Raw genomic sequence first — 41,082 nt, 5'->3', positions numbered from 1 at the left:
CGGACCCCGACCAGGGGTTGTCCACCCCTGGACCCGGACCAGGGCAAGCCCTGGACGCGGGGCGACAGCGCGCGATGCGCGCTGTCGACAGGGAAAACGTCACTACGAGGTACGGCAGCGCTGCTGTCTCAGCTGGCAAAGTCGTCGTGGGTCTTGCCACGGCCTGTTCGATGAACTGCGCATCGCGCAGTTCATCGACCCCGAGTCCAGCGCTTGCGCTGGTCCGGGGTGAAGGGGGCGGACAGCCCCCTTCTGGGGTGCGGGGCAAAGCCCCGCGCAAGGTCGCGTCACTTCTTCTCCGACCCCTCCGGCACCGGCAGTGCGCCTTTCACCTCGGAGAGGGACACCTTCAGGCTCACGAGATCGATCGTCGCCTTCTCCGCGCTGATCCACCCTGCCCCTCGCTGAAGACGCACCCCTCCGCGTAGCGAGAGCATTTGCTTGCCGAGGTCGATCTCCACCTCGGGCGCCTCCGCGTGCACGCCTTTCACCTCCGCGACGACCCCGCCCGTGCCTTTCGCCCAGGTCACGTTCGGCACCTCGTCGTACCGCACCTCCACGCGCGGCGCGCGCACCACGAGCCCGCCCTTCGTCAGGCGCACGTGGCCTTCGAGCACGGCGCGCTTCGCTGCGATGTCGATGTCGAGCTGATCGGCGGAGAGTTCCACCGCCTCCTTCGGCGGCGGCGCGGCTTTCGGAGATTCGGCGAGCGATCGAGGCGCGATCGTCGTCGCGAGCAGCGCGAGAGCCAAGGAGAGGCGCGGGCCAAGCGGCACGGCCTCACTCTATCAGGCTAGTAGCTCCGGACCACGCGCGGCGAGACCCCACGCTCGAGCGCGCGACGCACGACGTGCGCCGGGTGCCCCGAAGACAGGGCGATCTCCGCGATGGTCGGGTTCCGCCCGAGCGTCGTGCGGAGAGAGCGCGCGGCGCCGAGCACGCGCTTCATCACCAAGACCTCGTTTGCGTCGATCGGCTCGCCGACCACGAGGCCGAGGGCCTCCAAGCGATCGACGATGTGGTCGACCTCCTCGTAGGAGACGCCACGCGGGCCGATCACCTCCGCGATGTCGTTGAGATCGACTCGTCCCGACCGGTGATGACGAGCGAAGAGCTCGTCGATGATGCTCTGGATCACGGGGCGCACGCGACGGTCTTGGCACGTCCGCGCGCCCTCTGCACCCGAACGGAGAGAGCTTCGCTCGTGCGCGGACGTTGCGTCAGCCCGTCGGCTACCGTAAGCGTCTGTCTGCTTGGCGCGCCGAACGGCCGCGCCGGAGTGTCCTTTCATCTCCTCCGCAGTGCACGAGGAACCACCGATGAAACAACGCCGCCGTATCTTCTTCCCGACCTCGCTCGCTTCGATGACCACAGGCCTGCTCCTCGCCGCCGCCATGCTCCAGGGCTGCGCCACGAGCACGACAAAAGGCGGCGAAGGTGGAAATGACGGTGGCTCGGGCGGCACCGGAAATGTGGGCGGCGAAGGCGGCTCGGGCGGCCTCGGCGGCATGGGCGGCCTCGGCGGCATGGGTGGCGTCGGCGGCATGGGTGGCGTCGGCGGCATGGGCGGCGTCGGTGGTACGGGCGGCGTCGGCGGCGAGGGTGGCGCTGGTGGCGCATCGTCGTCGTCGTCTTCTTCGTCGTCCTCGTCGAGCGGCACGGGCGGCGCGGGTGGGTTCATGCCGCCCGTGGGCACGGCCGATTACCCGGCGGAGACGGAGCAGAACAACCTGCCCGCGACCGCGGATCCGCTCGCCGACGGGACCAAGGGGTTCACCGCGTCGATCTACCCGACGGGCGACATCGACGTGTTCTCGGTCGAGATCACCCAGGCCGGCTCGGTGCTCAAGGTGTCGACGGGCGACGGCATGGGCGGCTGCCCGGCCGGCGTGGCCACGCTCGTGCGTGTCTTCGGGCCGAGCGGCTTCATCGGCTCGGACACCAACAGCGGGGTCGGCGAGTGCTCGCAGCTCCTGCCTGCCCAGAACCCCGCGATGGGCAACCTCGCCGTCGGCACGTACTCCGTGCAGGTCGAGAGCGCGACGTTCTCGTCGCTGCCCTTCTACGTGGTCGACATCCAGGTCGTCGCGCCCGGCTGCGGCGACGGGCTCGTGCAGGCCGCCGAGCAGTGCGACGACGGGAACACGACCGCGGGCGACGGCTGCGCGCCCGACTGCAAGCTCGAAGGCAACTACCCGACCGAGGTGGAGCCGAACCAGCCGATGGCCCAGGCGAACTCGCTCGCCGGCGCGGACGGCATCGTCGCGGCGATCCAGCCCGTCGGCGATCAGGACTTCTTCTCGTTCGAGGTGACCGTGCCCGGCACCCGCGCGCGGATCGAGATCACGGACGGGCAAGGCAACTGCCCGAGCGGCTTCGACTCGAAGATCTACCTCTACGACAAGAGCGGGACGGAGATCGCGAGCGACGACGACGACGGCTTGGACTCGTGCTCGCTGCTCGATCCGACGCTGGACGCCGCGGTCACGAACCTCGCCGCCGGCAAGTACACGGTGAAGGTCGAGGAGTACAGCAACGACGAGGCGCAGCCCGGGTACGTGCTCCAGTACAAACTCACGCCGCCCGGCTGTGGCGACACGTTCGTACAAAGCGGCGAGCAGTGCGACGACGGGAACACGGCCGCGGGCGATGGCTGCTCGGAGACGTGCCAGCTCGAAGGAAACTACCTGAGCGAGACGGAGCCGAACGCGCCGAACAACCAGGCGAACTCGGTCGTCGGTTTCGACGGCGCCGTCGCGTCGATCATGCCCGCCGGGGATCAGGACTACTTCAGCTTCGACGTCACGGTGCCGGGCTCGAGCGTGTGGATCGAGGTGACGGACGGGTACGGCGGCTGCCCGGGCTCGTTCGACTCGAAGATCTACCTCTACTCGCCCTCGAACCAGCTGCTCGTGTCCGACGATCAGGACGGCGTGAACTCGTGCTCGCTCATCTCGCCCCTGCTCGACAGCGCCGCGACGAACCTGCCCGTCGGCAAGTACGTGGTGATGGTGGAGGAGTACCTGAACGACGGGACGCAGGCATCGTACGTGCTCAAAGTAAAGGTGTCGCCGCCGGGCTGCGGTGACGGCATCCTCGTGAGCCCGACCGAGCAATGCGACGACGGGAACACGACCGCCGGCGACGGCTGCGGCCCGACGTGCTTGGCCGAGGCGCCGTGGGAGATCGAGCCGAACGGCGACGTGGCCACCGCGACGCCTGCCTGGCCCATGACGACGAGCTGGCACGGGAAGATCGATCCGATCGGCGACGTCGACTACTTCAGCTTCGAGCTGCCCGCGGGCATGAGCCCCGTGCTGACCACGCACGTGATCGGCGACGTGAGCACCTGCGGCTTCGACACGCTGATCCAGCTCTACGACGCGAGCGGCAACCAGATCGAGGAGAGCGACGACGACGGCCCAGGGAACTGCTCGCTGCTCAACAAGTCCATCTACCCGGCGGTCAGCGGCCTGCCGGCCGGCACGTATTACGTGGCCGTCCACGACTACAGCGACAACGACCCGATCGCGGGATACGAGCTCAGCCTCACGTTCGAGTGATGCGGGGGTCATGCGCCGCGCGTCGTCCTTCGTCGTGACCGCGCTGCTCCTCGCGGGCTGCAGCCCCGAGGAGATGGTGAACCCCGCGGGCGCGCGGATCGAGGGCTACCGAGAGGTGGTCCCGTTCGCGGCGCCGCCCGCGGGGGTCGAAACGCAAAACGCGAACAACAACCTCGACGTCGTGCGGCACGAAGGGCGCGTCTACCTCGCGTTCCGCACGGCGCCGAGCCACTTCGCGAGCGCGGAGACGGTCCTCTACGTCGTGTCGAGCGAAGACCAGGAGACCTGGCGCTACGAGACGCACGTGGCGATGGGCACGGATCTTCGCGAGATGCGCTTTCTCTCGCTCGAAGGGAAGCTCGTCCTCTACTTCGCCGTGCTCGGCTCGAACCCGCTCGACTTCGAGCCGCAGGGCATGATGGCCATGACCTACGAGGGCGGCGCGTGGAGCGAGCCCGCGCCGCTCTACGAGCCGGGCTTCATCCCGTGGCGAGCGAAGAGGATCGACGGCGCCGCGTACCTCATCGGGTACGTCGGCGGCGAGAACATCTACGACTTCGACGGCGAGCCGATCCGGATCCACCTGCTCCGGACCGAGGACGGGCTCACGTTCGAGCCGCTCGTGCCCGGACGCCCGGTGGTGCAAGAGGGCGGCGGATCCGAGACGGACTTCGTCCTCCTCGCCAATGGCGATCTCGTCGCCGTCGAGCGCAACGAGGCCGGCGACGCGCTCGGCTTCGGCTCGAAGATCTGCCGCGCGAAGGCCGCCGATCTCGGCGCCTGGGACTGCAAGCCCGACAAGAAGAAGTACGACTCGCCGCTGCTCTTCCGGAGCGGCGACGACGTCTGGCTCATCGGCCGGCGGAACCTGACGGAGACGGGGAACTTCGATCTCGATCGGGACGATCTCTCGCTCGCGGATCAGGCGGGCGTCTACGCGGTCGAGTACTCGTTCCAGCCGAAGCGCTGCTCGCTCTTTCGCGTCGATCCCGAGACGTTGACGGTCGCGTTCGAGCTCGATCTGCCGTCGCGCGGGGACACCTGCTTCGCGTCGATCGTGCCCGCGGGCGAAGGCGCGTACGACGTCTACAACTACACGAGTCCGCTCGACGGCGACGACGAGCCGCGGTGGATCGACGGGCAAGGCGGGCCGACGCTCATCTATCGAGTCCGGCTCGACGTGCCACGCTAAGGATCACCGACGTGTCGTTCCTCGCGCCAAAAGGGACGGAGTTCGTTCGCCTGCTGGGCGGCGGGAGCGTGTTCGAAGTGGCCCTCGTGCGCGAGGGGGAGCGCGAGCTCGTGTGCAAGCGGCTCGTGCCACGCGCGCTCGCCGCGCGGGAAGGTCGCGTGGCGATGGTGCGCGAGGCGCGGCTCCTGTCGATGATCGAGCACCCCGCGCTGCCATCGCTCGTGCGCGTGGGGAACGACGCGCGCGGGCCGTTCTTCCTGGAGACGTTCGCGGCCGGGACGTCGGTCGAAGCGCTCGTGCGCGGGTGGCAAGAGCGAGGCGCGCGGGTGCCGCGGACGCTCGTGCGGCACGTGGCGATCGAGGCGCTCGGAGCGCTCGCCCAGATCCACGCGCTCGCGGACGAGGCAGGGTCGCTCGACGTGGTGCACGGAGACATCGGCCCCGCGCACGTGCTGCTCGGTCCGCTCGGCGAAGCGCGGATCGTGGACCTCGGGGCCGCGCGGTTTCGTGGGCTCGAAGCCGAGCTCGAGACGAACGATCGCGGCACGTTGCCGTACGCCGCGCCGGAGCTCGCGTCGGGCGCGGCGAAGCCATCCCAAGCGACCGACGTGTACGCGATGGCCGCGACGCTGCTCTTCCTTGCGACGGGCGAGCGGCTCTGCGAGGCCGACACGGAGGCCGCGATGCTGGCCGAGGTCGCGACGCGTGGGATCCGGCGCGAGCTCGTCCTCTCCGCGGAGGCGTTCGAGGCGACGGAACGCGAGGCGCTTTACGAGGCGCTCGATCCGGATGCGTCGCGGCGGCGCGCGTCGGCGCGAGAACTGTGCGACGTGCTCGCGCCGGTGCCACGTGCGCGGGACCTGCGCTAGAGTCGCGCAGCCACATGAAGAACAAGGACGCGCCTTTTCCGGTTTCCCTCGACACCCTCGCCATTCACGCCGGTCAGGAGCCCGATCCGGTCAGCGGAGCGGTGATGATGCCGATCGTGCTCGCCAGCACGTTCGCGCAGGAGAGCCCGGGGGTGCACAAGGGCTACGAATACTCGCGCAGCGGCAACCCCACGCGCCGCGCGCTCGAAGCGTGCCTCGCGGCCCTCGAAGGCGGCACGCACGGCTACAGCTTCGGGAGCGGGCTCGCGGCGACGACGACGCTGCTGCACACGCTTTCGCCCGGCGCGCACATCCTCTGCGGCGACGACGTCTACGGCGGCACGTTCCGCCTGATGGACAAGGTCATGGGCCCGATGGGCCTCTCGTCGAGCTTCGTCGACATGCGCGATCCCGCGGCCGTACGCGCGGCGATCCGGCCCTCGACGCGCCTGCTCTGGATCGAGACGCCGACGAACCCGATGCTCAAGGTCTTCGACATCGCGGCGCTCGCGAAGGTGGCGCGCGAGGCGAACATCACCTTCGTCGTCGACAACACGTTCGCCACGCCCATGCTCCAGCGTCCGCTCGATCTCGGCGCGGACGTGGTCGTGCACTCGGTGACGAAGTACCTGAACGGGCACTCGGACGTCGTCGGCGGAGCCATCGTGACGTCGAACCCGAAGCTCGCGGAGCGCATCGGCTTCCTGCAGAACGCGATGGGCGGCGTGCCGAGCCCGTTCGACTGCTACCTCGTGCTGCGCGGCTTGAAGACGCTGCCCGTGCGCGTGCGTCACCAGAGCATGGCGGCGCTCGCGCTCGCGGAGCGGCTCACGCGTCATCCGCGCGTCGAACGTGTCCACTACCCCGGGCTCGCGTCGCACCCGGATCACGCCGTGGCGGCGCGGCAGATGCGCGGCGGCTTCGGCGGCATGATCTCGATCGAGGTCGCGGGGGGTCTCTCGGCGGCGCGGACGATGCTGGAGCGACTGCACGTGTTCTCGTGCGCGGAGAGCCTCGGCGGCGTGGAGTCACTCGCCGAGCACCCGGCGATCATGACGCACGCGTCGGTCCCCGAGGAGACGCGCAAGGTGCTCGGCATCTCCGACGGCCTCGTGCGGCTCTCCGTGGGGCTCGAAGCGGTCGACGATCTCTGGAAGGATCTCGAACACGCGCTCGGCTGAGGACGAGAACGCGGGGCGTAACCGATGCTACGCCCCGCAAGGCAAATGCGGTAGAACCTGGGGCGACGGCGCATCGGCGCGCCGCGGAAACCCAGGGAGAACTTCCATGCTGCGCGTTGCCTGTCTTGCTTTCCCGCTCGTCGCGTTCGCTTTGCTCGGCGGTTGCAGCGACCCCGTGCCCCCCACGCCGCAAGGCGCGTTCAACGTCCAGTTCACGAAGACGGGCGCGAGCTGCCCGATCGCCTCGCACAGGTCGGAGGTCGGCACGATCAGCGCCTCGACGAAGACGGCCGTCGTGATTGACGGCGTGGAAGGCGCGAAGGTGACCTGCTCGGTTTCGGGCACGGGGCCGTTCAACGTGAGCGCGCAGCTCGTGCTCGGCAGCGACGGGATCAACCTGTCGATCCCCGCGATCAACGTGGGCGCGACGGAGATGAGCCCGGCCGCGGGTTCTCTCGCGTTCTTCTCGGACCGGACGGCCGGCGACGCGTTCAGCTCGTCGAAGTGCAACTTCTACTTCAAGGAAGGCACGGGCGAGGGCGTCGCGTCGGGCAAGCTCTGGGTCTCGTTCGAGTGCCCCGAGATCATCGAGTCGACGAACACGTGCGGCATCTCCGAGAGCCACCTGATCCTCGAGAACTGCGATACGTGACGCTCACCCCGAGCCCCTCTCCCCGCGGGGAGAGGGGTCGAGAGGGGGCGTGATGCCGACGCTCAGCGCTCGTTGTCGTCGCCGACCGTGACCGCGATGCGATGCGCGGGGACCTGGAGCGTGGGCTCGTCGCCGTACTCCACGTCGTCCTGGAGGAAGCGGATCGCCAGCACGGTGATGTTGTCCTCGCCGCCGAGCTCGTTCGCCTTGGCGATGAGGCGCCTGCACATCTCGGACGTGTCCTGCGAGGTCGCGACGATGTCGCGGATCTGCTCGTCGGTGAGCATGCCCGAAAGGCCGTCGGAGCAGAGGATGTAGACGTCGCCGAGGTGCGGCTCGTCGCTCATCAGGTCGACGGCGACGCTGTCCTGCATGCCGAGCGCGCGCGTGATCACGTTGCGCGGCAGCTCCGCCCGTTGCTCCTCGGTGAGCTCGGGCATCGCCATGAGGTAGTCGTTGATCAGCGAGTGATCCCGCGTGAGCTGCTGGATCGTACCGCCACGGACGCGGTAGGCGCGGCTGTCGCCGACGTGGCCCACGTAGAGGCGGTTGCGCCTGCGCGAGAAGACGGCGCTGACCACGGTCGTGCCCATGCCGGCGCACTCGCGCGAGCGAATGCTGCGCTCGAAGATCCGCCGGTTCGCGACCATGATGCCGCTGAGCAGGCGGTTTTCATCCTCGGTCAGGTTCGCGTCGAAGTGGATCGGCCAGGTCGCGTCGTCGTTCGCCGTCGAGCGGAAGAACTCGGTGATGGAGTCGGTCGCGAGTCGGCTCGCCACATCGCCGGCGCGATGGCCCCCCATGCCATCGGCGACGATGAACAGATCGTACTCCAGGAGGACAGCGTAGCTGTCCTCGTTGTGATCGCGCTGGAGACCGACATCGGTCATCCCGGAAGCAAATGCGCGCATAAACCTCGGCAACCTGGGACCGGGTCAAAACCGACGATTTTCACGGTTTCACGCAGCGTTTCCGCTGTCAAGCCGTCTTCCTCGCTCGGGGCAAGGAAGGCGCGCGTCGCGGGTCCGCCGCGGAGCGGCAAGCGCGTGGAGCGCCCTTTATCTCGGCTGCCTTGGGCCATGCGTTCCCCCTCCTCTCGTTGCGTCCGGAGACGCCTACACCTCCAGGATGTCCTTTTCCTTGTGAGCGATGACGGCGTCGACCTGCTTGATGCCCTCGGCGACCACGTCCTCGATCTTCTTCTTCGCCCGATCGGCGTCGTCGCCGCTGACCTCGCCGTCCTTGTCGAGCGAGTCGACGAGCTCGTTCGCGTCCCTGCGGTGCTTGCGGATCGCGACTTTCGCCTCCTCGCCGTTCTTCTTGGTCAGCTTGACCATCTCCTTGCGCCGGTCCTCGGTGAGCGCCGGGATCGGGATGCGGATGAGATCGCCGTCGACCTGCGGGTTCAGGTTCAGGTCGCTCTCGCGGATCGCCTTGTCCACGGCCTTCACCTGGTTCTTCTCCCAGGGCTTGATCGTGATGAGGCGAGGCTCGGGCACGCTCACCGTGGCCATCTGTTGGATGGGCGTCGGGACGCCGTAGTAGTCGACGCGCACGCCGTCGAGCATCCCCGCGTGGGCGCGGCCGGTGCGCACGCGCGCGAGATCTCGGCGGAGCGCCTCGATGGATTTCTCGATGCCATCCTGCAAGTCCTTGAACACGTCTTCCAGCATGCCGTCTCTCCTCGGTCTCGTGCGGCGGGGGCGAGCTTAGCTCTCTTTTGTGCAGGAGGGGGCAGTTGCGGAGGGGCTTTGCACACGGAACCGCGGAAACAGGGCGGCCCCGACGGACCCCGACGGCCGAGGCCAGGCAGCCGGCTCCCAGAGTTCCGCCGGAGGGGCGCCCCTGCCCGCTGCCCCGGGGCGGCCCTCCGTAGTAGGTGTAGGGGAGGCGCCATGCGTGACCTCGACTGGAAGAGCTTCGACGTCCTGGTCGTGGACGACGAGCAGGACAACCTCGACGCCTTCCGCTTCGCCTTCCGCAAGACGTTCTCGCTCCACTACGCGCTCGGCGGGACGCAGGCGCTCTCGGAGCTCGCGCGGCTCGACGCGGCGCTCATCGTGACCGACCAGCGCATGCCGGGCATGAGCGGGCTCGAGCTTCTGCGCCGCGCCAAGCAGATGCGGCCCGACGCGCTCGGGATCCTTCTGACAGCGTATGCGGATCTGCCCGTGCTCGTCGACGCGCTGAACTCGGGCACGGTCTACCGCTACGTGCAGAAGCCCTGGGACGGCAGCGAGCTCGCCGCCATCCTGCGCCAGGGGATCAGCGTGTTCGCCACGATGCGCGAGAACAAGCGGCTGCGAGATCAGCTCGCGCACTACGCGGGCTACCTCGAGCGCGAGCAGCGCGACCCGATCGACTTCGGCGAGCTCATCTGCAACTCCGCCGCCATGAAGGAGGTCTCGACGCGCATCGGCGAGGTCGCTCCGACCTCGACACACGTGCTCGTCGAAGGTCGGGTCGGCGCCGAGAAGGAGATCGTGGCGCGCGCGATCCACATCGGATCGCCGCGCGAGGAACGGCCCTTCGTCAAGGTCACGTGCGCGGCGTTCCGCGGCGAGGCGCTCGAACGGGAGATCTTCGGCTACCGGCGCGGCGCGTTCGAGGGCGCGACCGCCGATCGCGTCGGCCGCGTCGAGCTCGCGCACGGCGGCACGCTCTACCTCGAAGATCCCGGTCCGCCGACCGCCGCCTTGCAGGCGCGGCTCGCTCGCTTGCTCGCGACAGGAGAGGCCGAGCGCGTGGGCGACGCCGAGTCGCGCAGGCTCGACGTGCGCCTCGTCGTCTCCGTCACGCCCGACCTCGACGAAGCGTGGGGCCGCGACGTCTTGCCCGAGCTCGCCTCGCGCCTCTCCGTCTTCCCGATCCGCCTGCCGCCGCTCAGCGAGCGCCGCGAGGACATCCGCCCGCTCGCCGAGCACTTCCTCCGCAAGTACACGCGCCGCAACACGCGCGCCGCGCGCGCCCTCTCGCACGGGGCGTTCGTGAAGCTCGAGGCCTACGCCTTCCCGGGCAACGTGCGCGAGCTCGAGAACGTCGTCGAGCGCGCGGCCATCCTCGCGCGGGGCGACGTGATCCAGCCGGAACACCTCGCGTTCGTCCCGCCCGTGCCCGCGTGGGAGAAGACGTCGACGTCACCTCCGTCGCAGCCCACGGCGCCCGTCGAGTCCGAGACGGGCTCGCGACGACAGAACCTCGACTCGCAGCTCGAAGAGATCGAGCGGCGCGAGATGCTGGCGGCGCTCGAGCGATGCGGCGGCAACAAGGCCGAGATGGCTCGCTTGCTCGGCGTGCAGCGGACGACGCTCTACTACCGGCTGAAGCGGCTCGGCATCGACGTGTAGTGCGTGGAGAACGGAAGCCCCCCGCGTCGCGGGCGAACGCGGGGAGACGCCTCGGCTGAACCGCCTCCGAAGAGTTGACGGATCCTCCGCGCCTGCGCGATGATCGCGTGGTTTCCCGGTTTTTCCGGAGCGCCGCCTGGGCGCGCGAAGAGGACGACGAGAGGCGATGGCTTTCTGGAGCACGGCCGATGTGGAGCTCGTTTCGCGCGTCGTCACGGCGATGACGAAGAACGATCGTCGCGTGCGGGGCAAGCTGACCTTGCACTTCGCGGAGGCGCAGACCCAGGGCAACGCCGACGACGCCGCCGATCGATGCGCGACGCTCGCCGAGGAGCTCTTCGGCGAGGCCGACGATCACGAGCAGCTCATCGGCGCCGAGGCCGAGCTCGTCGCCGCGCTACGTCTGCGCCTGCCGCCGCGGTTCCCCGCGATCCGCTCGCTCGATCTCGCGGCGCTGCACGTCGTCGGCGATCCGGGCACGTCGGCTGCGCTCCGGCGCGCGTCGACCACCACCATGCGTTCCGTGACCGGGCCCGTCTCCACGCCCGCGCCGAACACGACGCGTGGCCACGCCTCGCCCTCGTCCACGCCCCCGAGCGGCGGCGATTCTTCCTTGGGAAGCTTCCGCGTCGCGCAGCTCGGGGGCTCGCCTTCGAGCACCTTCCGCGGGCCGGTCTCGAGCTCCGGGCCGGCGAGCGGGCCCGTTTCGACGTCGGGACCTCGCTCGTCGTCGCCGCCGACGCGGCGGGGCACGCTCGGCCGGATGCGCGCGATCATGCCGGGCATGATGCTCGCGCCCGGGGCGCCGCCCGAGGCCATCGGCCAGGCGCTCGCGCCCTTCGTGCGGGACTGCGCCGGCCGCATCCTCGTCGGCTTCCTCCGCGGCTACGACCTCGTCGCGATGCGTGGACTCGCGCTCGAAGAAGGCTCGGCCGAGATGCTGGCCGCGCTCGTTCCGGTCTCGGATGCGCCCCTCGGCGGGTACGAAGCGAGCCGCACGGCCGAGCTTGCGCGCTGGCAAGCTGCCTTCGGCGAGGGCGTCTTTCAGCGCGTGCGCCGCGAGAGCCAGGTCGCGGCCATCTACCTCGCGCACATGGCGCTCGGCCGGCTCGGCGTACCGCCCAGCATCGACTTGCCCATCCTGCAGGAAGCCGCGCCTTCGGCGTTCGGCGGCGAGCGCGGCACGGTCCTCGAGATGTCGCGCTACGTCTCGGTCCCTGCGGAGAGCTTCGTGCCCGCGCTCTGCCAGCACCTCGTCGAAATCGTCGGCCACGGTGACGCGATGCAACTCGCGGCCGCGCTCGCCCCGCTCGTCACGTCGGTCGAGGAGGACATGGCCATCGCCGCGACGTTCGCCAGGGACGCGTCGGGCGTGTAGCGGCCCTGCGGTTCGCCGCTAGCGTTCGGCTCGTCCGCCTTCTTCCTGCCCTGCCGTTCGTGCAGCGTCCTCGGCAGCCGCGGACTCGCGTTCGACGTCGACGTGCTCGCCGTGGTTGCCGGCAACGGCTGGGGGCTTGGTCGACATGCTCGCCGCGCTTGTCGGCAACGGCTGGGGTCCTTGTCGACATGCTCGCCGCGGTTGCGGGCAACGCCTGGGGTCCTTGTCGACATGCTCGCCGTGGTTGCCGGCAACGGCTGGGCTCCTTGTCGACGTGCTCGCCGCGCTTTGCCGGCAACGCCTGGGGTCCTTGTCGACATGCTCGCCGTGGTTGCCGGCAACGGCTCGGGTCCTTGTCGACATGCTCGCCGTGGTTGCGGGCAACGCCTGGGGTCCTTGTCGACATGCTCGCCGCGCTTGTCGGCAATGGCTGGAGTCCTTGTCGACATGCTCGCCGTGGTTGCGGGCAACACCTGGGGTCCTTGTCGACATGCTCGCCGTGCTTGTCGGCAACACCTGGGGTCCTTGTCGACATGCTCGCCGTGGTTGCAGGCAACGGCTGGGGTCCTTGTCGACATGCTCGCCGTGCTTGTCGGCAACGGCTGGGGTCTTTGTCGACATGCTCGCCGTGTACAACATACGGCAGTATGTGAAGGGAGACCCTTCAGCGCTTGCCGCCCTGATTCCCAAGGAACCGCGCGAACGGCTCTCGCGGGCTGAGCTCATTGCGCTCGCAGTGCCATAGCAACGGCTGGACGGGCTATCGATTTTGCAGCGTGAAAACAGGAGCGCCAGCGCGTCAAGCGAGCGCGAGCGTCTTCAGGTGCTCCCGGGCGAGATGCAGGCGGCCGTGGACGGTCTTCGTCTTGAGCCCGAGCGATCCGGCAATCTCCTGGATCGAGCGGCCCTCCAGGTACGGCAGCACCACGGCGCGGATGCGGGGTCGGAGCTTGCCGAGAAATCGCTTGAGCCGAAACATTCCGTATGTCGCCTGCACGAGCAGCCCGGTCGAATCCGCTCCTTCCTGCTCGGCGAAGTCATCCGCGAGCCCCGCGAAGACCTCTCGCTCGTGACGCACCAGGGCTCGGTGATTGCGTGCGTGGTTGAGCCGATCACCAGGAGCCACGGACGCGCCTGCTCCGGCGTCACAAGGCGCGAGAGGTTCCGCCACGCCGTGATGAAGACCTCCTGCAAGACGTCCTCCACGTCCCGGGAAGGAATGAACTGTCCGAGAAGGAGACGGCGAAGGAAGTCGCGGTGTTCGAGGTAAAGGCGCCCGAGGAGGGCGTGCGCCGCCGTAAAGTTTGCCGGCGGAGGATGGACGAGTATCGTGCTCACAGCTTGTGAACTCCAGTCCGTTGGGGTTTGCAGGTGAGACGCCGGTCGGTGTTGAGAGCGCCGGCTGGCGTCGCTTGTTTTGTCTCACAGGTTGGGGGAGAAGGAAATCCATAAATGCGGAGATTGGTTCGTCTTGGAAGAACCGGGATCCGCTGGGATTGCGTGACAGGGCCGCGGGAATGAGAAGGTGATCGTGGGATCGCTGCCGCTGCCGCTGCCGCTGCCGCTGCCGCTGCCGCTGCCGCTGCCGCTTCCGCTGCCGCTGCCGCTTCCGCTGCCGCTGCCGCTCCCGCCTCCGCTTCCGCTTCCGGAGGCCCTCACCCGTCGTAACCCGATGGTTCTGCGTCCTGCTGACGGCGGATCGACCCCGTTGGCGCACGTTCGTGCCACTTCCCGCCCCGTGGCCGCCCTTTGGGGCGTTCCCGGAGCCGATCCGCGTACGGCGCTGCTCGCGGCTCATCCAGAGCGAGATCACGGCCGCTGCGGCTGGGGAAGATCACCCGTAGAGTCGGAGCTCACGTACTCTTGTCAGGCGGCCGATAGTTGGGGGAAGAGTAACGATCTGTTCTCGCTCTGGCCCCGTCAGCCCTGCAAGCGGCTCCAGTGTCTCTGCGCCCGTCGCGATCGCGGACTCGACGCCATCGACAACGCGACGCCACGCGTCGCACTGGGTGTCTTGCACTTCATCGTAAAGGACGGGCAATCGTCTCCCATGCTTTGGCCCCCTTAGGTTGAAGCACTGACACGTGGGGGGTCCTCCAAAAGGGCGAACTGGCGGGTCGGCCTGAAAGAGTTTCATACGACGTTTCCCTTGCGGTCTCGTGCCCGCCCAACGCCTTGCAGGTGTGCTGCCGGGCGCCGTGCTGAGCGGAGCGAGGCATGGCGCACCGTCATGCACCACCCGCTTGTTGTGCCGCAGGGTCTTGTCTGGGCGCCCGCAGTTGCCGAGAGCGAGCCACGCTTACCGTGGCAAAGCCCCCGGCCACTCAGAGTATGAGTGCAGCAGCGTGAGGCAAGCCGCCTCATCCCCTTTGTCACAGAGATTCCGGAAGAGTTCCTTAGCGCGTGTATCGTCTCTGGGCACACCCCGACCCTCGGCATACGCGACCCCGAGATTGAAGCAGCCCGCTGCCTCCCCACCGTCGCAGCCTTTGCGGTAGAGTCCCGCGGCGCGCGTCTCGTCCTTGGTCACACCCCGGCCTTTCTGGTACAGGCGTCCGAGGTTCACGCAGCCGGCCGCGTTCCCACGGTTGCAGGCATTGCCAAAGAGTTCCACGGCGCGCGCCGCGTCCTTGGCCGAGCCCCAGCCTTCCTCGAGCAGGAAGCTGAGGCTCACGCAGCCGGCTGCGTTCCCGCGGTTGCAGGCATTGCCAAAGAGTTCCGCGGCGCGCGCCTTATCCGTGGCTAGGCCCCGGCCGTCGGAGCCCCAGCCTCTGTCGAGCAGGTGTCCGAGGCTCACGCAGCCGTCCGCATTTCCGCGGTCGCAGGCCTTACCAAAGAGTTCCGCGGCGCGCGCATCGTCCCCGGGGAGATCTCCTCCAGACGTGTACATCACGCCCAGCGCATGGCAGTCGGCAGCGGAGCCCGCCTCGCAGCTTTTACTCAGCCAGATGGCACCCGAATCGGCTTCCATGGCGGTCACGGGCGGAGATGCTGGGGCGCAGGCGTTGCACCAGGCCGCGAGCGCCACGAAGCACGACCAGGACACTGCAAACAGGTATCGATTGCCCTCGCGCTCCGCGGGACTGCTGCACTTCTTATAGCGGCGCACAACAAGAAACTTCCTCATATCCGGCATCACCCCACAGCAGCACGGCGGACAACCTCCACGCCGCACCGCCCTCCCGAGCACGGCGCCAAGCGCGACGCCGCCCCACCGACATCGAGCGCACCGACCTCCTGGGCCCTCTCCACCGCGTCGCAAAGGCACTCGCATCTACCCCTGCGCATCGCCGCATCCCTGCGGTCTCCTCTCCTCCTCCATACTTCCAGATCCGACCACCTCTACGGTCCCAGCCAACACGCTCCACCGGCCACCTGTCAACCCAGGCGGCCGCCTCGAGCGCTCAAACATGAACGACACCGGACCACCCCGCCCCCACTCGACCGTCACAAGGCGGGGGACGTCCTCATTCACGCGTTTCGCGCCGGGGCCCTGGGGCGGATCAGCCTCGAGCGCCCTGACGACGGGTGACGCTCCTCGCCGGCGACGGTGTGATCGCGCGAGAGATCGGTGGCCTCCGAGGGAAGAAACGGCTATCCGACACGCATCACTCCGCTCGGACGCGTCCCTACCCTGGGTCGCCCCTCGAGCACGGGATCAGAGACGAATGGCACACATCATCCTGCCTCACACGATCGCGAACGACCGCCTGGAAGAGGCGAGAGGATTTCGCCGGCGGATCGGGGCGAACCTCGGGGCGTCCGCCAGTCGCGGGCCGTTCTTGCCGACGCTCGCGGCGTTCGCCACGGACGTCGCCGGTACGCTCCTCACCGTCGACGCCGAGCCGACCGAAGGGGTCGAGTGGCTCCGGCGTTCCGCCCGCGCGAGCGCGCTCTTCTTCGGTCGCGTGGTCTTTCCCGACCGCGTCGTTCCGATGGAGATCACGGTCGACGTCATGGTGGGCGCGGTCAACCCGCCGCCTCCATGGCAGGAGGCCACCGCGCGCGCGTGGGTCGACGCCATGTGGTGCACGCTGGCGATCGCGGACGGCACCGCGCACGCGTGGCTCACGAACATCCCGGAGAGCGCGCTTCTCCAGATCGGCGTGCAGACGGCGAAGCTCGATGAATACTTCTTTCCGCTCGCCGAGACCCTTCGCGCGGTCGCGACGCGCAGCGGCCATCACGGGAAGGAGCTCATTCGCACGCTCGAGGCCATGCCGAATGCCGCGCGCGCCTCGTCGCGGCTGGAGCGGATCGACGAGCCGGCTGTCCGGACGCTCTTCGCGCTCCTGGAAGGAGACCAGCCGGGCTACACGGAGTCGCTCGTGGCCTTGCTCGAGTCGCACCGCGCGTACGCGGAGGCCCTGGCGAGCGCTGGACCTCGCACCTTGCTCTCCCTACCGGCATGCGCTCTCGAGCGTCTTGCCCGTTCCCGCGGCATCGTGTCCGGCGTCGTTTCGGCGTATGCGCCGGAGCTCGTCTTCACCGCGTGAATCGGTCTGCCCTCGCGATGCGGAAATGGTCTCCTGCGATGAACCGCTCGCCAGGCACGCGGGGTCGTGTGCGTCGCACGCTCGCTCTCGCTGCCGCTCCGTGGTGGCTCGCGTGTAGCTCCACGTCTGCGGAGCCCCCGCGCGATCCGGTGAAGGTTCGCGTCGAACGGCCGGCTGTCTCCGGCGTCGCGCCGCGCCCGAGCGACCTCGAGAGCACGGAGCTCCCGCCCTCTTGCGGTGAGCTCGAGCTCGAGCGCGTCGCGCTCGTCGCCTCGGGGAAAGGCGAGCGACACCCGGCGATGGTGCGCGTCGACGGCGCGCACCGCGCGTGCGGGCACGACGCCGACGCGGACCGGCGGGCCTGCGCGGCCGTGCGCCGGAGAGTCCTGGTGGACGAGGCCGCCGGCTACGGGCCCCGGCATCCGAGGGCCGTCGCCGCGAACGCGCAGCTGTCTCTCTGCGCGGCGTGGGAAAGCGCCGCTGGCCCGGACGCGCCCCCTCCTCCGCGACCGACGAGTCGAGACTGCGCGCGATGGCGTGCCGAGCAGGCCGAGCTGCGCGCGAAGGGGAAGGGCGAGCGCCACCCGGACGTGCTCGCCGTCGAGGCGAAGCTCGCCATGTGCTCGTAGCGAAGCCAGTCACTGGTTTCGCTTGATCACGTGATAGCCGAACGGCGTCTCCACGGGAGCGGATAGTGGTTCCAAACGGGTTCTCGAAGACAGGCACAATCGCCACGTCGCAAAAAGTGGACGTAACACCCGATCCAAGATCCGCTCTCCTCCGCGAAATACTACGTTATTTCGATCAGATAACAGCATGTCGAGGCGATATGCCTCGATCCTCTGAGCCGGTGCTGGGAAGACGCTACCAGGGTGGCTCAGCACCATGAACGCGAAGCCCCCTCGTCATGGAAGACGTTCGGTGCTAGACGCTTCGCCACCATGACGTACCGAGAGCAGGATGCGGGCCGGGCGGAGGAGGAAGCGCAGGCGGCCGCAAGGGCCGCAGAGGAGACAAAGCGCTTCGCCGAGGCTCTCCGGACGCCTCGACGCAGTCCGCTCTCGTACTTCAAGTCGTGGCGTGCGCAGCGATTCATTGCGACGATGCTCGGCCTCGTCGCGTTGGGCGCCGGGTACAAGGTCTTCGGATGGAATCTCGAGCGGTTGATGGAGTACGGGCTTTACATCTTTGCGGTGGGCGGCAGTGCGCTGCTCCTCTTCGTCTTCGGATTAGCCGGCGTGCGCGCTCTCCGCGAACGCCTATCGAGGCGTTGAGATCGCGACGTGTTCGGGTGATGCCGCTCTTGCCGACGCTGGCTACGGTCATGGGCACGAAAGGCGCTCACACCCGGTTGCGTTTCATCGTCGGCGGCGTGCGCGTCGACGGCTGGATCAGCAACAGCGAGAACGCCTTCGGCGGGTGATCTTCCCCCGCTTCCGTGGACAAACCCACTATGCCGCAAGAGCGGCAACTTGTGCACGTAATTCGAACTCGACGGGACTCAGGTACCCGAGGTACGAGTGCCGCCTAGCGTGGTTGTAAAAGCTCTCGAGGTAGTCACCGATCGCAGTTGTCGCCGCATCCCGCGAGGGGTAGCGGGTAGCATCGACCAGCTCGGCCTTGAGGGTGGCGAAGAAGCTCTCGGCGACGGCATTATCCCAGCAATCGCCGACGCGGCGCATGCTCGCAATGATGCCCTTCTGGCGCAGTTCGTTGCAGTAATCCTCGCTGGCGTAGGGACTACCGCGGTCTGAATGGTGCACGAGCCCTGGCGCGGGTTTGCGAGCGTGTAGCGCCCGCCGAAGAGCCGCGAGAGCGAGCGCGCGATCGTTCTGCTCGCTCATCGCAAAACCCACCACGCGCCGGGGGAGCGAGTTGACGAGGTGTACCTGGTGCGGACGTTCGACGCGTCCCCGGCTCTTTCGAGCCGCACGCGCCCGTCAATCCTGCCCCACCGAAGCCCCACACCAGCACGCCCAGCATGACCGCGCGGCTCCTCGTCATGGCTTGCATGGTGTACTGAGTCGCACGTTCATCGGCTGGGCGGAAACGGAAAACCAGCCAGGGGGCTCGCGATACGCCCGTGAGCCGAGCGTCCCATGATGGTCACTGGGTCGGCGGGTGCCGGCCGGAGCCGCGGCAGCGGTACACGATCAGATTTCGCTTGCCGCTTCCGCTTCCGCGTCCGCTGCCGCTTCCGTTGCTGGGGGAAGGCGTGCCGCCATGGGGGACGGCACGCCTCGGTCATTACCGGCGTGTGAGGCGGTGCAGGGTAGCTACGATACGGTCCAGTGTGTCGAGCAGGGCCTCGTCCACGTTTTCAATGTACCCGAGTGCATCGGCTACTTCCAGGCACGCGCGCACCTCCGCCGCCGAACCCATGGCCGTGTGCCAACGCGCGCGTTCGTTCCTTCCCTGCGAATACGCGCCCTCGCTCAGATTCAATGCGACGCTCGTCGCTGCCCGCCGAATCTGATACCCGAGATTCGGATCCTTGGTCCCGATCCGCTCCATCACCGGCCGCAACATCTTGAGCATCTCGATCGCCACGCCATAAACCCTGAGTGCCATTGTTTCCTCCGTATCCCCGACCGGGGACCCCTGACCCCGGCCCGCGCGCGGAGGAAGGCGAAAGGCTGCGAGGCTTTGCCTCGCACCGCGCGGAGCCGCGCGGAGCCGCGCGCAGCGAAGCGAGCACGGCGAGCACGGCGAGCACGGCTTGGCCTTTCGCCTTCCGAGCACGCGGGCACAATCGACCTCCCCGGACGAAAACAAAGAACAACCGTCCAAACCACCGGAAGCGGAAGCGGAAGCGGAAGCGGAAGCGGAAGCGGAAGCGGAAGCGGAAGCGGAAGCGGAGGCGGAAGCGGAAGCGGAAGCGGAAGCGGAAGCGGAAGCGGAAGCGGAAGCGGAAGCGGCAGCGGCAGCGGCTCCGGGCCGTTTCCGTTCCCTCCGCGCTCGCAAAAGGCTAGAGCGTCGATCGTGCTCCCCGCGTCCGCCCGACGTCTCGTTGCGATCGCCGTCATGTCCACCACCTCCACCGTTTCCTCGCTGTCGTGCTCTCCTGCCGGGGGAGCGCCGCCCATCCAGCCTGAAGGAACCGCCTCGGCGAGCAGCGCGTCCGCGCCGGGCCCTGTCGATCCTCCGGCTCCGCCCGACGCGCCCGATCGCACCTTCGCCGCGCTCTCCGAGCGCTTTTTGAAGGGCTACCTCGCGCGCGAGCCCGTCGCGGCCACCGAGGCGGGCGAGCATGCGCACGACGCGCGCTGGCCCGATCGCAGCGAGGAAGGCGAGGCCGAGGCCCGCCGCTTCTACGTCGGCCTTCTCGACGAGCTCGGCCGGATCTCCGTCGCGGCCCTCGACGCGCAGGGCCGCGTCGATCATGCGATGCTCGGAAACCAGCTCCGGTACGCGATCTTCGCGATCGACGAGCTGCGCGAGGCCTCCGCGAGCCCGCTCTACTACACGCGCCTCGTCGGCGACGGACTCGATCCGCTCGTCACGCGGAGCTTCGGCACGCCGGCGTCCCGCGCACGGAGCCTCGTGGGCCGGCTCGAAGGCATCCCTGCGATCGTCGAGGCCGCGAAGAAGCGGCTCGGCCGTCCGCCGCGCCTGCACACCGAGACGGCCATCGTGCAGAACCGCGGCCTCGTCTCTCTCTGCCGCGGTGACGTCCTCGCCCCTTACGCGAAACTCCCCGACGCCGCGCTCGTCTCCGAGCTCGCGGCCGCGAGCGAGCGGGCGGCCAAGGCGCTCGAGGACTTCCAGGGCTTCCTCGAAAAGGACCTCCTCCCCCGCAGCGACGGCGAGATCCGCCTCGGCCGCGCGCGCTTCGAGAAGAAGCTCCGTTACTACCTCGACGACGACGTCGACATCGACGCGATCGCAAAGGGCGCCCGCGCGCTGCTCGAACGCACGCAGGCCGAGATGGTCGAGACCTCCAAGGAGCTCTGGCCGACGCTCTTCCCGAAGCGCAAGCTCCCCACGACGACGACGCTCGTCGATCGCAAGCAGCTCGTGCGCGAGGTCCTCAACGCGCTCGGCGACGATCACCCGACGAACGAGACGATCGTCTCGGAGGCGCGTGATCTCGTGCAGAAGGCGACGGCGTTCGTCCGCGAGCGCGACATCGTGCGGGTGCCCGACGAGGTCTGTCAGGTCATCGAGATGCCCGAGTACCGGCGCGGCGTGTCCATCGCGTATTGCGACGCCTCGGGCCCGCTCGAGGAGCGCGCCGAGACCTTCTACGCGATCGCGCCCACGCCGAACGACTGGGACGACAAGCGCCGTCTCTCGTTTTACCGCGAGTACAACCGCAGCATGCTCGCCGACCTCACCGTGCACGAGGCGATGCCCGGGCATTTCCTGCAGCTCATGCACAACAACCGCTTCCCCTCGAAGCTCCGCGCCGTGTTTTCGAGCGGCCCGTTCGTCGAGGGCTGGGCTGTCTACAGCGAGTGGGTCATGGCCAAGCACGGCTTCGGCGGCCCGAAGGTGCGCATCCAGCGCGAGAAGATGGTGCTAAGGCTCGCGGTGAACGCGCTGCTCGATCACGGCGTGCACGCCGGCTCGATGACCGAGGCCGAAGGGCTCGCGCTCATGACGAACGAGGCGTTCCAGGAGGAGGGCGAGGCCGTGGGCAAGTGGAAGCGCGCGCTGCTCACGAGCGCGCAGCTCACGACCTACTATTACGGCTTCACCGAGATGATGAAGCTCCGCGCGGCGAACGAAGGCGCTCCGGGTTTCACGGAGCGAACCTTTCACGACAAGGTGCTGAGCTTCGGCTCGCCGTCGATGCGCCACCTGCGCGACCTCGTCCGGCCGTAGAAAGGAGCGAGCGCATGCTGCGTCGCCTCCGCCGGGCCCTGCGAAAACGAGCGTTCGAGCGCAAGCTCGCGGCCTTGCCCGCGCTGCTCGAACGCAAGCAGAACGCCGAGGCCGAGGCCGCGGCGTCGGAAGCGCTCCTGATCGGGGAGGAGGTCTTCGGCGAGGAGGCAGCCGAGCTCACGACGCCGCTCTATGTGATCGCTGCGGCGCGGCTCTCGGCGGGCCACACGGAGGACGCGCTCGCCGCCTGCACGCGGGCCATTCGAATCGCCGAGGCGCTCGCCGGCGCGCCCACCGAGCCCCGCTTGCCGAAGCTCTACGAGCTCGCGGCCGCGATCCACGAGCGCGCCGGCCGCCTCGACGCGACGATCCGCCTCTACCGCCGGCTCCTCGCGGGGTACGAGCGCATGCGCAGCCCCGACGAGGCCGCGATCGCCGACGTCGCCGGCCGGCTCGGCCTGCTCCTCGGCAAGCAAAAACAAACCGCGGAGGCCGAGCTCCTCCTCGCCCGCGCGCTCACGACCACCGAACGTGTCTTCGGCGCGCGCTCGCGCCCTGCGGCCGAGGCCCTCTACAACCTCGGCACGGTGCTCGCGGCGGCGGGCCGTCGCGATGACGCGGCGCGCTCCCTGCGGCGCGCGATCGGCATCCTCACGGAAACCGACGCGCGGACTGTCGATAGTCTCCTCGCGCTCGCGCAGCACAACCTCGCGACCCTCGTCGAGGCCGAGGGCCGCGCCGACGAGGCCGAGGACCTCTACCGACGCGCGCTCGCCGCCCACGCTGGAGCGACGGGCGCCGATCCGCCCGAGATCCGTCCCACCCTGGTCCGCCTCGGAAACCTCCTCGAAGCCAAGGGCCGGGTGGACGAAGCGCTCTCCCTTTACGACCGCGCGCTCCCCCTCGCGGAGGCCGAGCTCGGCCCAGATCACGCCGTGACGCTCGGGATTCGCGCCTTCCGGGAGGCCGCCCAGCACAAACGCCCGCCGGCGCGTTGAGATCCAGGACACGACACACGTCCGTTCACCTGAAAAGCCACTCTTCAGACACCCCTCTGTCACGGTGCTGTGACGGACCTGCACCTAGCGTGCGGGTGCTTGGTCCTGTAAGGAGACGGCGCCCCGCGTCTCCGACGCGCGAGACCCCTCGGGTCATGGCGCGGATGAGCAGCCCCCGGGGCGCCGAAAGGCTCTCGTGTTCATGGAGGCTCTTCTCGATCCGTCGCTCGGCAACGGGGTGCGCGCGCTCCTCGTCCTCTGCCTCTTGATCGCCCTCGGCTTCGAGTTCGTGAACGGCTTTCACGACACCGCCAACGCGGTCGCGACGGTCATCTACACGAACTCCCTGAAGCCCCACGTCGCGGTCGTCCTCTCTGGCCTCTGCAACTTCGTCGGCGTCTTCGCGGGTGGCATCGCGGTCGCCATGGGCATCATGAAGCTCTTGCCCGTGGAGCTGCTCGTCTCGAGCGGCGTGGGCGCGGGGCTCGCGATGGTGCTCGCCCTCCTGCTCGCGGCGATCTCCTGGAACTTAGGCACCTGGTACCTCGGCCTGCCCGCGTCGAGCTCCCACACCCTCATCGGCGCGATTCTGGGTGTCGGCATCGCCAACTCGCTCCTGCCCGGCCACAAGTTCGGCGACGGCGTGAGCTGGAGCAAGGCCGCGGACATCGGCATCGCGCTGCTCGTCTCGCCGCTCTTCGGCTTCAGCCTCGCGGCGCTGCTCGTCGTCCTGATCAAGCGCTACACGACGAACAAGGCGCTGCTCGAGCCGCCGCCGAAGGACGCGCCGCCGCCGCGCGGCACCCGCGCCCTGCTCGTCTCGACCTGCGCGGCCGTGAGCTTCGCCCACGGCTCGAACGACGGCCAGAAGGGCGTGGGCCTCGTGATGCTCATCCTGATCGGCCTGGTCCCGGCCGGCTTCGCGATCAACATGGATGCGAGCCCCGCGGAGCTCGAGCGCACGCTGCGCGCCACGGACAACGTCGCGGCGCTCGTCCGCGACCACTACGATCAGCACTCCAAGGTGGAGGCCGAGAAGACGCTCGTGCGCCTCGGCGAGCTCCACCAGTTCCTCGACGGCCGCAAATCGGCGAAGGAAATCGCGCCGATGGATCGCTTCAAGTTCCGGCAGGATCTCCTGCTCGCGGACAAGTCCATCGACAACATGCAGAAGGGCGGCCACCTCGGCCTCACGCCCGCGGAGACGAAGAAGCTCGCGGAGGAGCGCAAGGCCCTGCGTGCGCTCACGGAGTACGCGCCGAACTGGGTCCTCGTGGCGATCGCGCTCTCGCTCGGCATCGGCACGATGTTCGGCTGGAAGCGCATCGTCGTGACGGTCGGCGAGAAGATCGGCAAGAGCCACCTCACGTACGCGCAGGGCGCGTCGGCGGAGATCGTCGCGGCGAGCACGATCGGCGTCTCGGCGTGGCTCGGGCTCCCGGTGAGCACGACGCACGTCCTCTCCTCGGGCATCGCCGGCACGATGGTGGCGCAGCGCTCGGGCCTGCAGGGCTCGACGGTGCGGAACATCGGCCTCGCCTGGGTGCTCACGCTGCCCGCCTCGATGACGCTCTCCGCGCTGTTTTTCCTGCTCTTCCGCGCGATCTTCAGCTGACGATCCGCGCCGGGCCCCGAGGCTTCTCGGCCCGGGCCGCCTTCGATATCCTGCGCCTCGCCCATGCGCACCTTCAGCACCGAGGGTCCTTGTGATCCTGCGCGCCACCATCACCTGCCCGCGGCGCCGCGGCTCGCGGAGGGCCTCGGCCTCGTCGACGAAGGCGCGTATTTCCTGGTGCGCGCGCCGCGGCGCACGGGCAAGACCACGAGCTTGCGCGCCCTCGCCGCCGAGCTCTTGGCGTCGGATCGGTATGCCGCGCTCGTGGTCTCCGCCGAGGTCGGCGAGCCCCTCGGGGACGACGTCGCGCGCGCGGAGGAGGCATTGCTCGCCTCGATCCGCCTCTCCGCGGAGCACGATTTGCCGCCCGAGCTGCGCCCGCCGCCCTTCCCCGCCTCGGCGGACGGCACGCGGCTCTGGGCGGCGCTCTCGGCCTGGGCGCAGGTTTGTCCTCGCCCGCTCGTCCTTTTTTTCGACGGCGCGGACACGCTGCACGGCGCCGCGCTCCGGACGGTCCTGCGCCAGCTCGAGATCGGCTTTCCGCGTCGCCCCGCGGCCTTTCCGTGGTCCGTGGTTCTCTCCGGAACGCGCGACCTGCGCCTCGAACCTTTCGTGGCGGCAAGCGACGCGCCCGTTCGTCCGGGCCTCACGGGCCCCTTCGAGACCGCCTTATCGCCCGAATCGCTTCGAAGCTTCACCGAGGACGAGATTCGCGCGCTGTATGCGCAGCACACCCACGAAACGGGGCAAACCTTCGAGGAGGCCGCGATCCGGGCCACGCGGGAGGCGACCGCGGGCCATCCCTTCCTCGTGCAGGCGCTCGGCCGCGAGCTCGTGACGATCGTCCCGCGTGCTGAAACCGTTTGCGAAGCGCACGTCCGCGCGGCCATCCATCACCTCGTCGATCACCGCACGACCCCGATCGACGCCCTCGCCGCGCGCCTTGCCGAGCCACGCGTCCGCCGCGTCGTCGAGCCCCTCCTCGCGGGCACGGCGCTCGTGGCGCGGGCCCAGGGCGGCGACATCCGTTATGCGCGCAGCCTCGGCCTGCTCGCCGAGGACGACCCTGCGCGTATCGAAAGCGGCATCCACCGCGCGCTCGTCCCGCGCCTGCTCGCCTCGGGCGTCGGGCGCGCCATCACGGACGAGCCGGCGCGGTTTTACAAGACAGATGGCGCCCTCGACGTCGAGACGCTCCTCCACGCATTCGCGTTGTTTTACAAGACACACGCTCGCCACCTCGTCACGGACGTGGCCTACGAGGCGGTCGCGCCCGAGCTCGTCTTCCTGGGTTATCTGTATCGAATGGTCGAGCCCCGCGGCTGGGTCGACGTCCGCTGGGGCGGCTCGCGCGGCCGGATCGACGTCGTGCTGCGCGTCCCGCTCGCGGGCGGGGACGAGCAACACGAGGCGTTCGTCCTGGTCTCGCGGCGAAAAGGAGAATCGGGTGCCAAGGCACGCGCGGTGGGGTTTTTGGAGGAGGTGCTCGACGCGGAGGAGCTCGCGGGCGGCACGGTGGTGCTGTTCGATCGCCGTAACAAACGGGCCGCGGGGGAACGCGTGAAGCTCAAGCTGACGTCGACGGCGAAGGGACGGGCGGCGTGGGTGCTGCGGGCGTAGAAATTTTCGCCAGGCCAAACACAAATTTTCCGAGACGAACCCTGGCCTCGACACACCCCATTTGACGAAATCCCCCTCGCGTGGAACGTTCGCCGCGACGGCCCCTGTCACCCCCACGGACGAGGAGTTGCTCATGAACACGCAGGAAATCATGGACATGTGGGAGCGCCAGGCCAAGGAGCAAGGGCGCCAGGAAGGACGCCTGGAAGGACGCCAGGAAGGGCTCCAAGTAGGCGCCCAGGAGGGGCTCCTCCGCGGGCAACGTCGCACGATGCTCCAGCTCCTGCGCCTTCGCTTCGGCGAGTTGCCTCAGGCGGTCGTTGCTCGTATCGAGGCTGCGGACTCCGCCGCCCTCGATCAGTGGACGGCGCGGGTCCTCGCGGCGAAGACGCCGGAGGAAGTCGTCGCGTAACGCCGCTCAGCTCTCCGCTGGCGTCAGGTCTGCCACGCGGTGGATCGTCCAGCGCTCGGTGCCGTCCACGATCACCTCGGCGAGCTGCTTCTGGTACTCCGCGTGGTACGGCACGGCGGCCATATCGCGCCATGCGGCTTCGAGATCGTCCACGTTATCGATCTGCACTTCGAGCTCGACCTGCGATTCGGGCCCGCCGATGCTGCCGGAGAGGACGCGCAGCGACCGCCAACCGATGCGTTGTGCCACGTCGATGTACCATTTCCGCAGCACCCTGAGACACTCGTCCCTGCGACCGAACCGGGTCGTGAACTGCCAACGCGCAACGTACATGATCCGGGCTCCCTTCTTCGTGAGCCCGACATCATAATCCCCACCGCGAACGACGGGATCCAAAAACGTGCGCGCGAAACGTGACACCTTGCGTCACGAATCGTCACCGAATCACGATCACGCCCGGCTCGCCGTCGCGGTAGAGCGCCTCGACCAGGCCTGCGCGGCGCGTGAGGACCGCGCGCTGGTTGATGTACCCCTTGTCGGTGATCTCGCCGGCGTCGATGCTCGGCGGCTCGACCAGGAACATCACCCGCGCGATTCGCGTGCTGCTCCCGGGGTGCGCCTCGTTGTACACGCGGAGGCCCGCCGTGAGGTGCGAAAGGACCTCCGGCCGCTCGACGAGGGATGCGAGCGGCTCTTCCTTTGCATCCGGGCAAAGCGAACGACACCCGACGAGGCTCGGAAAGACGAGCAAGCCGATTTCGTCCCGGTCGTGCCCCGCCACCACCGCGTCCTGAATCACGGGCGCCGCCGCGGCGATCGCCGTGATCCGCACCTGACCCACGTGCACCCACGTCGCGCTCGTCAGCTTGAAATCTTCCGCCACGCGGCCATCGAAGACGATGCCTTTCGACGGATCCCCCGGATCCGCGAGCCTGCCGGCATCGCCGATCTTGTAAAATCCTTCCTCGTCGAAGGCCGCGCGCGTGAGGTCCTCGCGGCCGAAATAGCCGGGCGTCACGTTCGGCCCGCGCACGCGCATCTCCAGCTTGCTGCCGTTCGGCACCATCTTGAGCTCGCAGCCGGGCGCGGGAAGGCCGATCACGCCCGCGCGATCGATCGGAAAATGCACCGTCGTCACCATCGGCGAGGTCTCCGTCGAGCCCCAGGCCGAGACCATCGTGACGCGCTCGCCCCGCGCCTTTTGGCTCACCTCTTCGAGCCGCTTCCACGTGCTCTGCGGCAGCGCGGCGGCCGCATAAAAGAGCAGGTCGAGCTCCCGGAAGAAATGGTCCCGCAGGTCAGCGTCGTTTTCGAGGTACGGGAGAATCGCGTCGAACCCGCGCGGCACGTTGAAATACAGCGTCGGCGCGACCTCGCGCAGGTTGTGTACCGTCTTCTCGACGAGCTCGGGCATCGGGCGGCCCTCGTCGATGAAGAGCGTGCCGCCGTGGAACAGCACCATGTTGAAGTTGTGATTGCCCCCGAACGTATGGCTCCAGGGCAGCCAATCCACGACGACCGGCGGCCTCTTCCGCAAAAATGGCCAGACATCCACGATCGCCTGCTGATTCGAGCAGAGCATACGGTGCGTGTTGAGCACGCCCTTCGGCTCGCCCGTCGATCCCGAGGTGAACAGGATCTTCGCGACCGTGTCGGGCTCGACCGTCTCCATCGCGCGGCCCGCGCGCTCGCCCGCGAGCTCGCGGCAAAGCTCGTCGAATTGCGTCGCCGACGAGCCGCCCTCGGACACCACGACCTCCGCGCCCCCGAGGTCGAGCGCCCCGAGCGCCCGGCCAAACCGTCCCTCGTCCCGCGCATACACGAGGCCCGGCTTCACGAGGCCGAGGATGTACCGCAGCTTTTCGTAATCACGCGAGAGCAACGCATACGCCGGCGACACCGGACACACGGGCACGCCCACGAGCATCGCCCCGAGCGCGAGCAGCGCGTGATCGATGCCATTCTCGCTCAGGATCACGATCGGCCGCGCGGCGGAGAGATCCCGCCGCGCGAGCGCCTCGCCGATCGATGCCGCGACCGCAGCCGCCTCGCCATACGTCACCTGACGCACGCCCCCGGACGCTTCCCGTTCGGCAAGAAACACCCGATCCGGCGCCAGATCCGCCCAGGCGTAAAGCAGCTCGCCGAGGTGCCGCGGATAAGCCGGGAGCGGCCTCGGCGAGCGCAGGATCATGCCTCCGCCCGGCAGGTTCGTCACGACGACCTCCGGCGGCGCGAATTCGAGGCGGGCGGCCTTCTCCATGAACATCCTCGTCAGAACGCGACGTCGTTGGCGAGCGCGGCGGCGAGCGCGCGATCCTCCTCGTCCCGCACGAGATCCACCCCGCGCGTATAAAACCGCAGCGCCGCCGCCCTCGGGCGGCCGTCGTTCTCGTGCGCGAGCGCGTGCGACGCGTGCCGCACGAGCAGCGCGAGCTCGTAGGCGCGGCCGAGCGTCAGCGCGAAGCGCCGCGCGCCCGCCTCGACCCCGAGCGGATCCTTCTGGAACGTCTCGGCGAGCCACCGCGCCGCGTGCGTCGCCGCCGAAAGCGCCCCCTCGCCCGCCCGCCGGAGCGCGTCGTCCGGCGCCGTCGACACGAGCGCTCGAATGTCGGCGAGCAGATCCTCGAGCGGCCCCTCTTTTTGCAGGGCGCGCAGCGTATCGAGCGAGAGCACGTTCGTCGTGCCTTCCCAGATCGGCAACACCTGCGCATCACGATAGATGCGCGGGATCCCCGTGTCCTCCACGTACCCGGCGCCGCCGAAGCATTCGAGCACCTCGCTCAGCACCGTGACCGCCTGCTTGCCCGTCGTGAGCTTCGCGAGTGGCGTCACGAGGCGCAAAAGGCGCGCCTCCGACTCCGTGATCGTACCCGCCTCCTCGCGCCCGAGCAGCTCGACGGCGCGGAACGCGAGGTGGAAAGCGCCCTCAGCCTCGGCCGAGAGATCGGCGAGCGTGTCGATGTGCAAAGGCTTGTCCGAAAGCGGCGCGCCGAACTGCACGCGGCGACGCGCATAATCACGGGCGAGCGCAATGCCGCGCCGCATCCCCGCCGCCGCGCAGACCGCATTCCACGTGCGCGTCACGTTCAGCATCGGCGAGATGTTCCGGATCCCGTCCGCGAGCCCCTTCACCGGCATGGCCAAGGCCCCGGCCAGCGTCAGCTCCGCCGTCGGCACCTTCCGGGTCCCGAGTTTGTCCTTCAGCCGATTGACCTGGATCCCATTCATCCGCCCGTCCGGCCCGAAGACGTCCACGTAAAACAGCGCGAGCCCGCGGCCGCCGGGCGGATTGCCCTCCGGGCGGCCCAGCGTCAGCGCCATCTGCGACGTCGTCGCCGAGGTGAACCATTTCGTCCCATACAGCCGAAAATTCCCGTCCGCGTCCTTCCGCGCCTCCGTCTCGGAGAGCCCCACGTCGCTCCCGCCGGTCCGCTCCGTCATCCATTGCCCGCTCGTCCAGGCCTTTGCCGGATCACGGCTCGTCAGGCGCGCGAATGCCCTCGCCGCGAAATCGTTCTCGTCGCGCACGTCGCGGTGCGTGAGCAGCGTCTTGGCCGCGCCGTCCGTCATCGCGAGCGGACAGGTGTACACGTCGGTCGAGGAATCGAAGAGGTACACCAGGGCAAACTGGTGCACGCGGGACACGTCGCCGCTCCGCTTTTCGTAGCCCGTCGCGACCACGCCTTTTTCGGCGGCGATCCGCGCGGCACGTTTCCAGACCTGCGTCACCTCGATCTGATCGACGCGATGCCCCCACGCGTCCCACTGCGTCAGCTTGGGCTCGTTCAGGCGGTCTTCGAGCTGCAGCCGGTAGAGCTCGCCGCCGGCGAGCTCGCCCATCTCGCGGAGGCTCGGCTCGGCTTCGCGGAGGACGTCGGACGGGAACACACGCTTCAAGTACGAGCGGAGAACACGGTCGTCGTCGTACTGGTTGCCGATCTCGGGGGGAGCTTGGTAGAAGGCCATCGCGCGGGAGTATACGCAAAATCGGCTTCCCGCGTGACGCAGAATCGACTACGGGACGCCGCCATGCTCAAAGGCCGGTTCTCCCCCGCACTCGTTCTCTCGATCGCCGCGCTCGCCGCGGGTTGCGGCGCTTCCACGCCGCCGCCCGCCTCGGCCGACGCCACGAAGGAGGCTCCGAAATCCGAAACGCCCGCGCCCGGGGGCGAAGCCGCGGCCGAAGCGCCTCCCTCCGAGGAGGGCGAAGGCGACGCCGAGCCCCCGGAGCCGAGCTTCGCGGAGCTGCGCAAGGCCGCGATGGCCTGCACCCCCGACGAGAACGGCTCGCTCGACGACTGCGAAGCGTTCCGGAAATGGCTCGAGGCGGAGCAAGCGTTCGAGAATGGCAAGGCGAACCCGGAGCTCCTGAAGATGCTCGGGAGCCAGGATCCCAAGGAGCGACGCGTCGCGGCCGAGAAGCTCATGCAGACGCTGAACGAAGAGACCGCCGACGCCGCGAAGGTGGACGCCGTCCTCGGCTTGGCCGAGAAGGAGCGCGACGAGACCCTCGGCGACCTGTTCGGGAGGTTCGTCGCCGGCCTCCCCCTCGTCAAGGTGGGCAAAATCGATCGGGCGATCACGATCGCCAAGGCGCACCCAGTATCGGATTACACGGACGCGTTCGTGCGCGTGGTGGGCTTTGGCTCCACGAATCGTGACCCCAAGGTCGTAGCCTACGGGATCGAGGTCAGCAAAGACGCGTCCGCCTCGCGGCGCAGCCTCGCGCTGAATCTCCTCGGCGACCTCGCCCCGTACTTTCCCGACGAAACCTGCAAGGTCATCAACGCCCTTCGCGCCGACAAGGACGATTTCGTCAAGAACCGCGCGGCGGAGAGGATCGCCTCGATCGCCAAGTGCGCGTCCTTCACGGACAAGCTGCTCGACGACCTCTCCACCATCGACGTGAAGAAAAACATCGGCTTCGAGACGGGAATGGCGCTGGAAAAGATCTGCAAGCGGAGCGACCTCACGCCCGCCCAGCGCAGCAAGGGGAGCAAGGCCGCCCGTCGCATCACGGACGCCCCCACCGTGCACACGAACACGCGGTCTTACACGATGGCGGCCATCATCGGCTGCGACCCCAAGGACGGCCCCGCCTACGTCGCCAAGTACAAGAACGACAAGGACAAGACCATCGCCGCCCGCGCGGCCGAGCTCACGAAATAAGGCTACGGACGTCGGGGCGCCCACGAGGCGCCCTCGTACGTGAGCACCGAGAGCGGGTAGGAGGGGGCGCCCGCGGCGACCGCATTCAGGATCTCGCGCGCCTCCTCGCCACGCAGGGGCAACCCCGCGAGCTCGTCGAGCTTCACCCACCGGGCGCCGAGGGAGTGCTCGTCGGCCTCGCTCTTCGGGGTCGGGTCGCCGTCGGGCTTCGCCAGGAAAAACACACGGCAGCGCGCCGTCCCGCTCGGGTGCGGCGAGTGTTCGACGCGCAGGACGCCCTGGATCGCCGCGCGCACGCCGGCCTCTTCGAGCGTCTCGCGCACCGCGGCGTCGACGATCCGCTCGCCCGGCTCCACGCGCCCGCCGGGCAGGTACCACGTTTGCCCGTGCCCGCGCTCGTGCACGAGCAGGTACTCGTCACCACGCCGCACGACGACCATCGCGAAGAACCAGGTAGGGATGGGCCTGCGGGACACCCGTGCAGGATACTCGGCGGTCGCCGGGAGGGGAAGGCTTCGATTTGGAAGGCCAAACACCCGGCCCCGAGGGCCGGGTGAGGCGGGAGGGAGGCGGGGCAGCCAACGTTTATCGGGAATCGGCCGGGCTCGAGGGCGTGGGGTTGGTGCTCTCGGCCTTCTTCTTCTTGGCCCTGCGCGTCTTGGCGCCCTTCACGCCGGTCGCCGAGCGGTAGGCGCGGGTCTTGTCGTATTTGGCGAGCAGCTCGGCGATCCCCGTGGTGCGCGCGCGACCTTCGATGGAGTTCGCGATGGCGTGGACCCTGCGTTGTCTGTCGTCGTCGTAATGCGCGCGGCTCTCTTCGAGCAGCTCGACGAGCTTCCGGGCGGCGGGCAGGACCGCGTCGATATCGGCGATGTGGTCATTGTCGAGCAGGATCGCGTCGATCTCGTCCTGCGTGACGCCGGCCTTGGGCCCCACGCTGGCCTGATTGGCGACGACCTCCGAGACCGCCTCGGAGAATCCGGGGCGCTCGACGAGCAGGCCGCGCAGGGCGCGATGCGGGAGATCGACGAGAAACGTTCCGTGCATCGAACAATCGAGCACGAGCGAGCCGACAGGGACGGGCGGGATGGGCATGGCATTCTCCGTGATCCCTCTCCTGGACCATGACACCCGGGAAAACGCATCGCGACGCGGGGTCATTGCGATCCTCGAAGGGGCGCTTGGGTTCATCGAGCACTGCAATCGATGCGCGCATGTTGAACGCCCGCGAACGAGGGTCGATGCAGACGGAAACTTGCTGTCTCATCGATCGGGTCGAGGAGGTCGAGCGACCGGGTCGAGGAGGTCGGCGATCGGGCCGAGGAGGTCGAGCGACCGGGTCGAGGAGGTCGGCGACCGGGTCGAGGCGGTCGGCGACCGGGTCGAGGAGGTCGAGCGATCGGGTCGAGGCGGTCGGCGACCGGGTCGAGGAGGTCGAGCGACCGGGTCGAGGAGGTCGGCGACCGGGTCGAGGCGGTCGGCGACCGGGTCGAGGCGGTGCTACCTTGTACTGGAGAGCACATCAGAGCGGGTCGATCGCTCGTATTCTTGACTTTTCCGATGCAACAACCTACATCCGTGCCTCGTGAAGCTGTCCAACAAGGGCCGCTACGGGGTGCGGGCGTTGTTCGACATCGCCTTCCACAACGACGGCCGCCCCACGCAGATCCGTGAGATCGCCGAGCGCGAGATGATCCCCGCGCGCTTTCTGGAGCAGATCTTCCAGGACCTGAAGAAGGCCGGCCTCCTCGGCGCGAAGCGTGGACCGCGCGGCGGCTACCACCTCGCGAGGCCCGCCTCCGAGATCACGATCGGCGACGTTTTCCGCGCCCTCGAAGGCCCGATCGTCGTCTGCCCCACCGAGGACGAAGGCCCGCGCGGCGCTGAACCTTGCGGCCCGGACGCGACCGCGGCCGCCTTCAAGGACCTCGCGGTCGCCATCGAAAAGGCCTTCGACGACATCTCCATCGCCGACGTCGTGCAGCGCGGCGAGGCCCTCGGACTGCGCCGCGGCGAGGTCGAGCGGACCGACTACGTCATCTAGGAGCGTGATGCACGAGCCCGGGAAAAAGCCTGCATTGCCCTCGCATCCGCGCGTGGTCGGCTCGGTGCTCGACCTCGTCGGCGACACGCCGCTTTTCGAGATCCAGCGGCTCGACGTGGATGCGCCGCGCGGCCGCGTCTTCGCGAAAGCCGAGCAGCAGAACCCGGGCGGCTCCGTGAAGGACCGCATCTGTCTCGCGATGATCGAGGCCGCCGAGGCGAGCGGCGCGCTCGGTCCGGGTGGCGTCGTCGTGGAGCCGACGAGCGGAAACACGGGGATCGGGCTCGCGCTCGTCTGCGCGGCGAAGGGCTATCGCTGCGTGCTCACGATGCCCGCGAGCATGAGCCTCGAACGCCGGCAGCTCCTCGAAGCGTACGGCGCCGAGGTGATCCTGACCGACGCCGAAGAGCAGATGGAAGGCGCCATCACGAAGGCGCGCGAGATCGTCGAGACGACGAAAGGCGCGTTCATGCCGGCGCAATTCGACAACCCCGAGAACCCGCGTGTCCACGGCGAGACGACGGCCCGCGAGATCTTGCAGGCGATGGCGAACGAGCCGATCCACGCGTTCGTCGCCGGCGTCGGCACCGGCGGCACCGTGAGCGGCGTCGGCGAGCTGCTCCGCCGGAGGAGCCCACGTCCGCGGATCATCGCCGTCGAGCCCGAAGCTTGCGCCACGATCTCGCGCGGCGAGCGCGGCCCGACGAAGATCCAGGGCCTCGCCCCGGGATTCGTCCCGAAGAACTATCACCCCGAGCACGTCGACGAGGTGCGCACGGTGGGTGAGCGAGCGGCGTACGAGACGAAGGTCGCGCTCGCCCGCAAGGAGGGGCTGCTCGTGGGGATCAGCGCGGGCGCGGCCGTGAAGGTCGCGCTCGACGTCGCGCGCGAGCTCGGCCCCGGCGCCAACGTGGTCACGGTGCTCTGTGACACGGGGGAGCGGTATTTCAGCCTCGACGAGTACTTCAAGTAGCAGCCACCACGGAGAGACCCACATGCCTGTCGTTCGTATCCCCACCCCCATGCGCACGCTGACCGCCAACAAAGACGAGGTCGAAGCGACGGGCGCGACCGTCGGCGAGATCATCGAGGATCTCGAAAAACGCCACCCGGGCATCCGCGATCGGCTGCTCGACGCGAAGGGCGTCCGCCGCCACGTGAACATCTTCGTCGGCGACGAGGACATCCGCTTCCTCGACGGCCTGAAGTCCGAGGTGAAGGCGACGGATCAGGTCTCGATCGTGCCCGCGATCGCGGGCGGCAGCGACGCCTAGGATGCGCTCGTCGCTCGTGCGGTCGCGCCGCTTCGGCTCGGTGATCGAGGCCGTCGGGAACACGCCGCTCGTCCGCCTCGATCGCGTGGCCCGGGAGGCGCCGAGCGTCGAGGTGTACGCGAAGCTCGAGTTCTGTAACCCCGGCGGCTCGGTGAAAGACCGGGCCGCGCTGCGGATGATGACGAAGGCGATCGAGGAGGGGAAGCTCGGCACGGGCAAGATCCTCATCGACTCGACGAGCGGCAACACGGGCGTCGCGTATTCGATCTTCGGCGCCGCGCTCGGCGTGCCCGTACGCCTCGTGATGCCCTCGAACGTGACCAAGGCGCGCAAGGACATCGCGCGCGCCTTCGGCACGGAGATCATCTTCAGCGATCCGATGGAGGGCTCCGACGGAGCGATCCGGTACGTGCGCGAGATCGTGGCGAAGGATCCGGACGTCTACTTCTACCCGGACCAGTACTCGAACCCGAACAACCCGCTCGCGCATTACCACGGCACGGGCGTGGAGATCCTCGACGCCCTCGGCGATCGCATCACGCACTTCGTCGCGGGGATCGGCACGAGCGGGACGATCGTGGGCACGTCGCGTCGGTTGAAGGAGCACACGCGCCCGATCCGCTGCGTCGCGGTCGAGCCCACGGAGGCCATGCACGGGCTCGAAGGGCTGAAGCACCTGCCGAGCTCGCTCGTGCCGGCGATCCACGACGGGAGCGCCTACGACGAGACGCGGAGGGTCACCACGGAAGACGGCTGGGACATGGCCGACAGGCTCGCGCGCGAGGAGTCGCTGCTCGTCGGGCATTCGAGCGGGGCGAACGTGTTCGCGGCCGTGGAGATCGCCAAGGAGCTGCACCAGACGGTAGGCGGCGGGTGCGTGGTCGCGATCGTGTGTGATCGCGGCGATCGGTACTTCGCGCCGATGAAATGGGAGAAGCGTTATCTATGGTGACGGATCATCCGTGGACGCGCGGCAACCTCAAAATCACGCGCGCCGCGCTCGCCATCGTGGAGAAGGACGCGCTCCGGGGGTACGCGGCGGACGAGGAGGCGTGCGGATACCTGCGTGGCCCCGCTTCGATCCCGCTCGTCTGCGACGAGGCCGTGGTCATGCAGAACGTCGCGAACAAGCTGCATGCAATCGATCCGGAGCGGTACTTCCGCACGGCGCGCACGTACTTCTCGTTCAACGAGAAGAAGTTCGACGACGCGGTCCGCACCGCGGCGCGTGAAGGTCGCCCCGTGAAGATCCTCTACCACTCGCACCTCGACGCGGGCGCGTACTTCAGCCCCACGGACGCGGCCGTGATGAGCATGGGCGAGCCGCCCGCGCACGAGGGCGGCGAGATCACGATGGGCCCGGGCCCGGCCTGGCCCCTCGCGTTCCTCGTGACGAGCGTGCGCGACGGCAAGATCGACGAGCACCGGCTCTTCGTGTGGGACGCGGAGGCGCGGGTCTTCGTGGCCCAAGCGATCACGGTCGTCGAGGAGTAACCAGAACCTCACCCCCCAACCCCCTCTCCGCGCGGCGGAGAGGGGGTGAACGGCGCTGGATCGAGCCGGAAACTCCCTCCCTCTCCACGGTGTGGAGAGGGAGGGTTGGGGAGGGTGAGGTCCGGAAGGGATGCCTATGGAACACCCTATGAGCGGCTTCGTCGTCTGGTTCACGGGCCTGTCCGGCGCAGGCAAGAGCACGCTCGGCGCGCTGCTCGCGGCGGAGCTCCGCACGCGTGGCGTGCACGTCGAGGTGCTCGACGGCGACGAGGTGCGCACGCACCTCTCGAAGGGTCTCGGGTTTTCCCGGGAGGATCGCGACACCAACGTGCGCCGCATCGGCTTCGTGGCGAAGCTCGTCGCACGGAGCGGCGCGTGCGCGATCACCGGCGCGATCAGCCCGTTCCGAGCGATCCGCGACGAGCAACGTGCGCAGATCGAGAGGTTCGTCGAGGTGTACTGCTCGGCGTCGATCGACGCGCTCGCCGACCGGGATCCGAAGGGCCTCTACCGCAAGGCGCTGGCGGGCGAGATCAAGGGGTTTACGGGGATCGACGACCCGTACGAGCCGCCCGCGTCGCCCGAGGTCACCGTCTATACGGACCGCGAGAGCAAGGAAGAGAGCCTCGCGCGGATCGTCGCGCGGCTGGAGGAGCTCGGGTACGTCCCTGCGCTGAAGCGGAGCGTGGGTCGCGTGCGCGCGCATCTCCGCCCGCCGCTCGGGCGGCCGCATGGCGGAGAGCTCAGGATCCGCGCCACGCCCTCGGCCCCGCGGGGGCAGCTCGCCGAATACCTGCGATCGAAGCCGGTGATCGACCTCGACGCGGAGGCCGAGATCGACGTCGCGCTCTTCGCGACGGGCGCGCTCTCGCCACTCAGGGGGTTTTTCGGCGAGAAGGATTTCCTTCGTGTCGCGAGGGAGATGCGGCTCGAAAACGGCCTGGCCTGGCCCATGCCGATCACGCTGCCCGTGAGCGAGGAGGTGGCCGGGGGGCTGCGCATCGGCGCGATCGCCACGCTGCGAGCGCGGGACGGTCGAACCGTGGCGATGATCGAGGTGAACGACGTGTACCGCCCGCCGACGTCGCTCGCCTCGCCGCTCGGCGAGGAGGATCCGGATCTCGCGCGGGCCCTTACGCGCGGACCCGTGCTCGTGGGCGGCGAGGTGTCCGTGTTCGAGCCGAACACAGGGCCCTCGGTCCACGGTGTGGGCACGACGCGGAGGATGTTCATGGCACGAGGCCTCACGACCGTCGCAGGCATACGCGCGCGATCGCTACCGCGTCGGGCCGAGGAGCACCTCGCCAAAGTCGCGCTGGAGATCACGGGAGGGCTGTGGGTCCAGGCGATCGAGGCGCTCGAAGGCGACGGCGAGCCGGAGGCGGCGAGCCTTTCCATGCGCCTGCGCTCGCACGAGGTCCTCGTCGAGCGGTATTTCCCGGCGGAGCGGGTGGTCCTGTCGGCGGGCCTGCCAGCGCGGCGCGGCGGGGGGCGGCAGGCAGTGCTCGACGCGATCGTGTGCCAGAACCACGGCTGTTCCCACGCCATCCTGGTCGGATCGACGTACGCAGGCGGCGTGAGCGGTGCAGAGCGGGCGTTCCGCGTCTATGCTCCCGGAGAGCTCGGGGTCGTGCCACTTTGCTTCGAGGACGCGTTTCACTCCACCCGGACGAACTCGATGGCGACCTCGCGGAGCGCCCCGGGGGACGCGTCCACGTGGATCACGCTCACCGAAGCGGAGATCCTCGCGATGATCGCGCGCGGCGAAGCGCCGCCGCCCGAGGTCCTGCGGCCCGAGGTGTTCGAGGTGCTCGCCGCGGGGCCTCGCTCGCAGCCCTGATCACGGGCGTCCTCTTCTTCGCCGCGCCCGGCGCGAAGGCCGAGCTCGCCGAGGACGCCGAGCGCCTCACGAGCACCTGGAAAGCCCGCGGCGCCGAGACCTCGCGCCTGCCGACGATCTTCCTCGAACACGGCCGGAACAAGCGCGTCGAGGTCTCGCAAGAGCGCCCCGAGGACGAGGTCCCCGGCTGCACGACGGTCGTGTTCCTCGGCGCGCCGAGCGCCGACTTCGCCGTGCTCACGGCCTCCGAGGCCGACGGCCCCACGTTCCCGCCGGGCCTCTTGCCGCACGGCCATCCCACGATCGACGCCGAGGATCGCGGCACGAAGAGCTCGCTCGGCGCCGTCTCGCTCGTTCGATGTGGCCCGCGCCGCGCCGATCTCGATGGGCTCGTCATCTCGATGCGCTCGCCCCGCGGCGCGATCGAGGTGCTCGTGGCGCGCTCGCCCGCGCCGCTCGGCGATCACCGCGAGGCGCTGCCCGAGCGCGCCTTCGGCCTGGTCGCGCCGCGCGGCAATCCGGGAAGGCCCATCGAGCCGGGGCCACTCGCCGAGCGCACGCTCCGCGCCGAGCAGCGGGCGCACGCCGAGGGCGCGGAGCGGTTCACGCGCGTGCCCCTGGTCGCCTCGTCCGAGGGCGCGGGCGAATACCAGCTCCGCCTCGGCGAAGGCTGCCACCGCGTCCAGATCATGGCCGCCGTGCCCCCGACCTTCCCGCACCGCGCGACCGACGTCGACGCGGAAGCACGTGACGACGCGGGCCGCGTGCTTGCGCGTGATCGCAGCGAGACCGCGGACGCCCGGCTCGACTTCTGCCTCGGCGAAGCGACACGCGTCACCGTGCCGTTCGCGGGCGCGGCGGGCGTGGTGCCGATGATGGCGACGGACGCGGTCTGGGCCATCCCGCGCGTGATCCCGAACCACTGGGGCGCGCGCACGCGCGCCGGCTTCGCGTACGCGCTCCGCAGGCGAAACGCGCCCGAGCCCACGGCGGCACCCGTCTTCGAATCGCTCGGCGTGGCGGGCCCGACGATGGTGCCGATCACGCTGGAGCCGGGGCGCTGTTACCTCGCAGCCCTCGCGGTCGCGCGGGGCGAGTCGCGGGGCCTAAGGCTCGCGGCGACCGTCGGCGACAGGTACATGCGCGACGAGGTGGTCGATCGTCCCGAGGGCGCCGTGCTCGCATTCTGCGCCGAGAGCGAGGAGTCAGCCCGGATCGACATCGAGGCGCGCGGCTCGGGTGTCTGGTGGACATTCGCGCTCTTCGCGCTCGGAGGGGGCGAACCTTGACGCGCCTGCCCGTTGGGATCGCCTCGCTCGCGCTCGCCGCGTTCGTCGCAGGATGTGGCGGCGCGCCCGTGAAACCGGAAAAGCCCGCGGCGGCGCGGCCTGCGCCTCCACGCGTGCTCCCGGGGAAGGCCGATGGACACGCGCTCCTCGCCGGGGACGCCGCGCGTGTGCAGGCCGCGGGCGCGGGCACGCTCGAGGTCGTCGCCTCGGAATACCTCTCCGAGGGCGACAAGGTCGGCGCCTTCGTCGAGATCCCGCTCGACGCGTGCGCGCTCGTCATGGCGCGCGGATCGCCCTCGGTCGTCGACGTGGATCTCTTCACGTACGAGGACGACGGCGCGAGCTTCGCCGTCGACGAGTCGACGGACGCACGCCCGGCGGTCCTCGTCTGCCCGCCGCACCCAAAGCGGCTCTGGCTCGCAGCGCGTGTCGTGTCGGGCTCGGGCCTCGTCGGCCTCGGCGTGCAGAGCGTGCCAACGTCCGCCGTGGCCGCGGTGGAGCAAGCCGCCGGCGCGCGCGGTCGATCCGGCGGCGAGACGGGTCGGCTGGAAGCGTGGCCCGGGCTCGAAGCAAAGCTCATCGCGCATCGCGCCTGGCTCGGCGGCCGCTGGGAGGACGTGCGCCGCGCAGCCGTGCCCGTCGCGCCCCGCGCCGCCACACGCCTCACAGTCGCCGTCGAGGCAGGCCGTTGTCTCGACGTGTTCGTCTCCCCGAGCGACGAGATCGGCTCGCTCGAAGTGGTCGCGGAGGACCCCGCGGGCCGCATCCTCGCGCGCGGCAAGGATCGCGGCCGCGACCGCTCGATCGTGCTCTGCTCCGCCACGACGAACGAGGTCACGGTCGCGATCCGCCCGCGCGCCTCCACCGGCCTCGTGGCCGTCGTGGCGAGCCGCTCCGCGCCAGGCGCGGGCGCGGCCCTCGACCCTTCCGCGCGCGCCGAGCACGTGACCGAGACCCGCGAGCTCGACGCGGCCCGCGCGGCCCTCGCGAAGGACCTCGCCGGCAAGGGCCTCGGCGCCCCAAAGACCGTGCTCGTCAGCTCGGCCAAGCTCGGCAGCCGCGCCGCCGCCGCGCTCGATTTGCCCGCCGGCTGCGCGCGGATCGACGTCGTCGCAGGCAAGCCCCTCGCCGACGCCGCAGCCTCGCTCTGGAACGATCGAGGCGCCCTCCTCGCCGAGGGCCGCGGCGGCGCAGGCGTGACGCTCTTCGCTTGTGGCCCGAGCGGTCCGGCGCGGCTCGACGTGGAGGCCCTCGCGCGCCCCGGCCCCTTCGCCGTGGAGCTCCGCAAGGACGAAGCCGCGCCCGCCGCACTCGTCGCGCATCCCCTCGCAGCCGCGCGTCTACTCGCCGTGCTCGACGCCGGCGGAGCGCGCATCTCGGCCGCATCCGCCTCCGGGGCCCAAGTCGTCTCCCTCGACGCCAGCGCGCGCACAGCCTTGCCCTTCGACATCCCTGCACGCGGCTGCGTCGAGGTCGTAGCCGCACTCGATCGCGGCGGCACGGGTCTCGATCTCCGTCTCGCCGACGCCTCCACCGGCGAGAACACCGTCACCCGCGGCCGGTTCGTTCTGACCGACCGTCTCTGCGCAGGCGCCGCAGGCGCCAAGGGCAACGCCGAGCTCCGCCTCCTCGCGGGCAAGGCCGAGGCCCTCGTGCTCGTGCGCCCACTTTCCCCGTAGGGCGGCGCCGCCGCGCCGGGGCGCTGCCCCGGGCCCCGCGGGGGCTGTTCGCCCCTCGACCCGAACCAGCGCAAGCGCTGGACCATTTGGGGAAGAACTGCGCGATGCGCAGTTCTTCCCACAGGCCGGTGGCAAGACCA

The 41,082-nt window shown here is 69.2% G+C and carries 36 protein-coding genes and 2 pseudogenes; 24 read left to right on the top strand and 14 right to left on the bottom strand.

Features of this window, described 5'->3' with window-relative positions; translation table 11 throughout:
• Positions 1-287: 287 nt before the first annotated feature.
• Positions 288-776, bottom strand: coding sequence for an LptA/OstA family protein (locus KEG38_RS50035; protein ID WP_272428009.1), 489 nt, complete (start codon positions 774-776; stop codon positions 288-290).
• Between the two features lie 17 nt (positions 777-793).
• A complete protein-coding gene (locus KEG38_RS50030; RefSeq protein ID WP_272428008.1) occupies positions 794-1,138 on the bottom strand; it encodes a sigma-70 domain-containing protein in 345 nt (114 codons plus the stop codon).
• 181 nt (positions 1,139-1,319) lie between these two features.
• On the opposite strand from KEG38_RS50030, the gene KEG38_RS50025 reads away from it, so the two are divergent.
• The 5 genes from KEG38_RS50025 to KEG38_RS50005 all read left to right on the top strand — a co-directional run bounded on the left by KEG38_RS50025 (position 1,320) and on the right by KEG38_RS50005 (position 7,457).
• The gene (locus KEG38_RS50025; protein ID WP_272428007.1) at positions 1,320-3,563 is read left to right on the top strand and encodes a DVUA0089 family protein; all 2,244 of its coding nucleotides are present in this window, start codon (positions 1,320-1,322) and stop codon (positions 3,561-3,563) included.
• A 10-nt stretch (positions 3,564-3,573) separates the two neighbouring features.
• A complete protein-coding gene (locus tag KEG38_RS50020) occupies positions 3,574-4,755 on the top strand; it encodes a hypothetical protein (RefSeq protein WP_272428006.1) in 1,182 nt (393 codons plus the stop codon).
• 11 nt (positions 4,756-4,766) lie between these two features.
• Positions 4,767-5,624, top strand: a complete 858-nt coding sequence (locus KEG38_RS50015) for a protein kinase domain-containing protein (protein ID WP_272428005.1) — start codon at positions 4,767-4,769, stop codon at positions 5,622-5,624.
• A 14-nt stretch (positions 5,625-5,638) separates the two neighbouring features.
• Positions 5,639-6,805, top strand: coding sequence for a cystathionine gamma-synthase (locus tag KEG38_RS50010; RefSeq protein ID WP_272428004.1), 1,167 nt, complete (start codon positions 5,639-5,641; stop codon positions 6,803-6,805).
• A gap of 106 nt (positions 6,806-6,911) precedes the next feature.
• Positions 6,912-7,457, top strand: a complete 546-nt coding sequence (locus KEG38_RS50005) for a hypothetical protein (RefSeq protein WP_272428003.1) — start codon at positions 6,912-6,914, stop codon at positions 7,455-7,457.
• Between the two features lie 62 nt (positions 7,458-7,519).
• On the opposite strand, the gene KEG38_RS50000 is transcribed toward KEG38_RS50005, so the two are convergent.
• Both KEG38_RS50000 and frr read right to left on the bottom strand, forming a co-directional pair.
• Positions 7,520-8,347 carry a Stp1/IreP family PP2C-type Ser/Thr phosphatase gene (locus tag KEG38_RS50000; RefSeq protein ID WP_276074878.1) on the bottom strand — a complete coding sequence of 276 codons (828 nt, stop codon included), beginning with the start codon at positions 8,345-8,347 and terminating at the stop codon, positions 7,520-7,522.
• Between the two features lie 225 nt (positions 8,348-8,572).
• A complete protein-coding gene (gene frr / locus KEG38_RS49995; protein ID WP_272428001.1) occupies positions 8,573-9,130 on the bottom strand; it encodes a ribosome recycling factor in 558 nt (185 codons plus the stop codon).
• A gap of 222 nt (positions 9,131-9,352) precedes the next feature.
• On the opposite strand from frr, the gene KEG38_RS49990 reads away from it, so the two are divergent.
• Both KEG38_RS49990 and KEG38_RS49985 read left to right on the top strand, forming a co-directional pair.
• Complete coding sequence (locus KEG38_RS49990; RefSeq protein ID WP_272428000.1) at positions 9,353-10,804, top strand: sigma-54-dependent transcriptional regulator; 1,452 nt, start codon at positions 9,353-9,355, stop codon at positions 10,802-10,804.
• Positions 10,805-10,970: 166 nt separating this feature from the next.
• Positions 10,971-12,182 (top strand): hypothetical protein, encoded by a 1,212-nt coding sequence (locus KEG38_RS49985; RefSeq protein WP_272427999.1) that lies wholly within the window; start codon positions 10,971-10,973, stop codon positions 12,180-12,182.
• A 799-nt stretch (positions 12,183-12,981) separates the two neighbouring features.
• On the opposite strand, the gene KEG38_RS55910 is transcribed toward KEG38_RS49985, so the two are convergent.
• From KEG38_RS55910 to KEG38_RS49975, 3 genes and pseudogenes are all read right to left on the bottom strand, one after another.
• Positions 12,982-13,260, bottom strand: a complete 279-nt coding sequence (locus KEG38_RS55910) for a sigma factor-like helix-turn-helix DNA-binding protein (RefSeq protein ID WP_272427998.1) — start codon at positions 13,258-13,260, stop codon at positions 12,982-12,984.
• Positions 13,261-13,304: 44 nt separating this feature from the next.
• Positions 13,305-13,520 (bottom strand): annotated as a pseudogene (locus KEG38_RS56285) (RNA polymerase sigma factor); the annotation flags it as partial.
• 961 nt (positions 13,521-14,481) lie between these two features.
• Positions 14,482-15,309, bottom strand: coding sequence for a tetratricopeptide repeat protein (locus tag KEG38_RS49975; RefSeq protein WP_272427997.1), 828 nt, complete (start codon positions 15,307-15,309; stop codon positions 14,482-14,484).
• Between the two features lie 541 nt (positions 15,310-15,850).
• Here KEG38_RS49975 and KEG38_RS49970 point away from each other — a divergent pair.
• The 4 genes from KEG38_RS49970 (at position 15,851) to KEG38_RS49955 (ending at position 18,101) form a co-directional block, all read left to right on the top strand.
• The gene (locus KEG38_RS49970; protein ID WP_272427996.1) at positions 15,851-16,678 is read left to right on the top strand and encodes an immunity 49 family protein; all 828 of its coding nucleotides are present in this window, start codon (positions 15,851-15,853) and stop codon (positions 16,676-16,678) included.
• A gap of 149 nt (positions 16,679-16,827) precedes the next feature.
• Positions 16,828-17,307, top strand: a complete 480-nt coding sequence (locus tag KEG38_RS49965; RefSeq protein ID WP_272427995.1) for a hypothetical protein — start codon at positions 16,828-16,830, stop codon at positions 17,305-17,307.
• 312 nt (positions 17,308-17,619) lie between these two features.
• A complete protein-coding gene (locus tag KEG38_RS49960) occupies positions 17,620-17,952 on the top strand; it encodes a hypothetical protein (protein WP_272427994.1) in 333 nt (110 codons plus the stop codon).
• Between the two features lie 20 nt (positions 17,953-17,972).
• A complete protein-coding gene (locus tag KEG38_RS49955; RefSeq protein ID WP_272427993.1) occupies positions 17,973-18,101 on the top strand; it encodes a hypothetical protein in 129 nt (42 codons plus the stop codon).
• Between the two features lie 28 nt (positions 18,102-18,129).
• Here the strand turns inward: KEG38_RS49955 and KEG38_RS49950 are convergent.
• Positions 18,130-18,555 (bottom strand): annotated as a pseudogene (locus tag KEG38_RS49950) (transposase); the annotation flags it as partial.
• A 370-nt stretch (positions 18,556-18,925) separates the two neighbouring features.
• Complete coding sequence (locus KEG38_RS49945) at positions 18,926-19,249, bottom strand: four helix bundle protein (RefSeq protein ID WP_272427992.1); 324 nt, start codon at positions 19,247-19,249, stop codon at positions 18,926-18,928.
• 453 nt (positions 19,250-19,702) lie between these two features.
• Here KEG38_RS49945 and KEG38_RS49940 point away from each other — a divergent pair, with 453 nt between their 5' ends.
• From KEG38_RS49940 to KEG38_RS49920, 5 genes are all read left to right on the top strand, one after another.
• Positions 19,703-21,505: a DUF885 domain-containing protein gene (locus tag KEG38_RS49940; RefSeq protein ID WP_272427991.1), complete on the top strand. Its 1,803-nt coding sequence runs from the start codon at positions 19,703-19,705 to the stop codon at positions 21,503-21,505.
• A 14-nt stretch (positions 21,506-21,519) separates the two neighbouring features.
• Positions 21,520-22,503 (top strand): tetratricopeptide repeat protein, encoded by a 984-nt coding sequence (locus KEG38_RS49935; protein ID WP_272427990.1) that lies wholly within the window; start codon positions 21,520-21,522, stop codon positions 22,501-22,503.
• Between the two features lie 202 nt (positions 22,504-22,705).
• Positions 22,706-24,118: an inorganic phosphate transporter gene (locus KEG38_RS49930; protein ID WP_272427989.1), complete on the top strand. Its 1,413-nt coding sequence runs from the start codon at positions 22,706-22,708 to the stop codon at positions 24,116-24,118.
• A gap of 63 nt (positions 24,119-24,181) precedes the next feature.
• On the top strand, positions 24,182-25,738 hold the full coding sequence (locus tag KEG38_RS49925) for an ATP-binding protein (RefSeq protein ID WP_272427988.1): 1,557 nt from the start codon (positions 24,182-24,184) through the stop codon (positions 25,736-25,738).
• Between the two features lie 133 nt (positions 25,739-25,871).
• On the top strand, positions 25,872-26,150 hold the full coding sequence (locus tag KEG38_RS49920; RefSeq protein ID WP_272427987.1) for an RpnC/YadD family protein: 279 nt from the start codon (positions 25,872-25,874) through the stop codon (positions 26,148-26,150).
• Positions 26,151-26,156: 6 nt separating this feature from the next.
• On the opposite strand, the gene KEG38_RS49915 is transcribed toward KEG38_RS49920, so the two are convergent.
• The 3 genes from KEG38_RS49915 to KEG38_RS49905 form a co-directional block, all read right to left on the bottom strand.
• The gene (locus KEG38_RS49915) at positions 26,157-26,483 is read right to left on the bottom strand and encodes a hypothetical protein (RefSeq protein WP_272427986.1); all 327 of its coding nucleotides are present in this window, start codon (positions 26,481-26,483) and stop codon (positions 26,157-26,159) included.
• Between the two features lie 103 nt (positions 26,484-26,586).
• Entirely contained in the window at positions 26,587-28,413 is a 1,827-nt protein-coding gene (locus tag KEG38_RS49910) for a feruloyl-CoA synthase (protein WP_272427985.1), read from the bottom strand.
• Positions 28,414-28,424: 11 nt separating this feature from the next.
• Positions 28,425-30,119 (bottom strand): acyl-CoA dehydrogenase family protein, encoded by a 1,695-nt coding sequence (locus tag KEG38_RS49905; protein ID WP_272427984.1) that lies wholly within the window; start codon positions 30,117-30,119, stop codon positions 28,425-28,427.
• A gap of 63 nt (positions 30,120-30,182) precedes the next feature.
• Between KEG38_RS49905 and KEG38_RS49900 the strand changes: the two genes are divergently transcribed.
• On the top strand, positions 30,183-31,322 hold the full coding sequence (locus KEG38_RS49900; protein WP_272427983.1) for a hypothetical protein: 1,140 nt from the start codon (positions 30,183-30,185) through the stop codon (positions 31,320-31,322).
• A 2-nt stretch (positions 31,323-31,324) separates the two neighbouring features.
• Here the strand turns inward: KEG38_RS49900 and KEG38_RS49895 are convergent, their stop codons facing one another.
• The gene (locus tag KEG38_RS49895; protein WP_272427982.1) at positions 31,325-31,798 is read right to left on the bottom strand and encodes an NUDIX hydrolase; all 474 of its coding nucleotides are present in this window, start codon (positions 31,796-31,798) and stop codon (positions 31,325-31,327) included.
• A gap of 109 nt (positions 31,799-31,907) precedes the next feature.
• A complete protein-coding gene (locus KEG38_RS49890) occupies positions 31,908-32,417 on the bottom strand; it encodes a hypothetical protein (RefSeq protein WP_272427981.1) in 510 nt (169 codons plus the stop codon).
• 490 nt (positions 32,418-32,907) lie between these two features.
• On the opposite strand from KEG38_RS49890, the gene KEG38_RS49885 reads away from it, so the two are divergent.
• The 7 genes from KEG38_RS49885 (at position 32,908) to KEG38_RS49855 (ending at position 40,942) form a co-directional block, all read left to right on the top strand.
• Positions 32,908-33,366: an RrF2 family transcriptional regulator gene (locus KEG38_RS49885; protein WP_272427980.1), complete on the top strand. Its 459-nt coding sequence runs from the start codon at positions 32,908-32,910 to the stop codon at positions 33,364-33,366.
• Positions 33,367-33,373: 7 nt separating this feature from the next.
• Positions 33,374-34,339 carry a cysteine synthase A gene (gene cysK, locus KEG38_RS49880; RefSeq protein WP_272427979.1) on the top strand — a complete coding sequence of 322 codons (966 nt, stop codon included), beginning with the start codon at positions 33,374-33,376 and terminating at the stop codon, positions 34,337-34,339.
• Between the two features lie 22 nt (positions 34,340-34,361).
• Positions 34,362-34,640, top strand: a complete 279-nt coding sequence (locus KEG38_RS49875) for a MoaD/ThiS family protein (protein WP_272427978.1) — start codon at positions 34,362-34,364, stop codon at positions 34,638-34,640.
• A 16-nt stretch (positions 34,641-34,656) separates the two neighbouring features.
• On the top strand, positions 34,657-35,592 hold the full coding sequence (locus KEG38_RS49870; RefSeq protein ID WP_272427977.1) for a PLP-dependent cysteine synthase family protein: 936 nt from the start codon (positions 34,657-34,659) through the stop codon (positions 35,590-35,592).
• Positions 35,586-36,134, top strand: a complete 549-nt coding sequence (locus tag KEG38_RS49865) for a M67 family metallopeptidase (RefSeq protein WP_272427976.1) — start codon at positions 35,586-35,588, stop codon at positions 36,132-36,134. The genes KEG38_RS49870 and KEG38_RS49865 overlap by 7 nt, the downstream gene beginning before the upstream one ends.
• A gap of 148 nt (positions 36,135-36,282) precedes the next feature.
• A complete protein-coding gene (gene cysC, locus KEG38_RS49860; protein ID WP_272427975.1) occupies positions 36,283-37,974 on the top strand; it encodes an adenylyl-sulfate kinase in 1,692 nt (563 codons plus the stop codon).
• A 1,285-nt stretch (positions 37,975-39,259) separates the two neighbouring features.
• Complete coding sequence (locus KEG38_RS49855) at positions 39,260-40,942, top strand: hypothetical protein (RefSeq protein WP_272427974.1); 1,683 nt, start codon at positions 39,260-39,262, stop codon at positions 40,940-40,942.
• Positions 40,943-41,082: the final 140 nt, after the last annotated feature.

Source organism: Polyangium jinanense, assembly GCF_028435265.1.
GTDB classification, from domain to species: domain Bacteria; phylum Myxococcota_A; class Polyangia; order Polyangiales; family Polyangiaceae; genus Polyangium; species Polyangium jinanense.
The sequence above is the reverse complement of the archived record's forward strand: the minus strand, read 5'-3'. Positions and strand labels throughout refer to the sequence as shown.

Bases quoted from the DNA above. Each gene is read 5' to 3' on its own strand.
- KEG38_RS49905 (WP_272427984.1), bottom strand. From the start codon at position 30,119: ATGGCCTTCTACCAAGCTCCCCCCGAGATCGGCAACCAGTACGACGAC.
- KEG38_RS49975 (WP_272427997.1), bottom strand. From the start codon at position 15,309: ATGAGGAAGTTTCTTGTTGTGCGCCGCTATAAGAAGTGCAGCAGTCCC.
- KEG38_RS49970 (WP_272427996.1), top strand. From the start codon at position 15,851: ATGGCACACATCATCCTGCCTCACACGATCGCGAACGACCGCCTGGAA.
- KEG38_RS49915 (WP_272427986.1), bottom strand. From the start codon at position 26,483: ATGTACGTTGCGCGTTGGCAGTTCACGACCCGGTTCGGTCGCAGGGAC.
- cysC (WP_272427975.1), top strand. From the start codon at position 36,283: ATGAGCGGCTTCGTCGTCTGGTTCACGGGCCTGTCCGGCGCAGGCAAG.
- KEG38_RS50000 (WP_276074878.1), bottom strand. From the start codon at position 8,347: ATGACCGATGTCGGTCTCCAGCGCGATCACAACGAGGACAGCTACGCT.
- KEG38_RS50005 (WP_272428003.1), top strand. From the start codon at position 6,912: ATGCTGCGCGTTGCCTGTCTTGCTTTCCCGCTCGTCGCGTTCGCTTTG.
- KEG38_RS49865 (WP_272427976.1), top strand. From the start codon at position 35,586: ATGGTGACGGATCATCCGTGGACGCGCGGCAACCTCAAAATCACGCGC.
- frr (WP_272428001.1), bottom strand. From the start codon at position 9,130: ATGCTGGAAGACGTGTTCAAGGACTTGCAGGATGGCATCGAGAAATCC.
- KEG38_RS49985 (WP_272427999.1), top strand. From the start codon at position 10,971: ATGGCTTTCTGGAGCACGGCCGATGTGGAGCTCGTTTCGCGCGTCGTC.
- KEG38_RS49920 (WP_272427987.1), top strand. From the start codon at position 25,872: ATGAACACGCAGGAAATCATGGACATGTGGGAGCGCCAGGCCAAGGAG.
- KEG38_RS49890 (WP_272427981.1), bottom strand. From the start codon at position 32,417: ATGCCCATCCCGCCCGTCCCTGTCGGCTCGCTCGTGCTCGATTGTTCG.
- KEG38_RS49900 (WP_272427983.1), top strand. From the start codon at position 30,183: ATGCTCAAAGGCCGGTTCTCCCCCGCACTCGTTCTCTCGATCGCCGCG.
- KEG38_RS50025 (WP_272428007.1), top strand. From the start codon at position 1,320: ATGAAACAACGCCGCCGTATCTTCTTCCCGACCTCGCTCGCTTCGATG.
- KEG38_RS50010 (WP_272428004.1), top strand. From the start codon at position 5,639: ATGAAGAACAAGGACGCGCCTTTTCCGGTTTCCCTCGACACCCTCGCC.
- KEG38_RS49925 (WP_272427988.1), top strand. From the start codon at position 24,182: ATGCGCACCTTCAGCACCGAGGGTCCTTGTGATCCTGCGCGCCACCAT.
- KEG38_RS49945 (WP_272427992.1), bottom strand. From the start codon at position 19,249: ATGGCACTCAGGGTTTATGGCGTGGCGATCGAGATGCTCAAGATGTTG.
- KEG38_RS49875 (WP_272427978.1), top strand. From the start codon at position 34,362: ATGCCTGTCGTTCGTATCCCCACCCCCATGCGCACGCTGACCGCCAAC.
- KEG38_RS50020 (WP_272428006.1), top strand. From the start codon at position 3,574: ATGCGCCGCGCGTCGTCCTTCGTCGTGACCGCGCTGCTCCTCGCGGGC.
- KEG38_RS49940 (WP_272427991.1), top strand. From the start codon at position 19,703: ATGTCCACCACCTCCACCGTTTCCTCGCTGTCGTGCTCTCCTGCCGGG.
- KEG38_RS49960 (WP_272427994.1), top strand. From the start codon at position 17,620: ATGACGTACCGAGAGCAGGATGCGGGCCGGGCGGAGGAGGAAGCGCAG.
- KEG38_RS49910 (WP_272427985.1), bottom strand. From the start codon at position 28,413: ATGGAGAAGGCCGCCCGCCTCGAATTCGCGCCGCCGGAGGTCGTCGTG.
- cysK (WP_272427979.1), top strand. From the start codon at position 33,374: ATGCACGAGCCCGGGAAAAAGCCTGCATTGCCCTCGCATCCGCGCGTG.
- KEG38_RS49935 (WP_272427990.1), top strand. From the start codon at position 21,520: ATGCTGCGTCGCCTCCGCCGGGCCCTGCGAAAACGAGCGTTCGAGCGC.
- KEG38_RS49990 (WP_272428000.1), top strand. From the start codon at position 9,353: ATGCGTGACCTCGACTGGAAGAGCTTCGACGTCCTGGTCGTGGACGAC.
- KEG38_RS49930 (WP_272427989.1), top strand. From the start codon at position 22,706: ATGGAGGCTCTTCTCGATCCGTCGCTCGGCAACGGGGTGCGCGCGCTC.
- KEG38_RS49955 (WP_272427993.1), top strand. From the start codon at position 17,973: ATGCCGCTCTTGCCGACGCTGGCTACGGTCATGGGCACGAAAGGCGCT.